Here is a 50,717-nt window from a genome sequence, read left to right as displayed (position 1 = left end):
ATCTAATGGGTGCGCGGCCCTCATGCCATGAATGCGAGTGTTTCCGCGGCGAGCTATTTACTCAGCAGCCTCGGTGGTCTCGGCCTCGGCAGCGGCCTCCTCGACGGGAGCCTCTGCGGGAGCCTCGGCGGCCTGCTTGGCAGCCTCCTCGGCGAACTTAGCGGCACGCTTAGCCTTCTCGGCAGCCTTAGCCTCAGCGGCGGCCTTGCGAGCGGCCTCGGCCTCAGCAGCCTTGGCGGCCTTGGCAGCCTTGGCCTCCTCGGCCTTCTTGAGCTGGGCGGCAGCGGCGCCACCGAACTTGTCGGCGAAGCGCTGGACGCGTCCACCGGTGTCGACGAACTTCTGCTGGCCGGTGTAGAACGGGTGGCACTCGTTGCAAAGCTCGACCTTCATCTCGGACACGGTAGCGTGCGTCTTGAAGGTGTTGCCGCAGGAGCACGTCACCGTGCACTCGACATACTGGGGATGGATACCCTGCTTCATGGTAGGACTCCTTATTAGTCAGGCGCTGGTTACCGATCAGCGCATAAGGCGTCTTGGTTTCCGACCAAGACAACAAACTTGGCTATGGTACCACGGCGCCGCGTGTCCCACAAAAGGTTCACGGTCTTTGTGCAACGCGGCGTGGCCAACCGCAGCGGACACGCACCCTGTCGCCCCTTCGCCCATGTTGCAGACGTGTAACGCCGCAGTAAGCACACCCCTTTTGGCGCCAGACGGGTACAATGATGAACACTGTACCGTAGCGGAGCGCCCCGCGCGCGCCGCAACCACGCGAAAGGGTTTCCCATGGCCGAGATCTCGTCCTCCCGCATCGTCATCACCGTCCTTGGCAAGAACCGCCCCGGCATCGTCGCCGGCGTCACCCGCGTTCTGGGCGAGGCCAACGTCGACATCCGCGACATCACGCAGTCCATTATCGAGGACATCTTCACCATGACCATGCTGGCCGATACCGCCGAGTCCAAGCTCGACTTCGCCGAGCTGCAGAAGGCGCTGGCCGAGGCCGGCGAGCTTTCGGGCGTCAACGTGTCCATCCAGCGCGAGGACGTCTTTAACTTTATGTACCGCCTGTAGCGAACAAGCCGCTCGGGGCAGCTTGACGTCATATCGTCCAAGCGCGCGGCCCCAAAGCGGACCGGAGAGGAGCGCGCATGGCCTACGACGCCAAGAAAATCTACTACCGCTTCGACGATCACCTGAGCCGCCTGGTTCTGGATTACGAAGCAAGCCGCCAGATTTCGCCTGAGAGCGAAAACCTCTACCACGGCCTGCCGACCGACCCTTATGACGAGGGCCTGTTTGTCGAGCACAATGTCAAGCGCGGCCTGCGCAATGCCGACGGCTCGGGCGTGGTCGCGGGCCTTACCCGCATCTCGGACGTGCACGGCTACAACAAGGTCGACGGCAAAGTCGTGCCCGATCAGGGCAAGCTCACGCTTCGTGGCTACAGCATCGAGGATCTGGTCAACAACGCCCAGGCCGAGAACCGCTACGGCTACGAAGAGGTCGCCTATCTGCTCATCACGGGCTCGCTGCCCACCAAAGAGGAACTCGACGGTTTTTGCGGACGCCTGGGTGCTTTTAGGCACCTGAGCGACGAATACGTCCGTGAGTTCCCCATGACCACGGTGTCATCGAGCATCATGAATGTGCTTCAGCGCGCCGTGCTGCTGCTCTACGCCTTCGACGCCGAGCCCGACGCCATTACACCCGAACACGAAATCGACGTCGCCATCTCCATGCTCGCCCGTCTCCCCCGCATCGCCGCCTTCGCGCATATGGCCTCGGTCGCCAAGCGCCGCGGCTCCGAGGTTCATGTGCCGCACCCCACACCCGGCCTCTCCACCGCTGAGACCATCCTACAGGTGTTGCGCGGCGGCATGGCATTCACCCGCGACGAGGCCATGCTGCTCGACGTGATGCTTATGCTGCATGCCGAGCACGGCGGCGGCAATAACTCCACGTTCGCCTGCCGCGTGCTGTCCTCCTCGGCCACCGACCCGTATTCCGCCTACGCCGCAGCTATCGGCTCGCTCAAGGGCCCGCGCCACGGCGGCGCCAACGCCAAGGTCGTGTCCATGCACGAGGACATCCGTGCGCATGTCTCCAATTGGGAGGACGAGGACGAGGTCGCAGCCTACCTGAGCAAGATCCTCGACAAGCAGGCCTTCGACGGCACGGGCCTCATCTACGGCATGGGCCACGCCGTCTACACGCTGAGCGACCCGCGTGCCGAGGTGTGCCGTCGTTACGCGCGCTCGCTGGCAGCCAAGAAGGACCTGGGCGAGGAGTTCGCGCTCATCGAGCGCATCGAGCGCCTGGCCCCGCAAGTGATGCGCGATCACGGCATGACCAAGCCCATCTGCGCCAACATCGACCTGTACACGGGCTTTATCTACAAGATGCTCGGCGTGCCCGAGACGCTCTTTACGCCGCTGTTCGCCGTCGCCCGCATGGCCGGCTGGTCGGCACACCGCATGGAAGAGCTCTTCTGCGCGCACCGCATCATCCGTCCCGCGTATCGCCCGGTTATCGAGCCGCTGGAGTACAAGCCGCTCGCCGATCGTTAGGACGCAGACCGTTATAGAACCCGAGCGTGGCCAGGGCATCACCGCCCTCGGCCACGCTTTTTATGCCAGTAGAAAGGATCGCAGCGAATGATTGTGTTTTCCGATATGGATGGAACGCTGCTGACGAGCGATAAGCAGATGAGCGACGCCACTTGGGCAATGCTCGACGAGCTTGCGCGCCGCGGTATTGAGTTTGTGCCCTGCACGGGGCGCCCGCTGTCGGGCATCTTTGAGCCTATCCTCGCCCATCCTGCCGTGCACTACGCGGTCTGCGCCAATGGTGCCAGCGTCTGGCAGCTCGACGAAGATGCGCCTACCGATGCCTCACGCGCCAAACGTATCTTGAGCCGACCGCTCGACCGTGGCATCGCCCATCGCATCCATCGCATCGCCGCCGGCCACGATGTGACCTTCGATATCTTCGCCGACGGCCAGTGCTTCCTCCCCCGCTCGCTCTATGAGCGCCTAGACGAGTTCTGCGGCGGCGACCCCCACATCGCGGCTTCGCTCAAGCGCACACGAACACCGATCGACATGGATATCGACAGTAAGATCGACGAGGTCGAGACACTCGAACGCATCGCCATGTACTGGCACGACCCGGCCGATCGCGACGCCATCGCGGCGGAGCTCGACACGCTCGGAGGCATTGAGGTCACGCGTTCGTACGCCATGAATATCGAGGTCATGGGCGAGGGCGCCACCAAGGGAACGGCCCTCACATGGCTATGCGAGCACCTGGGCGAGCGTCTCGCCGACGCCTGGGGCTTCGGCGACAACATCAACGACATTCCCATGCTGCAGGCAGCAGGCCACGGCATAGCCATGATCAACGGCGAGCCCGAAGACCGCGACGCCGCCGACGCCATCACCGAGTTCGACAACGACCACGACGGCGTCGCCCGCACCATCATGGCCGCCCTCGCCTAGTCATCGGCTAGTCATTGGGGACGTTCTTGAATGACTAGTCGTTGGGGACACTCTTCGTGAAAAGCTGCAAGGACTGTCCCCCACTGCCGGCAGAACGGGAACGTCCCCAGCTGCCGGATTAAGCGAGGCCCTCTAGCACGCGGCGGAGCTCCTGCTGAACGGCGTGGTCGCGGTTACGACCCACCACGCGATCGGCAACCGCCCTGAGCGCAGGGCGCGCGTTTTCCATCGCGCAGCCCGTGCCGACAAAGCGAATGATCTCGTAGTCGTTCATCGAGTCGCCAAACGCCATGACCTCGTCGCGCCCAATGCCGTAATGCTCCGCGAGCTGTGCAATACCCGAGGCCTTCGACACACCAGGCTGCATGGCATCGATCCACGCGTTGCCCGAAGGCGCAAAAGTAAAGAGCTGGCCAAGTTCGCGCTGCAGTACGTAAGCGCTGTCCATAACGGCACCGTCATCGCAAAAGATACTCGCCTTGATGATATTTACGCTGGGATCGGGCAGCTCCCAAATGCGCTCGGCATTGGGAAGGTCCTTATCGACCTCACGCACGAACTTGCACTCGTCATCGAGCAGGAAGGACTTGGTTCGGTCAAAGAGCGCAAGATGCAGATTGGGAAACGTCCTGACGGCTTGGGCGAGCCTTCGAATCGCCAGGTGGGAATACACCTCACGGTCTACCATCTTACCGTCGGCGTAGACTTGGGCGCCGTTAGCGGCGACAAAGTCCATCTTGTCGCGAACGGGCGCAAAGAACTCGCACAGGCGATCGTAGCGACGACCTGACGATGCGGCGAAATGCACGCCATGCTCGTGTAGCGCCAGAATCAGTTCATAGGTCTCGGGAGGCACCTGGCCGTTTTCGTCAAGCAGTGTGCCGTCCATATCGGATGCAATCAGTTTAAACATAGAAAAGCTCCCTTCGGGCTTGTTGGAATCAGACGCGTATCCGATTCCAACGTACCCAAAGGGAGCTCAAATAAGACTCCGCGGGCGTAAACGTTACAAGGACCTGGCAAATAGCTCACACATGCCAGAGGTCCTACGGTCGCGGCGTCAGGCAGCCCGCCAAAGAGTGTCCCCGATGACTAGTCGTTTAAGAACGTCCCCGATGACTAGTCGGCGTAGGTGAAGGTTGTGACGTCGAACATGCCCTCGGGGCGGATGCGGAGCGTCGGGATGACCGGCAGGGGCAGGAAGATGATGCCCATGATGGGGTCGAGCGGCGGCTCAATACCCATGGCGCGCGCCTTGACCATAAAGTCGTCGTGCTGCGCGGCAACATCCTCGGCCGTGCCCTCGCTCATAAGGCCACCGAGCGCCAGCGGAATGCGCGCCACGACCTCGCCGTTGCGCACCAGCACGTGGCCGCCCTGGCCCACGGCCTCAACGGCAGCCATCATATCCGCCGCATTGTCGCCCACCACGCACACGTTGTGCGAGTCGTGGCCGATCGTGGAGGCAATGGCACCGCCCGTGATGGTGAAGCCGCGCACCCAGCCGCGACCGATATGCTTGCCGACGAGCCCCATGCCGGCGGGACCGTCGCCGTCGACGCCCTCGGCCTGCAGCGACACGCCGCGGCCATGGCGCTCGATAAGCATAATGCGACGCAAGTCCTCGTCAGTCTCGGGACGAACCATGCCCGTGATAGCCATGCCAGGGATCACATCAATAACCGCCTCGCCCGGCTTAAAGGCATAATCGAACACGTCAAGCGAAAGCTTCGGCAGCTTAACGGAAGCACGCAGCTCATCGGCAAGCGCTGCGACCTCAGCGGTCTCGGGCGCAACCTCGCCCACAAAGGCGCCGTCCTGTGCCACGAGCGCACCGGCGGCATACACGCGATGCGGGGCCGTGGCAAAGGTCAGGTCATCGAGCACCAGCAGGTCGGCGCGCTTGCCCGGAGCGATCGCGCCGCGGAGCTCATGCGGGTCACGACAGCCGTGGTCCAGGCCAAAGGCCTCGGCCGTGGAAAGAGACGCCATGGAGATGGCGACCACCGGGTCGATGCCGGCCTCGATGGCCACGCGGCAGGCGTTGTCGATCATGCCGGTCGAAAGCGCGTCGGAGGGAGCGCGGTCGTCGGTCGCAAAGCAGCAACGGCGAGCACGGGCGGGGTTTTCCAGCAGCATAGGCGACAGGTTGGCAAGGTCATGGCTGCAGGTGCCCTCGCGCAGCATGACATACATGCCGCGGGATAGCTTGTCGAGCGCTTCCTCGGGAATCGTCGACTCGTGGTCGGCGATAATACCCGCTGCGGCATAGGCGTTGAGATCCTTGCCGGCAACAAGCGGAGCATGGCCGTCGACCTGTTTGGACGGCGTCTGATTGGCAGCGTCAATGCGAGCGCAGGTCTCGGGATCGGCCATAAAGACGCCCGGCAGGTTCATCATCTCGCCCAGACCAAAGACATCGCCCGGATGCTCGGCAAAAAACGCCTGCATATCGGCAGCCGAAATAACGGCACCGGCCTGCTCGTCGGGCAGCGCGGGCACGCACGAAGGCATCATGTACTTGATGGAGATGGGTGCGCGGCGGCCGTCCTCGATCATAAAGCGCAAGCCGTCGAGACCGGCAACGTTGGCGATCTCGTGGCTGTCGGCAATGGCGGTGGTAGTACCGCGCGTCGCGGCCATGCGAGCATACTCGGCGGGACGGATGTTCGAAGACTCGATATGCAGATGCCCGTCAATAAAACCGGGAGCGAGATAGCGACCCTGGCAGTCGATAACCTCGGCAGCCTCGTAGGTGCCAGCGACATCGTCGCGACCATCGTAGAGCACGCCGACGATCACACCGTCCTTGACGGCAACGCTGCCGGGCGCCACACGCTGGCCATACACGTCGACGATCTGCGCATTGGTAAACAGCGTGTCGACGGGCACGCGGCCCTCGGCGGCCTCGATCACAGACCTCATGACCTCAACGGACATACATACTCCTTTAACCGTAGAAAAAAGCTGCGGAGCGGACAGACCTTCACCGCAGCAAGCCAATAGCCATTGTATGCCCAAACGATGGGTCAACAATACGCCTCTCCGCTTAACGGCACACGCCGCTTGGCGCAATGGGGGCAGGTTACTTTGCACCAATGACAAGGAGTGTCCCAAAGTGCCGGCACAAAAGGAACGTCCCCAAGTGCCAACCACGGAAGCGCCGATGTTTTGGCATCGCCAGCGAGCGGGTCGCATTTGAGACAAGGTGACGTGAAACGAAAGGGCGCTGACCTTCTGGTCGCGCCCTTGAAGTTGAACGTCAGATTGTCCAAATGCGGCCCGCGCAGCGTCGGCCGGTCCGCCGTTCGGTAGAACGGCGGAACTAAATCAACTTGAAGCCCTTGCGCTTACCCACAGAAAGGGTGTCGCCCAGCTTGAGGGCGCTGGGATCGATGTTGTAGCTCTTGGGAGCCACGGCCTTGCCGTTGATCTTGACGCCACCGCCGTCGATATCGCGACGAGCCTGGCCGGCGCTCGCCGAAAGGCCCAAGTTCTTGAGCAGGCCGGCGAGGTAGATCTGGCCCTCGTCGTTGACGGTCAGCTCGACATGCTTCTCGGGGAAGTCGGCAAGCTGGCCCTCCTTGAACACGCGGTCGAACTCGGCCTGAGCCTCGTCTCCGGCGCCGGCGCCGTGGTAGGTGTCGCACAGGTCGCGGCCCAGAGCGCGCTTGAGCTCGTAGGGGTCGGCAGAACCATCGGCCAGGGCGGCGTCGATCTTGTCGACCTCGGCCGGGGTGAGCGAGCTGGCCAGACGATAGTACTTGCCGATCATCTCGTCGGGGATGGACATGGTCTTGCCGAACATATCCTTGGGAGCGTCGGTCAGGCCGATGTAGTTGCCATAGGACTTGGACATCTTGCGCACGCCATCGGTGCCCTCGAGCAGCGGCATGGTGAGCGCGATCTGCGGCTCCATGCCCATCTTCTCCATGAGCTCACGGCCAGCGAGCAGGTTGAAGAGCTGATCGGTGCCGCCCATCTCGACGTCGGCCTTGATCTGCACGGAGTCGAAAGCCTGCATCACGGGATACAGGAACTCATGCAGGGCGATCGGCGTCTGAGACTGGTAGCGCTTGGTAAAGTCGTCGCGCTCGAGGATGCGGGCGACGGTGAACTTGGAGCACACCTGCAGCAGACCGGCCAGATCCATCGAAAGGATCCAGTCACCGTTGTGCACGATGGTGGTCTTCTCGGGATCCAGAATCTTCATGGCCTGGCTCACGTAGGTCTCGGCATTGGCCTCGATCTGCTCCTGCGAAAGCTGCGGACGGGTGGAATTCTTGCCCGAAGGGTCGCCAATCAACGCGGTACCGTTGCCGATGATGAGGGTGACGTTGTGGCCCAGGTCCTGGAACTGACGCATCTTGCGCAGCGGCACGGCGTGGCCCAGGTGCAGGTCGGGGCTGGTGGGGTCGACGCCGAGCTTGATGTTGAGGGGCTCGCCCTTCTCAAGCTTCTTGCGAAGGTCGGCCTCGGGAACGATCTGCGCGGCGCCCGAGGTGATGATACGCATTTGCTCGTCAACAGACAGCATTGGGTATCCTCCTTTTGCTATAGCACCCTCGCCGAAAACGGCGGTGCTGGAAGTCCATAAACTCTCTTATGATAACAAACTGACGCGACGCAGCACCTACGACAGGAAAATCCTCGTCCTGCCGCATGCGTCAATGGCAACTGGCAGACGTGTACCGTCACGCTCGACCAGATAGCGTACCTGCCGACGACGCAAGCAGTCGCGGCAACGAACCTGTCCCGTCGCATCGGTGGCGCAGACGCCCTCGGCGGTCAGCAGGCAGTGCTCGCACACCATAAGCTCGGGACGGTCGGCGTCGACCGGACCCAAGACGCCGGGTTCAGCGGCCAGTTCGGCAATACGCTCCGCATCATTGCCGAGCAACTCCGCCGGCAAGCACACCCGCCCCGCACCGAGTCCGCGCAGCCAGGTAAGCGTGGCCCGATTCGCGCAGAACACCGGCGCCGCCACGTCAAACGTCACGCCCAGCTCGCGAGCGATCACCACCTGTCCCAGGTTGCGGCAGACGACGCGCCCGGCACGCTGTATCAGTGAGCGGGTCCAGTCAGCGTCACCCGTGCGGCACACCTCGTCAAGCACCACAACGGCGTCGGACAAATCAAGTTCTCCGCGCGGGTCGGCATCCATCAGCTGCCAAGCAAAAACCATGCGAGTGGGAACCGCGCACTCCACCAACTCCGTGGACGCACCGCCATCCACCGCAACGTCCTCAAAGGGCAGCACCTCAACGGCACGCGCAACGGGCGCAATCGCATCCGCCTCGGCCCGCATGCGCTCCAACACCGCCGCCGTCTGATCCAACACGCCGGCGCTGCGAATCAGGTACACCTCGCAGCCCGTGTCAACCTTACGCTTGCAATGCACGACGACGCGCTCCCCCGCTGCGGCATCCACCGGACAGGGCACCTGCGGCCAGCGCTTGGGCACATCGGGACGCGCGTCGGCACCCGGATAAAACCGGATCTCGAGCGTGTCACCCGCCGCCACGGCGGCGTCGAGCTCAACGGTCACCTCTTCGTGGCCCACAGCGACCAAGCGCCCCACGCGCACGCCCTGGTTAATCGCACGCTCAAAGCTCATCAGCTCGGCACCCGAACGCCCTCGCAGGTACGCATCGGTAAACCCACGGTTAAACGACCTTCCCAGCTCGCGCTCAAGCTCTTCCACGGCACCGGGGTCCCACGCGCCGTCGTACAGCATATCGAGTGCCCGGCGCCACACCCGCACCACGTTGAATACGTAATCGGGGTTCTTCATGCGCCCCTCGATCTTGAGCGACGCCACGCCGGCATCTACAAGCTCGGGCAGATGTGCAATACCCAGATAGTCGCGCGGGCACAGCAGGCGATCTCCCTCGACGGCGACAACGCTCTGCCCCGCCTCGTCCACCAGGTCGTACGCCAGACGGCACGGCTGCGTGCAGTCGCCGCGCATCGCCGAGCGCCCACGCCGCAGGGCCGAGAACTCGCACGCCCCCGAATAGCCGATGCAAATCGCACCGTGGCAGAATACCTCGATGGGCACGCCCGTGGCACATAGCGCCGCAATCTCGTCGACCGTCAGCTCGCGTGCCGTCGTCACGCGCTCGACCCCCAGCTCATCGGCGGCAAGTCGCACGGCGCCTTCGCTATGAACGCCCGCCTGCGTGGACAGGTGAATCTCGACCCCGGGAATCGCCGCGCGCAGCGCGCAGGCCAGCCCGGCATCGGCGACAATCAGAGCATCGGCGCCCAGCTCCAGTGCATGAGCTCCCAACGCCACCGCGTCGGACAACTCATCGTCAAACACGAACACGTTGAGCGTCACGTACACACGCACGCCATGGGCATGCGCCACGGCGCAGCCGCGCGCAAACTCGTTATCCGTAAAGCCATGGGCGCTCACACGGGCGTTAAAGCCGCCCAACCCCGCATAGATGGCATCGGCACCCGCGGCGATGGCCGCAAGCATCTGGTCGAGCCCGCCCGCCGGCGCCAGCAACTCGGGCAGCGCCGCACCAGCAGCATCCAATCCAGTCTCGTATTGTCCGCTCGGCCCCATCGTCCGAATCGCCATCGACAAACTCCTTACCAAGGTATGCATTCACTCTGAAAAATGCCGTCTTCCAGCATACACGAGGCATCGCGCGCCCCGTTTGGTTTATCGTGTAATAACTTATGTCCATCCTGCCCCGACGGCACATCCACCGTCCGGCACGACATACCTGGAGGTCAATATATGGGTCCTCGCCAACGACAGGGACGCAGCCGTTCAAAGACGCATGCCCTGCCCATAATCCTGCTCTCGTTTTTGGGCTTTCTGCTGATTGCGGGCGTGGCATTTGGCATCGGCATGGTCGGCAACGTCAACCGCTGGCTGTCCGATCTGCCCGACTACACCGACGCCAACGCGTATCTGGTGAGCGAGCCCACCGAGATCGTCGACTGCAACGGCAACAAGATCGCGAGCTTCTACACGCAAAACCGCAAGTCCATCACCAAGGACGAGGTCTCCCCCTACGTGCTGCAGGGCACCGTTGACGTCGAGGACGAGCGCTTCTACGAGCACGGCGGTATCGACCTGTGGGGTATCGCGCGTGCTGCGGTGGCAACCCTCGGCGGCGGACACGAAGGCGCCTCGACTATCACCCAGCAGCTGGTGCGCAACACCATCCTGCAGGAGGAGCAGTTCGACTCGACCATCGAGCGTAAAGTGCGCGAGGCCTACATCGCCGTCAAGATGGAGGATATGTACTCCAAAGACGAGATCCTCATGATGTACCTCAACACCATCTATTACGGTCACGGCGCCTACGGTATTGAGGCCGCCGCCGAGACCTACCTGTCCAAGAGCGCCGCAGACCTCACCCTGAGCGAGGCCGCGCTGTTGATCGGCCTTCCCAACTCGCCCTCGCAGTACGACCCCACGGTCAACCCCGACCTGGCGCTGTCCCGTCGCAACAAGGTCCTCGACAACATGCTGCGCCTGGGCCACATTACGCAGGAGGAGCACGATGCCGCACAGGCCGAGCCCATCACCCTCAACGTGACCGAAATCTCGGGCAGCGGCGTCGACGTATACTCGCAGCCCTACTTTGTCGCCTATGTTAAGCAGCTGCTGGAGCAGGAGTTCTCGACCGACGTGCTCTTTAAGGGCGGCTTGACCGTCAAGACCACCATCGACCCCACGATGCAGCAGGTGGCAGAGAATGCCGTCCGCGAGCAGCTCGACACGCTCTCGCTCGACGGCCTGGACATGGGCATGGTCGTCGTCGACCCCAAGACCGGCTACATCAAGTGCATGGTGGGCGGCTATGACTACAACGCCGACGAGAACCACGTAAACCATGCCACGGCCAAGCGTCCCGTCGGCTCCACCTTTAAGGCCTTTACGCTGGCAACTGCCATCCAAAACGGCATGAACCCCAACGTCACCCTCAACTGCAACTCGCCGCTCAAGGCCAAGGGCACCACGACCGAGGTCCAAAACTACGCCAACCATAGCTATGGCAACATCACGCTTAAGCAGGCGACGGCATACTCCTCCAACACCGGCTACATCCAGGTGGCGGAAGCCGTCGGCAACAGCAAGATCATCTCGCTCGTCAAAAAGCTCGGCATCGATCCCGCCAAGGACAACATCGAGGACGTTCCCGTCATGACGCTCGGCACCGGCTCGATCTCGCCGCTCGAGATGGCCGCCGCCTACGCGACGTTTGCCAACGGCGGCTACTATCGCCAGCCGATCGCCATCACCGAGATTGACTCTCGTACCGGTTCGGTGCTGTACCAGCACACGGACAATCCCTCACAGGTGCTTACCGAGGGCGAGGCCGCCGCGGTCACCGATGTTCTGTCCGGCGTCATGCAGGGCAGCGGTACGGGTGCTGCCGGCGCCTTGAGCGTCAACCAGCCCTATGCCGGCAAAACGGGCACCACCGACAACACCACCAACCTGTGGTTCTGCGGCTATACCCCGCAGCTGGCGTGCGCCCTGTGGACCGGCTATTCCGCAGGTGAGATCCCCATCCAAAAATACGGCACGGACCTGCTGGGCGACAGCACCAACCTGCCTGTCTTTAAGCGGTTTATGAACACCGTTCTGACCGGTACCGAGCGCGAGGAGTTTGCGACCGGAACGGCGCCCACCTACAAGAACAACAGCGTCTGGAAGTTCTACGGCACCAACAACGCCAAGAAGACGGAGAACGACGACAAGGACGAGAACGAGGACGAAGAGGAAACTACCACAACGACTACCACGACGACCACGACCACCGAGACCACGGGTGGCGACACCACCGGCGGCACCGGTACGACCGGTGGCTCGACGGGCGGCTCAACTGGTGGTTCGACCGGCGGCGATGGCGGCACGCCTACGCCTACGCCTACGCCTACGCCTACGCCCACTCCCGACCCCTCGCCCACGCCTGACGATACGGTCGGCTAGAAATCATCCGGCCATAAGCAACAAGGCCCCCGAGCAGCTTATTAAACTGCTCGGGGGCCTTTTAGTTTAAAGCGACCTGGTGGGCGGTCTTTATACCGGCAAACAAAAAAGGGGGTACCGACCAACGTCGATACCCCTTACAAGCCACTATGTCACGCACACAGTGCCGAGCGCACGACCCGCACGCCTACTTGCGAGAATTGCTCAGCTTATTGATCAGCGCCTCAAGACGCTCGCCGTCCTCGGCCGTCTGGGCAATAACCAAAATCGTATCGTTGCCGGCAAGCGAGCCAAGCACATCGGGCAGCTCTGCCGCATCAACGGCGGCGGCGATGCCGGAAGCCGTGCCAGGCTGAGCCTTGATCATAACCAGATTATCGGTGCGCAGAACGCCCGTTACGAGCTCGGAAACCATACGCTGCAGGTGCAGGTCCTCTGCCAGAACATAGATGCCCTCAGGGAGCTTACGCAGTCCCATATCGGCAATATCGCGAGAGACAGTCGCCTGCGTGCAATCAAAGCCCATAGCGCGGAGCTCATCGACCAGCACGCGCTGCGTGCGGACGTCCTTATTGCGCACAATATCTCTAATGGCATCCTGGCGCCCATTGCGTTTTTTAGCCATACAAACCCTCTCTCCAAAAGATGGCGGAGACAATCAATCAGTGATTGAATAGTTTAACGCTATTTGAAGGCTTTTGTGTATAAGAACGCATTTCGAAACAATTCTATGCAAATTTGTTTCGAGATGAGCCGTTTAGGCGGTTTTTGCGCCCGTCCGGTTAAGAAAAGCTGCCAGATGCGTACACATCACGCAGCGCGCGGGCTTGGCGCTGGCGATCGGCCCAAACAACAGACCGAGCCCCCGATGGTTATCCTTGAGCGCGGCGACCATCTGACGGGTTCGAGGCGCCTCGAGCATATCACGCATACGGGCGGAACGCTCGATTGACGACACCCCATGCGGGCTCAGACACAAATTCTCGATGCAGGCGACCAGTCCGGCAAAGTAGAACTTTTGGGTTGCCAGCTTGAGCCGACCACCGCTATCTGCTTCCGAGAGTGAGTCCGTAAGCTCGTCGAGCGCCCGGGTGTCATCGGATACCTTGGCATACATGGTGGGATCAAAGGCATCTGTAAGCTTAGGTGCCGCCGCGTGGAAACAAGCGTCGCCGCATCCGGAGACGCGCTGCGCCCGCGAGAGCGAGCACGCCATAAACCCAACTGTGCGAAACGCCTTGTCGTACAAAAGGCATGCCTCAAACAGCGGACGGCTATACATCACGCCAGAGGTCTGAACGACTAGGCCGCCTAAAATCAACTGGGACAGCCCGGTCACCATCGAAGATTTGCTATCAATGGAAATATGAGCAGCATCCAAGACGCGCGAATGGCGCTCTCGATGTGCATCATAGCGGTCGAGCGACACCGTGGGGAGCACTATGTCTGCCGCAGTATCGCACGCGATATCGACCATCTTGGAAAGAGACTGCGGAGCAAACCACTCATCGGCGTTCATGGCGATGATTTGAGAGCCGCGCGAGGCAGCAAAACCGGCACGAAGACAAGCGCCGCGCTTCGCGTCCTCGACGTCAATCAAATCAATATGGATGTCCCTGTCGGCGGCAACTTGAAGCGAATGGCGCACACCAGGCGCAGCATCGCGGCAGACAACGACAATCTGCAAATCGTAGAGGTCTTGGTTCTGGATACTCTCGAGCGCACGCATCGCATAGCTGGGCGAACCTTCTACCACAAGGATCACCGAAAGTCGCGGATGCGAGCCACGTCGAACCAAGTTATCCGTCCTCTCGACAGCAATAAATCAAACCGTGGTTCATGGTACACCCCGGCAATAAAAGCAATGAGACACCAGTTGTATTGCACGTCAAGAACAGATGTTGCACACGCGCAGCCCACAGATGACAGGTGTCGACGCACGACGCGTCGAGCCCTCCCCTAGTCGAGCACGACAAGCTCGGCGGGATCGTAATCCACGCCCATAAACGTAAGGCCGCAGGCAGGAACCGTGGGGCCCGCAGCGGTACGGTCGCAAGCATCGATGACCTCGCGCATCCACTCGGGTTCACGGCGATGCATGCCAATCTCGACAAGCGTGCCCACGATCGTGCGGACCATCGAATGCAGAAACGCATTGCCCTCGATGGTAAACGTCAGGATGTCCTCGCCAAACGCAACCTCATGGCTAAACTCGGCACGCATCACGCAGCGATGCGTGGGCTTGCCAACGGCCGAGGCAACCTTGCAAAAGCTCTTAAAGTCCTGCTCACCCAAAAGCGCGGGACAGGCCGCAGACATGGCCTCGACGTCCAAGGGATAGCGATGCCACCACACGGCACCCCGTGAGAGCACGGGACGCGCGTCGCGATCGGCAATACGGTACGTATATGTACGTGAACGCGCATCAAAGCGTGCAGAAAAGCCTTTACGGGCCTTGTAGACCTCGTTTATGGCGATATCTTTGGGTAGCAGGGCATCCATAGCCCGCAGCCACCTACGGCGCGTACAAGCGAGCTCAGCGTCCGTTACGGGCACGCTGATGTACTGAGCCACGGCATGTACGCCGGCATCGGTACGCCCCGCGCACGTCAGGACAATCGGACGGCGCAGGAGCGTCTCGATAGCGCGGCGCAGCTCGCCCGCAACCGTCGTCTGACCGGGCTGCTCGGCAAAGCCGCTGTAGGACGAGCCATCGTAGGCCACGCGGAAAACGAGCGTGGCATCGAGCTCGGGAATCGAATTGAAATCAGACGGCGCGGTCATGGACGCTCCCAACAAACAGGCAATGGCATTTCGACAAAAAAAGAGGGGTACGCGAACGTACCCCTCGAATATAGCCTATGCAGACGGATTGTCTACTCAGCGGTCTCCTCAGCAGGAGCCTCCTCGGCAGCCTCGACCTTCTTGGGAGCAGCGGCCTTCTTGGGGGCCGGAGCAGCCTTCTTGGCCTTAGGCGTGCAAGGCTCGGTGACGAGCTCCATGATAACGATGGGAGCGTTGTCGCCCTTGCGGTTACCGAGCTTCATGATGCGGGTGTAACCGCCGTTGCGGTCCTGCCACATGCCCTGAGCAGCCTTGTCGAAGATCTCGGCAACGAGCTGCTTATCGCCGAGCTTGGCGATAGCCAGACGACGAGAGTGCAGGTCGCCCTTCTTGGCCCAGGTGATGATCGGATCGACGACCGAACGCAGCGCCTTAGCGCGGGTCTCGGTGGTCTTGATGCGGTCGTTCTCGAAGAGGGCCTTAGCAAGGCTCTTCTTCATGGCCTTGGTGTGGCTCGCATCGGTGCCGAGCTTCAGGCCCTTCTTAACGTTATGACGCATGGTCTAGTTTCTCCTCAAATATGCGAAGCATTAAGCCTTCAGGCTCAGGCCCATGGACTCAAGCTTGTCCTTCACTTCCTCGATCGACTTAACACCGAAGTTACGGATGTTGAGCAGATCGTTCTCCGAGAACTCAACGAGCTGACGGACCGAGTGAATGCTGGCGCGCTTAAGGCAGTTGTAGGAACGGACGGAAAGGTCCAGATCCTCGATCTGCTTGTCCAGCTCGGCGTTGTCGTTGGTGACCTCGGGAGCGAAGATCGAAGCCTCCTCCTCGACCTCGGGGGTCTCGGCAAGGTTCATAAAGGCGGCCATATGCTGGTTGATGATATTGGCAGCCTGGACCACGGCGTCGCGCGGGGCGATGGAGCCGTTGGTCTCGATCTCGAGGACAAGGCGGTCGTAGTCTGTGTGCTGACCGACACGGCAAGCCTCAACGAGCTTGGCGCAACGGGAAACCGGCGAGTACAGCGAGTCGACGTGGATCACACCGATGGGATCGTTGTCGTGCTTGTTGGCCTCGCCAGAAACATAGCCGCGGCCATAGCCGATGCGCATGCTCATGGTGAGATGGCCACCCTCGGTGAGCGTAGCGATGTGCTGCTCGGGGTTGACCAGCTCAAACTCGGACGGAATAAAGAAGTCCGCACCGGTGACCTCGCAGGGGCCGTCAACCGAAATGGTGGCGGTCGCCTCGTCGGTCGTGCCGAGAGCCCTGAAGACAAGACCCTTGACATTCAGGACGATGTCGGTGACATCCTCGACCATGTTAGGGATGGTCATGAACTCGTGCTGCGCACCATCGATCTGAATAGCCTCGACGGCGGCACCCTCGAGCGAGGACAGAAGAACGCGACGAAGGGAGTTACCCAGAGTATCGCCGTAGCCACGCTCGAGCGGCTCGACGGAGACACGAGCAGACGTCTCGTTGATCTCTTCGACCTGAACCTGAGGCCTAATGAATTCTGACATGTATTACCTCCAGCCTCAGCAGCCCGGATGGACTACTTAGAGTAGAGCTCGACGATGAGCTGCTCGTTGATATCACCGCTGATCTGCTCACGCGTCGGCAGAGCGAGCACGTTACCAGACAGCTTCTCGATATCGACCTCGAGCCAGCCAGGGACCTCAAAGCGCTCGGAGGAAATCAGGGCCTCCTTGATGGGGAGGAGGTCACGGAACTTCTCGCCGACAGCGACGACGTCGCCGGCCTTGACGCGGTAGGACGGGATGTCCACGCGCTTGCCGTTCACGGTGAAGTGACCGTGACGGACGGACTGACGAGCCTCTTTGCGGGTGCGGGCGAAGCCAAGACGGAAGACGACGTTGTCGAGGCGAGACTCAAGGATGATCATGAGGTTCTCACCGGTGACGCCGTTCATCTTGCGGGCCTTGTTGAAGTAGCCGTGGAACTGCTTCTCCAGAACGCCATAGATGAACTTGACCTTCTGCTTCTCGCGCAGCTGCATGCCGTACTCAGATTCCTTGCGACGGCGCTTGGGCTGACGGATAGATTCCTTCTTGCTGCTGTAACCGAGCTCAGCGGGATCGATCCCGAGCTGACGGCAGCGCTTAAGAACAGGAGTCCTGTCGATTGCCATATTGATACGATCCTTTCAGTTACACGCGGCGACGCTTCTTGGGGCGGCAGCCGTTGTGCGGAATGGGGGTCTTGTCCTGGATGCTCGAGACCTCGAGGCCAGCAGCCTGGAGGGAGCGGATGGCGGTCTCACGACCGGAGCCGGGGCCCTTGACGAAGACGGAAACCTTCTTCATACCGTGCTCCATGGCCTGCTTGGCAGCAGCCTCGGCAGCCATCTGGGCAGCGAACGGCGTGGACTTACGGGAGCCCTTGAAGCCCACCTGGCCAGCCGACTTCCAGGAAATGACGTTGCCCTGGGGATCGGTGATCGAAACGATCGTGTTGTTGAACGTAGAACGAATGTGAGCCTGGCCCACGGAAATGTTCTTACGGTCCGCGCGCTTCAGACGGGCAGCGCGAACGTTCTTCTTAGCAGTAGCCATCTATCTAGCGCTCCTTATTTCTTCTTCTTAGCACCGATCTGACGCTTCGGGCCCTTGCGGGTACGAGCGTTAGTGTGGGTGCGCTGGCCGCGGACCGGGAGGCCCTTGCGGTGACGAAGGCCGCGGTTGCAGCCGATGTCCATAAGGCGCTTGACGTTCTGGTTGCGCTCACGGCGGAGGTCGCCCTCAACCATGATCTGGTTCTTATCGATATAATCGCGGATGGCGTTAACCTCATCCTCGGTGAGGTCCTTAACGCGCGTATCCACGTTAACGTTGCACTCGACGCAAATCTTCGTCGCAGTGGTGCGGCCGATGCCGTAAATGTAGGTCAGACCGATCTCAACGCGCTTCTCACGCGGGAGGTCGACACCATTAATACGGGCCAACGTAGTCTCCTCTCTTAACCCTGACGCTGCTTATGACGGGGATTCTCGCAAATGACGAGGACCTTGCCATGGCGCCTAATGATTTTGCACTTATCGCACATCTTCTTGACCGAAGGACGTACCTTCATCGTTCTTCCTTTCGGTAGCGCTCAAACTACTTCCCTACTATCTACTCGCCCAGCCGCAGGCGTTTAAAACTATGGCTGGTCTTCACACGCAAACCGACCGTAGGTTGAGCTAAGCCTGCAGTCGGAAAAGAGCGTGTATGCGTGCCGCTATTTGTAGCGATAGGTGATGCGGCCGCGGGTCAGGTCGTACGGGGAAAGCTCCACGACAACCCTGTCACCGGGGAGAATACGGATGTAATTCATTCGGATCTTGCCAGAAATGTTGCACAGAACCGAATGACCGTTCTCGAGCTCGACCTTAAACATGGCATTGGGCAGCGGTTCCTTTACCGTACCCTCGAGCTCAATTGCGTCTTCCTTCTTCACAAGCAATCATCTTTCTCTAGAAAACGACAGCGATTGAGTATTCTACAACACGTATGCACGCATCGTAATAACTTCGTAATGGCTCCACAACTAAGTGGAACTTGTTACATTTCTCCGCCTTGGAGCGAACACCAAGCACCTTGCGCATCCGTGGTGAGAATCACCGGGCCGTCATTGGTAATGGCGACGGTGTTCTCGTAGTGCGCGGCGGGCAGGTGGTCGTTGGTCGTGACGATCCAACCGTCGGAGCCCGTGCTCACATGGTTGGAACCCATCGTAACCATCGGCTCGATGGCAATGACCATGCCGGCCTGGAGGCGAACGCCCCTCCCCTTCTTTCCATAGTTAGGAACGTTGGGGTCCTCGTGCATCACGCGGCCAATGCCATGGCCCACATAATCGCGAAGCACGCCGTAACCGTGAGACTCGGCGAGGGACTGAACGGCATAACCGACGTCCCCGATATGGTTACCGGGAACAGCCTGCTCGATGGCAGCCTTAAGGCAATCGCGCGTGATCTCGCACAAAGCCTTGGCTTCGGGCGTGGGGGTGCCGACGAAAAACGTCCAAGCGTTATCGCCGACCCAACCGTCGACAACGGCTCCCGTATCGATGGAGATGATATCGCCATCGCGCAGGATCATGTCGGGGTTGGGAATACCGTGTACCACGGCATCGTTAATCGATGCGCAAATGGTTCCGGGAAACCCGCCGTAACCCTTAAAGGCTGGGATGCCACCATGCATGCGGATAATCTGCTCCGCGAGCTGATCGAGCTCAAAAGTCGAAACGCCGGGGCGCACCATGGCTCCAACGTGGCGGAGCGCCATCTTAGATAGCGCTCCTGCCTTCTTCATCTGCTCGATTTGCGTTGCAGACTTAATCTTGATCATAGACCGAGAGCCTCTTTGACATCCCCGTACACGGTCTCGCGAGCCTGGTCACCGTTGACCGACTTGAGCAGACCCTGGCCACGATAGTAGTCGACGAGCGGGCTCGTGGACTTCTCGTAGACGTCGAGACGGTTCTTGATGGTCTCGGGCTTGTCGTCGTCGCGCTGATACATCTCGCCGGCGCACTTGGGGCAGGTGGCATCGGCAGCAGTGCCGGTGTAACCGCAGGCGCGGCAGGTGCGACGCGAAGACAGACGATCGATGATGACCTCGGGGGCCACATCAACCAGAAGGGCGCAGTCGATCTCGCGACCCATGGCGGAGAGCTCGGAATCGAGCGTCACGGCCTGGGCGGTGTTGCGCGGGAAGCCGTCGAGGATGAAGCCCTGCTGGGCGTCATCGGCGGCAAGGCGCTCCTTGACAAGGTCGATCACGAGCTGGTCGGGAACGAGCTCGCCAGCGTCCATGTACTTCTTAGCCTGAATACCAAGCTCGGTGCCACCCTTGACGGCAGCACGCAGCAGGTCGCCCGTGGAAATATGGGCGACGCCAAACTCGGCGACGAGCTCCTGTGCGACGGTGCCCTTACCGGCACCCGGAGCTCCGAGCAATACGAGGTTCATGAGCAATCCTCCTCTAGCCTATTTAAAGAATCCATCGTAATCATACATCTTGATCTGGCCTTCGAGCTTATCGACTGTGTCGAGCACGACGCCGACCATGATGAGGATGGACGTGCCGCCAAATGCCTGGATCAGCTGGTTACCCGTGAAGGAGAAGATGATCGAAGGCACGATGGCGATGAGCGCCAAAAAGACAGCGCTGGGAAGCGTGATCTTGTTGAGCGCGTTCTTGATGTAGGCCGCGGTAGCCCTACCCGGACGCACGCCCGGAATAAAGCCGCCCTGCTTCTTAAGGTTGTCGGCCGTGTCATCGGGGTTGAACACCATTGAGGTGTAGAAGTACGCGAAGAACACGATGAGGACAACGTTAAGCACCCAGTTGAGCCAACCGGTCGAAAGCGCGGAGGCAACTGCCTGGATCCAGCCGATGCCGGGGAAGAACACGGCAATCTGAGCCGGGAAGTACAGCAGCGCCGAAGCGAAGATGATCGGCACGACACCCGCGGTGTTGACCTTGATGGGCAGGTAGGTGGTCTGACCACCCATCATGCGACGGCCCACGACGCGCTTAGCGTAGGAGACCGGGATGCGGCGCTGGCCGCGCTCAAGGAAAACAATCAGAGGGATAACCAGCAGGATGATGGCGCAGATGATCACCATGGTGATGATGCCACCGGCATTGCCCTCGGTGCTGGAGAAGATAGCCTGCGGCAGACCGGCCATGATGTTCGCAAAGATGATCAGCGACATGCCATTGCCGATACCGCGCTGGGTGATGAGCTCACCAATCCACATGATCAGCATGGCGCCCGCAGTGAGCGTGCCGACGATCATGAGGTCGAAGATGATCTCGGGAGCGCCGGCGCCATTGAAGCTGATGCCGAAGCTCTTAAAGAGGAAGAGGTAACCCACGGAGTTGAGGATTGCCAGAGCAAGGGTGAGGTAACGCGAATACTGCGTAATCTTGGTCTGACCGACCTCGCCCTCGCGGGCAAGCTCATGCAGGGAAGGCACAACGGCCTGGAGCATCTGGAGGATGATCGAGCTGGTGATGTAAGGCATGATGCCCAGCGAAAACACCGACACATAGCTCAACGCGCCGCCAGAGAAAAGATTCAGGAGGGCCATAGCACCTGCGGCGACCGAATTGTTATCGGTCGAGAAAAGGCCCAGCATCCCCTGGAAGGGAATGCCGGGCACAGGAACGTGCGCACCAATGCGGTACACGACGAGCATAGCTATGGTAAAAAGAATCTTTTCGCGCAATTCTTTGATGCGGAAAGCATTCTTAAGACCATTTAGCACGGCAGCTCGACCTTTCCGCCGGCGGCCTCGATCTTGGCCTGCGCAGAAGCGCTGACCTTGTCGACCTTGACCGTGAACTTCTTGGTGAGCTCACCATTGCCGAGCACCTTGACGGGCTCGAACTCGCTCTTGGTGATGCGAGCGGCCTTAAGAGCGGCACCGTCGATCACAGCGCCGTCCTCGAACTTACGCTCGAGACGCTCAACGTTAACAGCGGTGTACTCGATACGACGGGGGTTACGGAAGCCCGGAAGCTTGGGCAGGCGCATAGCCAGCGGAGTCTGGCCACCCTCGAAGCCGGCACCCTTGGTGCCGCCAGAGCGGGAACCCTGGCCCTTCTGACCGCGGCCAGAAGTGGTGCCGTGACCCGAAGAATTGCCACGGCCGACGCGCTTGCGGTTCTTGGTGGAACCGGGCGCGGGAGTAAGATCGTGAAGCTGCATTTGCTACTCCTCTACAATCTCGACAAGGTGCTTGACCTTGAAGATCATGCCGCGGACGGACTCGTTGTCAGCAATCTCGCGAACCTCGCGGATCCTGTGGAGACCGAGGGCACGGACAGTACGGACCTGGTCCTGCTTGCAACCGTTGGTGCTGCGGACCTGCTTGATCTTGATGGTGTCAGCCATGCTTAGTTCTCCTTACCGACGAACATCTCGGAGACCGTCAGGCCACGGCGAGCCGCGACGTCCTCAGGGCTGGAGAGCTCCTTGAGGCCCTCGACGGCAGCCTTGATGATGTTGAGGCCGTTGTCGGTACCGAGGGACTTGGACAGGACGTTCTTGATGCCAGCAAGCTCAAAGAGGGGACGCACAGCGCCGCCGGCGATAACGCCGGTACCCTCGACAGCGGGCTTGATGATGATGCGGCCGGCACCAAAGTGGCCGAGAACCTCGTGCGGGATGGTGCCCTGCTCGGTCACCGGCACGTGGAACATGTTCTTCTTGGCATCGAGAGATGCCTTGGAGATGGCCATGGGCACCTCAGCGGACTTGCCCATGCCAACGCCGACGTTGCCCTTGCCGTCGCCAACGACGACGAGAGCGACGAGGCTCATGCGACGACCACCCTTGACGGTCTTCGACACGCGGTTGATGTAAACGACGCGCTCCTCGAACTCGGAGGCCTCGCGCTGCTGCTTCTGATTACGAGCCATGTGCTACATACCTCCTAGAACTCGAGACCGGCGGCACGAGCACCGTCGGCGAGGGCCTTGACGCGGCCATGGTAGATACGGCCACCGCGATCGAAGGCGACCTTGGTGATGCCGGCCTCGATGGCGCGCTTGCCAACGAGCTGACCGACCTTCTCCGCAGCCTCCTTGTTCGAGGTGTGGGTGCCCTTGAACTCGGCCTCGAGGGTCGAGGCAGAGACGAGCGTCAGGCTGGAGCCCTTGCTGTCGTCGATGATCTGGGCATAGATGTTGGCGTTAGTACGGGTCACGCGAAGACGCGGACGCTCGGAGGTACCCGAGACCTTGCCGCGAACACGACGCTGACGACGCTTGAGGCCTTCCAGCTTCGCCTTATGCTTGTTCATACGTAAACTCCTAAAAAGGTTGATCTTGCCAGCACCTGACGGGGTGCTGGTCTTATGCGAGTGAGTCGGTTACGACTACTTGGCGGCCTTACCCAGCTTGCGGCGGATGTGCTCGCCAACGTAGTGGATACCCTTGCCCTTGTAAGGCTCGGGAGGACGATGGCCGCGGATCTCAGCGGCGATCTGACCGACCTGCTGCTTGTTGATACCCTTGACGTTCACGTGGGTGTTGTCGGGAACCTCGAAGGTGATGCCCTCGGGAGCCTCGACGATCACGGGGTGCGAGAAGCCCAGGGAGAACTCGAGGTTCTTGCCCTTCTGCTGCACGCGGTAACCGACGCCGGCGAGCTCGAGCTTCTTCTCGAAGCCCTCGGAAACGCCAACAACCATGTTGTGGATGAGGGCGCGGGTGAGGCCGTGGCGGGCACGGGTCTCACGCTCGTCGTCGGGACGGGAAACGGTGAGAACATTGTCCTCGACGTTGATAGCGAGCTTCTCAAAGACATCGAGCTCGAGCTGGCCCTTGGGGCCCTTGACGACAACGTTGTTGCCGTTGACTGCCACTTCGACTCCGGCGGGAATCTGGACAGGCTTATTACCGATACGAGACACGGTGATCTCCTTTCCTTCTACCTACCGAGCGAATTACCAGACGTAAGCGATGATCTCGCCGCCGACGTTGTGCTTGCGAGCATCGCGGTCGGTCATGACGCCATGGCTGGTGGAAATAATGGCGGTACCAAGGCCACCGCGGACGCGGGGCATGTCGGCAACGCCGGTGTACTTACGCAGGCCCGGCTTGGAAATGCGGCGGATGCCGTTGATGACCTTAGCCTTCTTGGGACCATACTTAAGCGTGATGTGCAGAGTCTTCTGGGGAACGGTGTCCTCGACATCGTAGCCCTCGATGTAGCCCTCCTCGTGCAGAACACGAGCGATCTCGACGAGCTTCTTGCTGCTCGGCATGGAGACCGTGGCCTTGTTCACAGAGTTAGCGTTACGGATGCGCGTAAGCATATCTGCGATCGGGTCTGTAAGGTTCATACAGATTCTCCTTCGTTCTTGATGAACACGTGCTCTTGGTTCTTCACCGCCCTTAACGGCAAAGCCTTTTTAGCGCGTTTTCCCTGTTCCAAACGGATGCTTGAAACGCTGGTAGTGACTTACCAGCTGGCCTTCTTAACGCCGGGAAGCTCGCCCTTGAGTGCAAGCTCACGGAAGCAGACACGGCACAGGCCGAACTTGCGGTACACAGAGTGCGGACGGCCGCAGCGCTGGCAGCGCGTGTACTCACGAGTAGAGAACTTCTGCTTGCGATTGCACTTGACGATCATCGATGTCTTAGCCACTTATATCCTCCTCACATAGAGTATTGTTCGCCCCAAGCGCCGCCCCCTTGTGGGAACGGCGCTTATAGGGCAGGTGAACCTATTTCTTGAACGGGAAACCGAAGGCGTCCAGAAGGGCCTTGGCCTCCTCATCGGTGTTGGCGGTGGTCACGAAAGTGATGTCCATACCACGCTGGTGATCGACGGAGTCGAAGTCGATCTCGGGGAAGATGAGCTGCTCGGTGACGCCCATGGAGAAGTTACCACGGCCGTCGAAGCTCTTGGCGGAGATGCCGCGGAAGTCGCGGATACGGGGGATCGCGACGGAGGTCAGACGATCGAAGAACTCCCACATACGGTCGCCACGCAGGGTAACCTTGCAGCCGATCGGCATACCAGCGCGCAGGCGGAAGGTAGCGATGGACTTGCGGGCACGGGTGATCATCGGCTGCTGGCCGGTGATGGCGCGCAGGTCGCGCACGGCACCGTCGATGGCCTTGGAATCGGTAGCGGCCTCGCCGACACCCATGTTCACGACGATCTTCTCAAACTTGGGGATCATCATGACGTTCTCGTACTGGAACTTGTCCTGAAGCTGCTGCTTGACCTCGTTGTTGTACTTGGTCTTCAGACGCGGCACATACTTCTCTTCTGCCATTGTTCACTCCTTCTTGGGGTTTTAAGCACGGGGCGTGGCCACGATGGGTTGTCCTCGTGCCTCCTGGCTGCATCCGCGCCGCTCATGGCATTTCGCGGTTTGGACTCGACGCAGCAGGAGCCGACAAAACAATCGGTACTATACGCGCATTGGGTGCGTATTTCCAGAAAAACCTCGTCTGCCTGCACAACTCCACAACTCCCCCGCACATAGTGATCCCCAAAAAGCAGTTGCGGTGAAATAGGGACTGTTGGGCGGCCTAACAGGCTTAAACAATCCGTATTTCACCGCAACTTATTGGTGGGGATGCGATTAGCGCTTGCGGGGGACGAGCTTGGTGCGGCGCAGGTGGATCATCTCGGCGGCTATGGAGATGGCGATCTCCTCGGGGTCCTCGGCCTGAATGGCAACGCCGATCGGCAGGTGCAGCTCGTCGATCCGCTCCTGCGTAAAGCCCTCCTGCTCCAGGCGGGCGCGCACAAAGGCCGTCTTGCGGCGCGAGCCTAAGCAGCCCAGATAGGCGGGCTTGGCGCGCATGGCCTGAATCACCACGTCGATATCGGACTTGTGACCCGCCGTGGCGGCGACCACCAGGTCGCGCGGGCCGATGGGACACAGCTCGCTCAGGTTCTTGTAGTCGACCAGACGACGGTCGTAGACGCCGGGCACCCAATCGGGGGTCAGCGTGCCGGGGCGGTCATCGCACGCCACGACGGCAAAGCCCGCCGCCGTGAGCACGCGCGCCGTCGCAGCGCCCACGTGGCCGCAGCCAAAGATATAAGTCAGGCCCTCGGGGCAGAGCGTCTCGATGTGCGCCGGGGGAATCTCGGAGGCCGCGTTGGTGTAGGTGACCTTACTCCCCTCCTCCACCAGCGAAAGCCCGGGACAGCCCGCAATGGTGCGGCGCGATTCCTCGCCATGGTACTCGGCCACATCGCCCTCGAGCGCGCTTACGACAAACGGCTCAAAGTCGATGACGAAGTCGCCGATGCGCCGAAAGGCCAAGACGTCGGCAATTTCCTGGAACAACGGTGCCTGGGTCGCATCCAGATGCAGGTAGCACAGGCAGATGGCTCCGCCGCAGATCATGCCGGTATCGGAGTTCTCGCCGCCCATGGTGTAGCGGACCAGACGCGACTGACCCGCGCTCAGGAGCTCGCGCGCCTCGTCCAGCGCAAAGAGCTCAATCTTGCCGCCGCCGATGGTGCCCGCCTGGCTGCCATCGGCAAAGACGGCCATCCATGCGCCCACACCGCGCGGTGACGACCCTGCCGTGCCGGCAACTACCACCAACTCGCACGTCTTACCGGCCTTCAGAGCGCCAAGCGCAGCATTCACCACATCGAGCTTTTCCATTGCAATTTCCTATCCCTGGAATACACCGGTGAGCATAGCGAGTGCCTCGAGCACGCCGCCGCCGACCGACGTCGCCTTGTCCGAAATGTAGTTGATATAGCTGGCATCGCCGCGCGGATCGACATCGGCGCATTTAAAGCCCTCAGTCACCTGCACGCCGTTCGCCAAAAGCCCGCGCAGACAGCCATCGATCTGCGTGCACATGGGCGTATCGCCCGCATAGCCAATCACGTCTCCGGCGCTCACGATGTCGCCGATTGCGCGGTCGGACCGAAACACGCCGGCGGCGGGGCTGTGGATAACGCGCTCTTTACCATAGCCGGCGATAATGCCTGGCACGCCCGTGTTGGGCTGGGGCGAACCTTGGGTAATGACACGGCCGAGAAAATGCCCGCGCATGGTCTCGACCACGGCATCGCAGTCAACCGGCGCGGTAAAGCCCGGCCCCACGGCGATGACGGCAGGCGCCATGTCGCGCGTGGTGCCCAAGTTGCGCTTAGCCAGAATCGCGTCGACCACGGCAGCGGGTTTCAGCTCGCCGAGCATCTTGGCCTGGGGGTCCACCACAACGGCGACGTCTCCGACCTCGGTAATCGCAAGTGCCTCTGCCGGCGTCTGTGCCAAGCGAGCGCGAATACCCTCGACCTCGACCTCGCCCAGACGAATGGCCTCGCAAAAACTGATCGTGCGGCGGATGCACGTGGGAACCGCGATATCGGCCATAACGACCGACACGCCGGCGCGCACCAAGCGAGCGGCGACGCCCGTGGCGATATCGCCGGCGCCGCGAACATAAACGAGCATTCCCGGGGCACCTCCCTGTGCTACGGTTTGAGCAGAGCAAAAGCGGTTCGACCGCTACTCTGATGATTATTTATTATCACAGTATTATACGGCGGTGAACAGATGGAAACGACGAGCGGAAACCTTGCCTCCGCGCTCAAGATCGAGCCGGGCATTACCGCAATTATCGGCAGTGGCGGCAAGTCGACATTGCTGCGTGCGTTGGGTCTCGAGCTCATGCGCGCCGGCGGCAGGGTGCTTCTCTGTACCACCACGCACATGTTTCCCGTCGCCGGCGTACCATGGGACGGGTCGAATCGTCGCCTGGACGCCGCGCCTTGGAAGCCGGGGGCCCTGCATGTTCCCGGCTGCACCTGCGAGGCATGCGCGGGCATGAACCGCGGAAGTATCTGCCAGGCGGGTGTTTTGGGCCCGGAGACAGGCAAGCTCTCCGCCCCCGTTGAGCCGCTCAACGAGCTGGCGCAGCGCTTTGACTATGTATTGGCCGAGGCAGATGGCAGCAAGCGACTCCCGCTCAAGGCGCATGCCGCCTGGGAGCCGGTAATTCCCTCCGGCACGGCCAACGTCATCTGGCTCGTCGGCGCCTCGGGACTCAGCAAGCCCATCAACGAAGCCGTCCACCGCCCCGAGCTCTTTTGCGAGCGTTGCGGCTGCGAGCTCACCGACATCGCCACGCCCGAGCGCGTCGCCCAGGTGCTCAATGCCGAGATGCGGATGCTGAACCTCAACAATGCCCGCATCTTGCTCAACCAAGTCGACACGCTCAGCGACCCCACGATGGCAGATCGCTTCGAGGCAGCCCTCAACCGCCCCCTCATCGCCACCAGCCTCAAGTAGCCGGCCCCATCTCGTCAGTTGCGGTGAAATACGGACTGTTTGGCCGCCTGACGGCCGCAAACAGTCCGTATTTCACCGCAACTGCGGAGGGGACACGGCATCTTTGCTGCTAGCGGGGCACGTAGCGACCGGGCTGGGCTCCGGTAGGCTCGCCGTCGCGTGCCGCCAGCACGCCGTTCACAAACACGGCCTTGGCGCGGCCATGTGCCTCAAAGCCTTCGAGCGGCGTGTAGTCCACAGCCTGATGCTGTGTCGCGGCGCGAATGGTCCAGCGCGCCTGGGGATCCCACACGCACACGTCGGCATCGGCACCCTCGGCAAGACAGCCCTTGCGTGGATACATGCCAAAAACGCGCGCCGGGTTCTCGCTCATCAAGCGGCACAGATCCTCGGGACCCAGCTGTCCCTCAAAGCTCGTGGCAATCGCGACGGGACGATGCTCCACGCCGGGCCCGCCGTTGGGAATCGCGCGGAAATCGTCGCGCCCGCGGTCCTTTTGCCCGTGCAGGTTAAAGCTGCAGTGGTCGGTCGCAATCGTATCGATCTCGCCGGCCACAAGCGCCTCGCGCAGCGCGGCACGGTCACCGGCATGGCGCAGCGGCGGGCTCATCACATACTTGGCGCCCGCAAAGCCGTCCTCGCCCTGCTCCAGATAACAGGTGTCGTCGAGCATCAGATACTGGGGGCAGGTCTCGACATAGATATCCTTCTGCCCGCGCGCTTTGGCAGCGCGAATGGCCTCGAGCCCCAGCTTGGTCGAAAGGTGCACCACGTTGACCGGAGCGTCCCCGGCCAGGTGCGCCAGATACAGCAGGCGGCTCACGGCTTCGGCCTCACACACGTCCGGGCGGCTGAGCGCATGCCCCTCGGGCCCATGAATCCCCTGCTCGTACACGCGCTTCTGCAGCTCATTCACCAGCGTACCGTTCTCGCAATGCACGCACAGTATGCCGCCAATACGCTTGAGCTCCTCGAGCACCTCGAGCGTCTCGGCATCGTCCAGGCGCAAATGATCGTAGGCAAAGTAGGTCTTAAACGACGATACGCCCGCCTCGCGCATGGCCGAAAGATCGGCGCGGTTGCGCTCATTCCACTCGGCGAGTGCCATATGAAAAGCGTAGTTGGCCGTGCAGGTTCCGTCGGCGCGGCGATGCCACTCGGCCAAGGCATCGGGCATGGTCACGCCGCGATCGGCCGTCGCGTAGTCCACAATGGTCGTCGTGCCGCCGCAGGCAGCCGCGCGCGTGCCGGTCTCAAAGCTATCGGCTGTCCAATCCATGCCAGTCCAGCACTGCATGTGCGTGTGGCCGTCGATAAAGCCGGGAAACACCCAGCAGCCCGCGGCGTCCTCGACGGTATCGTCGGCGCCCGGCTCAATCGCTGCGGCGATCCGCACAATCTTGTCGCCCTCCATGGCAAGATCGGCGCGGCGAAGCCCCTGGGGCGTCACGAGCGCGCCGTTTTTGATGATGATCATAATTGCTCCTTATTGATTGATGCAGTTGGCCACGCGATCAAAATACGAGCAGGCGGCAATATGCTCCGTTATGCGTCGCTGTCCCTTGACGGTATCGACGTCCCACAGCTCGTAGGCACGCGCCTCGACCAACACCACATCGGTACGGCCCTTGAGGATCGAACCGCCGCCGTCCTTGCCCTCAAGACACATAAGCGCATCGAATAGTTCCGCCGGAAAGAGCACCGGGCTCGAAGGCTCACCGTTGCACGCAAGACGCACCGGATGCTTGCGGCCACGCTCGTCAAATGCACGAACCATAGCCTCAAAAGAATCCGAACTCACGAGCGGCTGGTCGCCCGGCAAAAAGAGGCAACCTTTCCAGTTGCGTTCGACTCCCCACGAAAGGCCCGCACGGACGCTTTCGCTGCGCAGCTCGCCATCGTGCAGCACGCACGGGCAATGCTTGTCCTCGCAAATCTGAGCGACCTCGGGCCAACGCGTCGAAACCACGACGTCAAAGCCCCGGGGAACCGAATCGATGGTCCGGGCAATCAGCGGCTCGCCATAGATATCGGCAAGCATCTTGTTAGAGCCAAACCGCTTGCCCTCGCCCGAAGCCATAATGACGCATCCAAGTTTCATGGTGATACCTCCCCTGAAACCATCGTACCCATAACTCGCGCCGCGGGCATCCACATCGAAAGCGCTTATCCCGCACGCCCGCGATGCAAAATAGGGGCACCCCGCCAGTTGGCAGAGCGCCCCCTTTACATGGCTTACCTCAGCCCGGCTTTAGGCCTGGAGCCAACGGGCGGTGTTGCGCTCGTCGAGGGCCTTGAGGGTAGCGGCGGGATCGGCAACCTTCTGCAGGAACATCATGGCAGCGATGGCATACGGCTTGTAGCTGGCCTCCTTGTACATGCCCACGCGGTGCATGTCGAAGACGTCGGCGTTAACCTCGCCGTGCTCGCAGGAGACACCGGAGATGTCGGCGGGCAGCGGGTGCATAAAGATGGTGTCCTGGCCGTTGGCAGTCTTCTCCATGAGCTCGGTCGTGGAGCACCAGTCCTGATGGGTGGCGTTCTGGGCGAGCAGCTCCTTCTCGAGCGCTGCGATGCCGGCGTCGTCGCCCTCGGCGTACAGGTTGGTGCGCTTCTCCATGGCGGCAAACGGAGCCCAACTCTTGGGGATCACGATGTCGGCGCCCTCGAAGGCCTCGGCCATGGTGTTGACCTGCTTAAAGGTGGTGCCGGACTCGGCGGCATAGCCCTTGGCGCGCTCGACGACCTCGGGCATGAGGTCGTAGCCCTCGGGGTGAGCCAGGGTGACGTCCATGCCAAAGCGGGGCAGCAGGCTGATCAGCGACTGCGGGCAGGACAGCGGCTTGCCGTAAGAGGGCGAATAGGCCCAGGTGACGGCAACCTTCTTGCCCTTGAGGTTCTCAAGGCCGCCAAACTCGTTGATGAGGTAGAGCATGTCGGCAGAGGACTGCGTGGGGTGATCGGAGTCGGACTGCAGGGAGATGAGCGTGGGACGGTGATCCAGAACGCCGTCCTCGTAAGCCTGCTGGACAGACTCGGAGACCTCGGCCATGTAGGCGTCGCCCTTGCCGATGTACATGTCGTCGCGGATGCCGATGACGTCGGCCATGAAGGAGATCATGGTAGCGGTCTCGCGGACGGTCTCGCCGTGGGCGATCTGGGACTTCTTCTCGTCCAGGTCCTGCAGCTCAAGGCCGAGCAGGTTGGCGGCCTTAGAGAAGGAGAAGCGCGTACGGGTGGAGTTGTCGCGGAACAGGGAGACGGCCAGGCCCGAGTCGAAGATCTTGGATGAAACGTTGTTCTCACGCAGCTCGCGCAGGGCGTCGGCGACGATGTAGAGCGCCTTGAGCTCGTCGGTGGTCTTATCCCAGGTGTGCAGGAAGTCGCTGCCGTACATGCCCTTAAAATCGAGGCCGTTCAGCTGCTCGACGAGCTCGGTAAACTTGGCGTCCATGTAAATATCCTTTCTAAAGATGAAACGATCGCAATGAGTAGATGTGCTCCGGCATGCGCGTGTGGCTAGAACATGCAGAGCACCATGACGAGGACCCGCTACCGTTGAGGAAGCATGGGAGATAACGACCGCGGGCCCCAAGTCAACAGGGGGTGCCGGGGGCATAAACTGTCCCCGGCTCAACAAGATCGAGGAATGGGACTAATCGATCTTGTTGTTGGTCAGACCGGCGCGGAACACGGTGGCATCGCCATCGGCCTTGCTCGGATCGTAGAGGTTCAGGGCAGCCACGTACATGGCGGCAGCGGTGACCAGGTCGTCCTTGTAGGTGACCTCGTTGGGAGCGTGAGCCTGAGACTCGGCACCCGGGCCAAAGCCCACGCAGGGGATGCCGTAGCGACCCTGGATGGAAACGCAGTTCGTGGAGAAGGTCCACTTGTCGCACAGCGGACGACCGGTGCGCTTGTCCATGCTGGGCTCGCAGCCGATGCGCTCGTCACCGAACATGGCCTTGTGGGCGTCGACGAGGGCCTTGACGTGCGGAGCGGTCTCCTTGTTGATCCACGTGGGGAAGTAAGCCTCGGTCTCGTAGACCTCGCCGGTCCAGGACGGACGGTCGTACATGTACATGGAGACCTTCACATCGTCGCCGTACTTCTTGGCGGCCGGCAGGTTGCGGATCTCGTCCAGGCAGGACTCCCAGGTCTCACCGGCGGTCATGCGACGGTCGATGGAGATGGCGCAGGAATCGGCCACGGCGCAGCGGCTGGGGCTGGTGTAGAAGATCTGGCTGACGGTGCAGGTGCCGCGGCCCAGGAAGCGGGCATCCTCGTAGTGCTCGGGGTTGTACTTGGGGTCGAGCATCTTGACGAGGCCCTTGATGTCGGTCGACTCGTCGCAGCCGTTGTTGTTGAGGGCGCGGACGTCGGCGATGATGTCGGCCATCTTGTAAATGGCGTTATCGCCGCGGTCGGGAGCGGAGCCGTGGCAGGAGGTGCCGTGAACGTCGACGCGGATCTCCATGCGGCCGCGGTGACCGCGATAGATGCCGCCGTCGGTAGGCTCGGTGGAAATGACGAACTCGGGCTTAATGCCGTCCTTGTTGTAGATGTACTGCCAGCACATGCCGTCGCAGTCCTCTTCCTGGACGGTGCCGACGACCATAATCTTGTAGCCCTCGGGGATGAGGCCCATGTCCTTCATCATCTTGGCAGCATAGGTAGCAGAAGCCATGCCACCCTCCTGGTCGGAGCCACCGCGGCCGTAGATGATCTCGTCGGTCTCGTAGCCCTCATAGGGATCGGCATCCCAGTTCTCGATGTTGCCGATGCCGACGGTGTCGATGTGAGAGTCGATGGCGATGATCTTGTCGCCCTCGCCCATAAAGCCCATAACATTGCCCAGGCCGTCGACCTTGACCTCGTCATAGCCAAGGCTCTCCATCTCGGCCTTGATGCAGGCGACAACCTCACCCTCCTCGCAAGACTCAGAGGGATGGGAGATCATAGCGCGCAGGAAGCGAGTCATATCAGCACGATGGGACTCAGCAGCAGCCTTGATAGCGTCGAAATCGAGTTCTTTAGCCATTGTTCATAACCTTTCAAACGAAGGAATCTACCTGTGAGGTGGCGGAGCGATACCTATTTACTCCGCCCCAACGATTAGCAAGTGGGATATTCGCCTTCCCAAACAATGCGGCGATACTGGTCGGGATCGGTGTCACCTTCCGTGGAGAAGCAGAGCACGGAGCTCGTCTTGTCCAGGCCGATGAGTTCCTTGAGCTCGGCGTACTCGGGATCGAGCATGAGAGTCTCGACCAGGCCGGTGGTCACAGCGCCGGACTCGCCGGAGATGACGCGCGGGTCGCCCTTCTCGGGGGCGCCCAGGGTACGCATGCCGCGAGCGGTGACCCAGTCGGGGCAAGACACGAAGGCGGTGGTGTGGTTGCGCAGGATATCCCAGCCCAGGATGTTGGGCTCGCCGCAGCACAGGCCGGCCATGATGGAGGGCATGTCGCCGTCCACGATGCGCGGGTCGCCGTCGCCGGCGGCAGCGCCCTTGTACAGGCAGGCGGCAGGTGCGCACTCGACCACGACGAAGGTGGGCGGGTTATCGGGATACAGGTTGGTGAAGTAGCCCACCACGGCGCCGGCCAGCGAGCCCACGCCAGCCTGGACAAAGACGTGCGTCGGACGGTTGATGGCCATCTCGCGCAGCTGCTCGGCTGCCTCGGAAGCCATGGTGCCGTAGCCCTCCATGATCCAAGACGGGATCTTCTCGTAGCCCTCCCAGGCGGTGTCTTGAACGATAACGCCGCGCTCGCAGGCGTCGGCCTCGGCGGCGGCCATACGCACGCACTCGTCGTAGTTGACCTCTTCGATGGTCACCGTGGCGCCCTCGGCGGCGATGTTATCAAAGCGGGGCTTGGTGGAACCCTTGGGCATGTGCACGACGGCCTTCTGGCCAAGCTTGTTGGCAGCCCATGCCACGCCGCGGCCATGGTTGCCGTCGGTGGCGGTAAAGAAGGTGGCCTGGCCAAAGTCCTTGGCAAGCTGATCGGAGGTCAGGTAATCGAAGGTGCACTCGGCGACGTCCTTGCCGGTCTCGTCGGCAATGTAGTTGGCCATGGCAAACGAACCGCCCAGGACCTTGAAGGCGTTGAGGCCAAAGCGATAGCTCTCGTCCTTAACGCACAGGTTGGACAGGCCCAGGCGCGCGGCCTGACCGTCCAGGCGGGCAAGCGGAGTGACGGTATATTGAGGGAACGACTGGTGGAAGGCGCGGGCCTTCTTCACGTGGTCGAGGCTCATGATTCCCAAGTGCTTGTCATCGCTCTTGGGCATCGTGTTGCCCGCCCACTGGATCTTATCGGCCATACGGTGAACTCCTTAAGTCCTCTCTTGCCGGCCCCCGCATACGCGTTTCAGCCCATTCCCATTCATGCGACTGAACTTTTATGTGGATGCCAAACAAAAAGTTTGTTAGCACTGTTCTATCACACTTTTTGCTTGGCAAACCTAACAAATTGTTTGTTGCCGTAATCGGTACCTTTTCGCCGACGAACGGTCACATAACGCAGTGACACTTTCGCTATTTGCGAACAGGTGTGGTTTATGGCAAAGTGTGCCCAAACTAATTTTTAGGAAGGTACCTATGACCCCCGCACAGATTGAGTTCTGCAAGCGCCTTGCACACGGCCTGGCACTCCAATTTGGCCCCAACTGTGAAGTCGTCGTCCACGACCTGGAGACCGAGGACGTGGACCACTCCATCGTAGTGATCGAAAACGGCCACGTCAGCGGGCGCAAACTGGGTGACGGCCCCAGCCATATTGTGTTTGAGTCCATGCACGATGGCACCACCGACGTGCACGACCGCGAGCCATACCTCACCAAAACCACCGATGGCAAGCTGCTCAAGTCCTCGACCATCTTTATCCGCAACGACGAGGGCAAGCCCGTCGGCATTTTGGGCATTAACTTTGACATTACGCTCATGAAGGCTTTTGAGCGCTCGCTCGATGCCTTTACCGGCACCGGCGCCACGGGCTACACCGAGCCCGAGCCCATTACCAAAAACATCGGCGACCTGCTCGAAGATCTGCTGCGCGAGTGCGAGCAATACGTGGGCAAACCCGCGGCGCTCATGACCAAAGATGAGCGCATTCGCGCCATTGGCTACCTCGACCGTCGCGGCGCCTTCCTCATTTCCAAGTCGAGCGAGCGCGCCTGCGAGTTCTTTGGCATCTCAAAGTACAGCTTCTATAGCTACCTCAATGAGGCCAAGGCGGCGGCCGGCGACAAGTAGGCACTCGCCTGGATTGCCCCTCCCCTTTTGGGCGCGAGTTCTGGAAAGCACGAATCCAAGAGTCGGCCGCTAGGCAAGTTCCATATAATCGATGAATGTGAGCATTTCGAAAGGATGGAACAAGATGGGGTCGAGCAACGCATCACGCAACTGCCGCGGAGGCACCGTTTCTGGCGCCAGGCATGCGAAACGCGCGTTTGACGAGGGCGAAGACGATCTGTTTGCGTTGAGCCTCGACGACGTGATGAGCGACCGCCCCTGGACTGCCGAGGAACTCATGGGCGGCGGAGCTCGCCCGACAAGTGCAAAGCCCGCACCTTCCGCCACGCCCGCGCCGGCATCCGTGCCCGCAGACGACTTTGGCACCCGTCCCATCGTGCAGACGACGCGTAAAGCCGCCCCTGCGCCCCGTCCTGCTAGCGATCCATCCGAGACGGCGGCGTTTCTCGCTGCAGCGGCACAGCGTCCCACGGCAGACAGCACGATTCGCTACGCTGCCCCGCAGCAGCCGGCATACACGGCTCCCGAGCCCGAGCTCGAGCCGCCTGTCATGGATCTGGATGATCTTTCCAACCGCCAGTTTGCCTTTGATTCCTGGGCGGCGGCAGATCTGGACGAGACCTCGAGCGGCATGCCGGCGCTCGACATTCCGGTAAACCCTTTGTTTGCGGCTGCCGAGAAACGCGAGTCCGCATACGACAACACCGCAGCATACGCCAACCGCCCGAACGAACAACCTCGCGCCGGCCGCATCGAAACCGAGGATTACGGCCAAACATCGAGCGGCTATTCTCGCGACCCGTTTGCCGCCACGCCCGCTCCCGATTACAACCAAGCGAGCGTAAAGGCAGCCTCGGCATCGTCGTATACCCACGGCACCGACGATGAGCGTGCTGCCGATTACCACACCGAAGAAGAACCGCCGCGCTTTTCGGAGTTTTCGCATGCGGCAAAGGTTGTCTTTATCGCCATCATCATCGCTCTGCTCGGCGTGATTGCGTTTGAGGGATTCCAGCTGTTCCGCGGCCCCACCGCGTCCGAATCGGCAACGCAGCAAAAAGAGGACGACAACCAGTACCTGGACATCAATACCCTCAAGGGCGACCCCAACAGCTAGGTTGGAACATAAGCTATGCCGTACCCCTGTTCACGTGCAGTTTTACACTTTTCCGTGATTTCCACGCACCCATTTCGACACTTTTCCGTAATTTGAGCGGCTCGAATTTGACACTTTTCCGTACTTTCATACGGCTGATTTCGACACTTTTCCGGATGTTGGCCGAATAATCGCCGCGCAATCAAGCGTCGCTTGCACATCATTTCGCAGGCGGCGCTTGATTTCTGTCCGCGTGCGCTGATAGACTCCATCGTGTCCGCAAGGAGCGGGCACGTTTTATCCAGAGTCGGGGTAGAGAGTTGGCTCCACGATCCCGACGCCAACCGGCCAAGAGGCACGGTGGCCCTGCCAACATCGATGAAAGGAGTCCGTATGGACAATTTCTCCGTGCGCAGCGAGCGCAGTTTCCACAACCTGGTCGTCAAGCCAAAACGAATGCATCTTTTGGACGGGCCGAGCGGCTATGCCTCGGCCATGGTCAAGAGCAGCCTCTCCCACCAGATGCGCTTTACGGTACAGAAGCTCGAGGAAGAGCTCTGTGCTGCCGGCAACCCGCACGTACTGCAGATCAAGCTGCTCGGAGACGACTCGCGCGAGCCGTCCAGCTGGAAGCTCTTCGCTGACGGCGCGTGCGTTGCGGACGGATCCGGCGCCTTTGCCCGCGAGTGCTTCTGCGAGGGAGCCGAGGCATTCCTGGACCTGTGCCGCGGCGCCGTGCGCGCGGCCGAGCTGCGCCAATGGAGCCAGAGGGAGCACGAGCTGCTGAGTGCCGTGCGCGGGATTGCGATGGTGTAGGCAGACAGACCAGGCAGCTCGTCATACTGGTTGACGCTTTGATTCAAACAGCATGGTGGAGCCGCGCTTACAGCTCCGCCATGCCAAACCGAATGGCGTTCTCAAAAGGCCTACCTCCCCTCCGCCTTCAGCTTCAGCAGCAAGTCACCCAGCTCGGGGCACTTGCTAGAAAGGTGCGTCTGAGCTCGCTCGCCCATCCCCCACCGCTGGCGGATCTCCTGGGCGTGCGGACTCACATGATAGTCCCCGTCCATCATCTGCTTGAGCAGCTTGGCGGTCACGCGCGCATCGGCTAGGGCGCTGTGGGCATGGCCCGTCGACTCGTCAAACTCGATACCAAACCACGTCGCCGCGTCGCCCAACGAGACGTGCCCATGGCTGCCAACGTCCATGATCGAGGTGTAAAACGCCTGCAAGTCGGCCCAGTCCGTAGGAAATGAGGAAAGGTCGATGCGCTTTGCCTGGCACTCGGTCAAAAGCTGTCGGCGGTCCGCCCCGCTCCAGCAAACCACCTGAGCGGAGTAGCGACCGATCCAATCGCCGAGCCTTTTAATCACCACGTAGAGCGGATCGGCCATCGCAGTGTCCACGGCCGATATCCCCGTGAGCTCGCGGACGGGATACGCAACACCTTCGGCATATTCCGTCTGCACAAACTGCGAGAACTCGCCCATCACGTTGCCGCGGTAATCGAGCTTGACGGCGCCGATCTCGATAATCTCGTTGCGCAGCCCGCGGCGCTGGCGCTGTCTTGGCACCGGAGCGAACTCAAAGTCGAGCACGATCTGGCGCGCAAAGTTCGTCGTATCGATAGCCGAGATACACGGCGTCTTTTCAGCTGACACGGTTAGGGCCTTTCTCCGTCAACTGCCGCTTGCTACATAGGCGGCTACATTGCCGTAAGGATAGGCGCCCGTGCGGACATGAAAGCGGGGCGCAATACCATGCGCTGGTCGCACGCCATGCAGACGGCCCCAAGAGAATCGCCCGCTCTATTCAAATGCATGAAAAAGATTTAGGCCCGGTGACTTGAATCAGCGGTCATCCCGGGCCCATCAGAGCTCGTAGAGCTCTTGGTTGCTTTGGTCTCGCTCTTCACGGCGCTTATCGAACTTTCCGAGGCACTCAAGCAGCATTCGAAGCATAACAAGTCGCTGCCATTAAGGCGCTGACCTCTTGACCAAGCAACGGCGCTGCCCAGCTATCACCCTTGGGCCGCCGTCAACTTTATTCTATCCGCGAGCATCTGGTTTACCAAATGGATTTTCGGTAAAGGAAGCACGGCACGCCCGCAAAACCACTACGCCCCAAGTGCCGCCATGGGAATCACCGCCACGCCGTCGTCGCGTGTGTAGGCAATGCTCCCCTTTCCAACCACGACCGCCAAAAACGCCGGCGCGGCATTCTGGGCGGCAGGATTGGAGAGCACTTTCCTCTCCAGCGCCTTGAGATTTCTCGCTCCATCGTCTGCTTTCGCATCACTCAGCTTGACCTCGATGGCTCCCCAGCGCCCGTCGTGCTCAACGATCAGATCGACCTCAAGGCCCTTCTCATCTCGGAAATAATGGACACTGTTGTCGACACCGCCGTAGGTGGAAAGGAACACGCGCATGTCGCGCAGGACGAGATTCTCAAAGAGCATCCCCAGCGTTTGCATATCGCCAAGCAGCCGCTCAGGGGTAGCCCCCAGCAACGCCGCCGCAAGTGACGGGTCACAGAAGTAGCGCTTGGGGCGCACGCGAACGCGGGCCTTCGAGCGCATGGGCGGCTCCCATCCGCACAGGTCCTCGGTCAGCTTGAGCCTGTTGAAGAGGTCCAAGTACGCAGCGATGGTCCTCTCGTCGGGGCCCGCCTCACCGTACGAGGCGTCCTTTACGAGCGTCTTGTACGTGACAGCCTGGCTCTCGTTCATGGCAAGAGCTCGCAAAAGGCCGTGTGCAAGCTCGGGCGACATGCCCTCGTCCAGCACGTTGACGTCGAGCACCGAGTGCACGTACTGGCTTGCCGTCTCTCGCGCAAGATCTTCCGAAAGCCCAAGATTTGCAGGCCAACCGCCCCTGCAGCACCAGCGGGCGACGTCATCCACCGTGCTCTCGCGACGCTGAGGGGCAAAATCCTCGCCCTTAAAGAGGCTTGCCAGTGACACGAGCGGCTCGCCGTCGCCCGACTCACACAGGGCCATGGGGCGCATTGACAGACGGGCGATCCTACCCGTGCCGGAATGACGAACATGGCTGCGCTCCTCGCTTTTGAGCGCGGTCGAGCCCGTGAGCAAAAGTGTCCCCCGTTCGTTGCCGCTCGCGTCCACGAAACGCCGGGCGGCATCCCAAACCTCGGGCACCTCCTGCCATTCATCGACCAGGTGTGGCGCATCGCCGATGAGCGCCAGGCTTGGGTCGACCTCTGCCGCCGCACGCTGCGCAGGCTCATCGAGCCTGGAGACGCTCGCCGAGCGAGAGAGCGCCGTCCAGGTCTTGCCGCACCATTTGGGGCCGTTGATCTCCACACAGCCAAACGCCCGCATAAGGGTGTCGAGGCGCTCCTCTATGAGCCGGGGCCTATATCCCTTTTGGGTCAATCTCTTTGGTGCATCCACAGACGGCCGTCCCTCTCTATCACGCGATATGCGAAATTACGCCATTCTCAATGCTGATTTTACGCTACTTTCAATGTAGTTTTTACGCCATGACAGATGTAGTTTTTACGCCATTTTCATTGAAGGTTTTACGCTTGGCATCCTTAGCGCGACGCTCGCTCAACCCCTGACCACCGGATTGCCCGAATTCCGGGATGCTGTCTCCGCTCCAAACAAAAGGCCCCAGCTCGCGATGGAGCCGGGGCCAAAGGCGCAGCGTATGTAGTTGATGCTGAGCGCGAACGGCCCGTCAGCAATGGTCGTCCGCGCCCTACCCTACCCGCGGTGACGGGCGCGGCTGTAGGGCGTATCCACTATGGGCAGATCCGGACGCAGCTTGCCGTCGAATGCGCGATAGGCGTTCTGCACGGCGGGCGCCGTGGGGATCGTTGCGATCTCGCCGATGCCCTTGCCGCCGTATGCCACGGGCAACAGCTCGTCCTTCTCCACGTAGATGGCGTGGATATCCGGAATCTCGGGCGCACGGAACAGCCCGAGCGTGCCGTACCTGGCCTGGGGTACGCAGTCCTTGAGCGGCCAGTCCTCGGTAAGCGCATAGCCCATACCCATGAGCACGCCGCCTTCAATCTGGCCCTGGATGGAGATGGGGTTGACCACCTTGCCGGAATCGTGCGCAGCATAGACCTCGCTCACGCGGCCGTCATCGTCCAGAATGACCACATGCGTGGCAAAACCGTAGCAGATGTGGCTCTTGGGGTTGGGAACGTCGGCGCCCAGCTTGTCGGTCGGCTCCAGATACACGTAGCCAAACTCGCACCCCTCGAGCGCCTTGATGGCGGCCGCAGGATCCTGAGGATGCATGCCCTGGCCGGCGACGAGTTCCTGCGTGTGCAGCTGATAGGCGCGACCGTCGTCGTACTCGATCTTGACGCCGTCGCCATGCGCGCTCACGGGAGTATCGGGTGCAGGCTTGCCGGCCTCGATGTCAAGCATGGCATCGCGCAGCAGGAAGGCGGCACCGCGCACGGCCTCGCCGGTCACGACCGTCTGACGCGAGCCAGACGTGGTGCCGGAGTCGGGAGCGTTCTCGGTGGAGCACTCGCCATTGGCGATGCAGCGAAGCGGCAGACCGCAGGCCTCGGCAACGTCTTGCAAAAAGACGGTGTTACAGCCCTGGCCGATGTCGGACGTGGCGGCGTAGACCACGGCGCGGCCATCCTCGATGCGGATCTTGCAGCGGCCGGCATCGGGCAGGCCCACGCCCACGCCGGCGTTCTTCATGGCGCAGGCGATACCGGCGTGTCCGGGATGCGCGTAGTAGGCATCCTTGACCTCGAGCAGCGTCTCCTTCAGCGCCGTGGAACAGTCGGCAATCTGGCCGTTGGGCAAAACTTCGCCCGGCTCGATGGCGTTACGGTAGCGGATCTCCCACGGATCCAGGCCGACCTTCTCGGCCAGCAGGTCGATCAGGCTCTCGAGCGCAAACTCGGACTGGCAAACGCCAAAGCCTCGGTACGCACCGGCGGGCGGGTTGTTGGTGTAGTAGCCAAAGCCGCGAATGTCGGTATTCTGGTACTTGTAGGGGCCGACGGCATGCGTACAGGCGCGCTCGAGCACCGGGCCGCACAGCGACGCGTAGGCGCCGGTATCAAAGTTGATCTCGCAATCCAGGCCGGTAAAGTTGCCCTCGGCGTCGCAGCCCAGCGTAAAGGTGCCGTCCATGGCGTGGCGCTTGGGATGGAACGCGAGCGACTCGGCACGCGTGAGCTTGCACTTCACGGGACGCTGGAACTTATATGCGGCGAGCGCGGCCAGATGCTGGATGGACACGTCCTCCTTGCCGCCAAAGCCGCCGCCCACGAGCATGGTCTCGACGACCACGCGCTCGGGCTCGCTATCCCAGCCAAACATGTGGGCGCACTCTTTACGCGTGTCGTAGGCGCCCTGGTCGGTCGACTGCACCTTGACGCCGTTCTTGTACGGGAAGGCGACGGCGCACTCGGGCTCCAAGAAAGCATGCTCGGTAAAGGGCGTAGTAAAGCGCTGCGTCACGGTAAACGCGCTCTCCGCCAGCGCCTTGGCGGCGTCGCCACGCGTCACATGGCGGCTCTGGCACACGTTGTCCTTGAGCTCCACCGTGTTGCCAAAGGCAAAGAAACTGTCATGCAGGCGCGGGGCGTCGGCAGACCTGGCCTCGGCGATGTTGCGCACGGGCTCCAGCGGCTCGTAATCGATCTTTACGAGCTTCTTGGCCTTCTCGAGCGTCGCCTCGTCCTCGGCAACCACCAGCGCGATGGCGTCGCCCACGCAGCGGGTGATATCGCCCTGGGCGATCATGACGTCCCAGTCCTGGATAAGGTGGCCGACCTGGTTGACCGGCACGTCCTCGGCTCGCAGGATGCCCACCACACCGGGCAGGGCCTCGGCCTTGGAGGTGTCGATGGAGAGCACGCGGGCGCGCGGATACTTGGAGCGAACGGCGCTGGCATAGGTCAGGCCCGGCTGATCGAGCTCGTCGATGTCGTCGGGATACTTGCCCTCGCCGAGCACCTTCTTGCGCACGTCGATACGGAAGGCGCGCTTGCCCACGCCGTAGTCATCGCCGCGCTCCAGATCCTCGTCGATCTGCTTTTCGCCACGGAGCACCGCAGCTGCCAGCGAGATGCCCTCGATAATCTTCTTGTAGCCGGTGCAACGGCAGACATTGCCGCGGATGGCGTACTTGATCTGCTCCTCGGTGGGCTCGGGGTCCTCGGCGATGAGCGCTGCACCCGCCATGACCATGCCGGGGATGCAAAAGCCGCACTGCACGGCGCCCACGGCGCCAAAGGCGTACACGAAGGCCTCGCGCACGTCCTCGGGCAGGCCCTCGACGGTCACGATGTTGCGACCGGCGGCAAGAGCAGTGGTCAGTACGCACGCCTTGACGGCCGCACCGTCCACGTGGATGGTGCAGGTACCGCACGCGCCCTCGGAGCAGCCGTCCTTGGCGGAGTGAATGTGCAGGTCGTCGCGCAGGTAGCGCAGCAGCGGTTTGTTTTGGGTCGTCGTGCGCTCGACGCCGTTAACGGTAAAAGTGAATTCCTGTGCCATGGTGATTCCCTTCTACACGCCGGCGGCGATGCCGGTGCGGTCGTGGATAGCGCCATGCGGGCAGACGACGGCGCACATGCCACACGACAGGCAGTCCGCGCCGTCGATATGGGCGCAGTTGTCCTCGATGCGGATAGCGCCGGCGGGGCACTTTTTGGCGCACATGCCGCAACCGATGCAGCTCGTGTCGCAGATCTTGCGGGCAATGGCGCCCTTATCGGTGTTGTTGCAGCGCACCAGGATGTTCTGGTAGCCGGGAACGAAGGCAATCACGCGCTGCGGGCACGCCATGCCGCACAGGCCACAGCCCGTGCACTTGGAGCGGTCCACACGGGCGACGCCGTCGACCAGCGCGATGGCACCGTGGGGGCAGGCCGTAACGCAAGCGCCACAGCCAATGCAGCCTTCGCTGCAGCGGGCGTCGCCGCCTGCGGAAGCACAGCCGCTTCCGCAGGCAACGTAGGCCACGTGATGTTGAATGGATTTGGCCATAAGAGACTCGCCTATTTCTTAAGAAGGTACGAATAGTTGTCGCGCACGGCCCTGATGGTCAGGCGGACGGCCTCGGGCAGACCGGTGTTGACGGCATCGACCGAGACGGTGCGGACCGTGCCGGCGACGCGGACCTTAAAGTGGTCCTCGTCCACGGCCAGGAAGCCCTCGTTCTCGGAGTTCTCCATGTCCTGATCGCTCCAGAACAGGGTGAGCTTGTCCTTGTAGGGACGGCCCTCCTGGTAGGGGCAGAACACGGCGCAGTTGCCGCACTCGTTGCACATACCGTCGACGTGGACGACCTGATGCTTGGCCAGGCCCGGCACCTTAACGGCCACGTTGGCGCGGTTGGGGCACACGTCGCAGCAGACCTCGCACACCGAGCCGCAGCCCAGGCAGCGGGTCTTGGTGCAGTTGCGCTTGTCGCGGCACAGCGACCCCTTGCGCTCGTAGCAGGTGCCCTCGCGGCCAGCCTGCTCGTTGCAATCGGCGTACTTGTTAAAGTCCACGCCGGCGATGGCACGGGCGACCTCGGCGGCGTCGGCAATAGCCTCAACCACGGTGGCAGGACCGCGACGGCAGTCGCCCGCAGCCCAGACGCCCTCGACACCGGTGGAAGTGGCGGCAAGGCGACCGCGACGGTCGTGCTCGACGCCCGCGGCATCGTACAGGCTGGCGTCGATGCCCTCGCCCACGGCGCAGATCACCGTGGTGGCGGGAAGTTCCACGGTCTCGCCCGTGGCGACGGGGCTGCGACGGCCGCTTGCATCCGGCTCGCCGAGCTCCATAACATCGCAGGTCAGCACGGCGCCGTTGAGTGCCTTGGGCGCCAGCAGCTCGCAGAACTCAACGCCGTCGGCAAGAGCAAGATCGAGCTCTTCCTCGTCGGCGGGCATCTGCTTCTTGGTGCGGCGATACACCAGGCGCACGTTCTTCACACCAGCCAGGCGCTTAGCCACGCGGGCCGCGTCCATGGCGGTGTTGCCGGCGCCAATGACTACGACGTCCTCGCCCAGCTCGAGCTTCTCGCCCCTCTTGGCGGCCTCGAGGAACTCCAGCACGTCGAGCTCGGCGCCCTCGCCCAGGCCGGCGGAACCGGGCATCCAGGCACCAGTGGCCACGACCACGTCGGTGAAGCCCTGGGCCTTGAGCTCGTCGATGGACTCCACGCGGGCGTTGAGCTGCACCTTGGCGCCAAAGGCCAGGCAGAGCTCTGCGTCGTGGGAGATATCGTCGCTCGCAATGCGGAACTCAGGAATCACGTGACGGACCACGCCGCCGAGCGAATCGCGAGCCTCAAAGATGGTGACGGGCACGCCGGCGCGCGTCAGGAAGAACGCCGTCGCCAGGCCGGCCGGGCCGCCGCCGATAACGGCAACGTTGCGCTCGCCGTCGTTTGCGATGGCCTGGGCGCGTAGCTTGGGCAGCACGGCGGTCATGGCCTCGCGGGCGGCCTTGAGCTTGCTGGCGCGGATCTGGGCGCCCTCGGGCTCGTAGAACGCACGCTCGCAGGCACGGCCGCAGGGATGCGGGCAGATGGTGCCGGTAATGAACGGCAGGGCGTTGCGCTCGATGATGATGTTGAGCGCGTCCTCGTAGCGGCCCTCGTCAACAGCCGCCAGATAGGCGGGAATATCCTGCTGGATGGGGCAGCTCGTGCGGCACGGCGTGGTAAAGCAGTCGGAAAGCGGGCTCTTGCCGGCGACCTTGCGGTCGGGCAGCGGGCGCAGCGGCTTCTTGTAGAGCGGGTTGGTGAGCGAGTCGGTCTGGATTGCGGTCACGGCCTCGAGCGAGACGCCCGCGAACGGCTTGCCATCCAGGTCGGTAAACTCGCCGGCCATCTGGCTAAAGCGCTCGTAGCCACCGGGCTTGAGCACGTCGGTCGCCAGGGTAACGGGCCAAATGCCGGCATCGTACAGGGCGCGGATGTTGTAGACCGTGGCACCGCCGGAGTAGCTGATGCGCAGTTTGCCATCGAACTGCTCGGTAATGCGGCGGGCGGCCTCGATGGTCAGCGAGAACAGCGAACGGCCGGACATGTACATCTCGGTGGAGGGCAGCTCGTTTCTCGTCACGTCGACGGGGAACGTGTTGGTCAGCTTGACGCCGAACTCCAGGCCGCGCTCGGCGCACAGGGCAATCAGGCGCTCGAACATGGGCACGGCATCGGCCCACTGCAGGTCCTCGCGGAAGTGCGTGTCATCGAAGACGATGTAGTCAAAGCCCAGCTCGTTGAGGCGCTGACGTGCAAACTCATAGCCCAGCAGCGTGGGGTTGCACTTGATGTAGGTGTTGAGGCCCTTCTCGGTGATGAGATAGGTCGCGATGCGCTCGATCTCGGCCGGCGGGCAGCCGTGCAGGGTAGACTCGGTGATGGAGTTGGAGACGCGCGCCGGGATGGACTCGACAAACGCGGCGTCAACATGCTCAAACTTGTCCAGGTTAGCGAGCGCCCACGTGCGGCACTCATTCCAAACCTCGGAGCCGCTGGCGTCCTTCATGCCCTCGATGTAGGCGTCGACCTTGGGGCTCTTGATGCCCTCGAGGTCATAGCCCACGGACATGTTGAAGACAAAGCCGTCCGGGCTGCCCAGGCCGTACTCGCGAGCGATGAGGTGGCAGGCAAACCATGCCTTCACGTACTCGGCAAAGGCCTGCGGAACCTCGAGCTCGGTCGACCACTCGCAGTTGTAGCACTCGTCCTGCGCCACGATGCAGGGCTTGTTCACACACTTGGAGAGCTCCTCGCCGTCCATAACCTGAACGGTCTTGAGCTCAAAGAAGCGGGAACCGGCCACGTAGGATGCCACGATGTTCTGGGCAAGCTGCGTGTTGGGGCCGGCGGCCGGGCCAAACGGAGTCTCGATGCGCTCGTCAAAAATGGGAAGCGCGCCCTCCTGGTTGGTCGTGACCATCTTGCGCACGCCAAAGACGGCGCCCTGAGTCTTGTGCTCCTCGATGATCCAGTTCATCAGCTGCGAAAACGGGATCGGCCTCATGATGTCGCTCATAGTGAGCTCCTCTCTGTAACGCCCGGCGAGACCGCGCGGCGGGCGCAAATACGGTGTAGCGCTAGCACAGCGCCGGCGACCCCGCGGAGGTCGCCTATACGCGCGTCGGATGCGGCGAAACATCCGACGCGCGCGAATCTACTTGTAATTAGTAGGCGCGATCGTTGAGCGTGCTCCAGAGCTTCTTGGACTCGGCCATGGTCCACGCGTTGATCTTGTCCTCATCAATGCCAACGAACTCGCGATCCTTGTACAGGACGCGGCCGTTGATGATGGTGGTGCGGCAGTTTTTGCCCATCATGCCAAAGAGCATGTGGCCGTCGATGTTCTCCTCGCTCAACGGCGTAAAAGGCTTGTAGTCCATAACGATGACGTCGGCGGCAGCGCCGGCCTCGAGCACACCAAGCTTGCGATCGAAGTACTTGCTCGCCATCTTGGCATTGTTCTCGAACAGCATGGTCATGGCCTCGCACCAGCCCACGTTGGGCATAGCGGCGTTGTGACGCTGAATGATCAGGAAGACCTTGAGGCTCTCGAGCATATCGTGAGTGTAGGCGTCGGTGCCCATGCACACGGGAATGCCGCGGCGGAAGAACTCGAGCACGGGGGCACAGCCCACGGCGTTGCCCATATTGGATTCGGGGTTGTTGACGAGCCAGGTGCCGGACTCCTTGACGATGTCCATCTCGGCAGGTGTCACGTGGATGCAGTGGCCGAGCATGGTGTCGGGACCGAGCAGGTTGTGCTGCAGCAGGCGCTCGACGGGGCTGATGCCGCCGCGGTTGAGGCGGGAGTCCCACACGTCATTCATGCCCTCGCACACATGGATGTGGAAACCGGTCAGGCCGTTGTTGGCCTCGGCCATCTTGTCCATGGTCTCGTCCGAAAGCGTAAAGGTGGCGTGACCGCCAAACATGGCGGCGATCATGTGGTTGTCGTTATCGCGACGCTCCTTGGCGGCCCACTGGGCAAACTCGGCGTTCTCGGCAATGGCCTGGTCGCATTTTTCCTGACCGCGGCGGTCGGAGACCTCGTAGCACAGGCACGAACGCATGCCCAGCTCCTGAGCGGCGTCCTTAATGGTAAAGAGGCTGCCCGGAATCTCGCAAAAGCTCGCATGGTGATCGAAGATCGTGGTGACGCCGTCGCGGATGGAATCCAGAATCGTGGCATAGGCGCTGGCCTTGGTGCCGTCGAGCGTCAGGTTGTCGTCGATCTTCCACCACTGCTGCTCAAGATTCTCCAGGAAGTTGGTGGGGTTGCAGCCCTTAATGGCAAGGCCGCGGGCCAGACCCGAGTAGATGTGGGTGTGGCAGTTGATAAGTCCGGGCATGATGAGGTTGCCCTGGGCGTCGACGTACTCGGCATCCGGGTACTTGGCCTTGAGCTCGCGCTCGGGGCCCACTTCGACGATCGTATCTCCGTCAATGGCGACCGCACCGTTGGGAATGAACGGAGTCTGAGCGTTGCGGGTAAAGACGGAACCGTTAGCGACCAGAAGCATAAATGCTCCCTTCAACATCAGGGGCGGGGTTTGACACCTCTGACATGGCGGAAGTGCGAAGCGCCGGCCTACACCGGAAACGGGCCCTCTCCCGTCAACGCTTCACCAAAGGGACGAGCCCTTTGAAGTGCGGCTTGGCGCCGCATGGCGCCGGCGGACGAGGCGATGCGTCCGCCGGCGAATAGCACCGAATTGGTTACTTCTTGCTCTCGGGCAGGACCAGATTCACAGCGGCATCCTTGGCGGCATCGATGTGCTGAGCCACGACCGGCGTCTGCGGAAGGATCAGGTTGAGCACGATGGCCATGATGGCGGTGGGGGTTACGGCGTTGGAGCCGATGACGGTGGACACCCAGGTGGGCATGCCCTCGCCGGCAAGGCAACCGCTGGCCATCCAGATACCCAAGCCAAAGACAACGGAGGTGCCGACGATGGTGGTGGTGCGCTGCGTGAGGCCCTCGCGGGTGAACATGCGCACACCGTTCATGGTGATGGTGCCAAAGACGCCGACGGTCGCGCCGCCGATAACAGGCTGCGGGATGGCGGAGAGCACGGCAGAGAGCTGCGGGAACAGACCGGCGATGGCAAAGACGGCCGCGATGATCACAAAGACCCACTTGTTGACGACCTTGTTGGAGCAGATGATGCCCACGTTCTGGCCAAGGGCGCTGGTGGGAAGACCGCCCAGCAGGCCGCCGACCATAGAAGTGAGGCCCTGGGACACGATAGCGCCAGAGAGCTCGCGCTCGGTGGGCATACGGTCGATGGAGCCCAGGCAGGCGGCGGAGACGTCACCGATAACCTGGATGGCAACCATGGGGAACACGACGGCGAGGGTAATGCAGACCTCGGGATCAAACTCGAGCGCGTAGGGCATGAGCTTGGGAAGGGCGAAGATCTGAGCGGTGGCGACGCTGGAGAAGTCGATCATGCCAAAGGGGATGGAGACGATCATGCCAACGATCATGCCAAAGAACACGGATCCCAGCTTGAGCGTGCCCTTGCCAAAGTTGGCGAGCGCAAAGACCACGGCGAAGGTGATAAGAGCGACGCACCAGGCCTGCGGGGTGCCCCACAGCGGCGTACCCATACCGCCGGCCATATACTTGACGGCCGTGGGATAGAGAGAGACGCCAATGGAGAAGATGACCGTACCGGTCACGACGGGCGGGAACAGCCACTTGATCTTGCTGTAGGCCAGACCAAAGAGGACCGCAACGGCGCCGCCGACGATCTCGCCGCCCAGCAGTGCGCCAAAGCTAAAGCCCGAGGCGCCCATGGCCTGAAGGGCCGGCAGGAACGCGAACGAAACGCCCATGACGATGGGCAGGCCGCCGCCGATGCGACGGAAGGGAGCGAAGGCCTGAAGGGCCGTGTCGATTGCCGAAAGAATGAGCGCAACCTGAATGATGTCGGTGCTCTGCTGGCTATTAAAGCCGTAGACGCCGGCCATGATGACCGCCGGGGTAATGATGCCGGCAAACGATGCCAGTACATGCTGAAGGGCACACGGGATCATTTCCTTAACGGGCGGCATGCCTTCGCGAGTGAACAGGGCTTCAGTGCCGTTCGTAACCGTCTCCTGGGTCATTTGACCACCAATCCTCGAAGTAGTTGTTTTCGCATCTAACGCTCTATTGTGACGCAGTGCGGGGTTGAGGTTGTGCCTTCGTTGCATATCGTATTAAAGATGATTCTCATTCTCAATAATAATTTTTTGTTATCAGACTATTCTTCAGCTGAGACAATGCATTTCCGCAGGTCAGGAATGTGTCTGTTCAAAATAACATCTAACTTTTCTTTTGGTCGACCGTTTACCGCCAAATTCCTACCGTTCGTCTCTATTACGTCATGTACCTGCGGATATACGAGATGGTGGGCAGCGTGTTACCATGATAAAAAATTGTTATGAACATTTCCGATTTCACCCAAAGGAGTTGCCCGTGAACGAGACCGTACGTCGCTTTTTGCCGATGGTCGATTTTCTGGAGCAGATACTCGGCAAAAACAGCGAAATCGTGCTGCACGATTTCTCGGATCCCGACCACGCCATCGTCGATATTCGCAACGGCATCGTGAGCGGCCGCAAGGTCGGCGGTCCCGCCACCGATCTGGCACTCAAGATCATGCACGACGCCAAGTATCGCGACCTGCCGTTTATTACGGGCTACGAGGGGCGCGGTGCCGGCGGCAAGACGTTGGAGTCAGCGACGTACTTTATCCGCGAGAATGATGAGATCGTCGGTATGCTCTGCGTCAACACCGACCTCTCGACCGTGCGCTCCATCAACGCCATGGCGCAGCAGCTCATGGCGTGCTTCGACGCGGCGCCGACGCGCACGGAGCCCGCCCCTATCGAGGTCGAAAGCCTTTCGGAGTCTACACAGGAGCTCATCGACCGCAGCATTGCCGAGTTGCTGAGCGCGCGCGGGCTGGATGTAGCGTCGCTTGGTCAGAGCGACCGCGTGGACGTCATTCGCCACCTCAACGGCAACGGGGTGTTCATGCTCAAGGGCGCCGTGGCCTGCGCCGCCACCGCGCTGGGCATCTCGGAGCCCAGCGTCTACCGCTACCTGCAAAAAGTTCGCAAGGAGGGCTAACGAGCAAAATGGAGCGCGGCTCCACAAGCGATCCGTCACTTAACAAAAGATCCTGCAGCTCGCACTGAACTGCGCCCCAAATCTTGGACGCCCTAAATAGCGACTAGTTGGAGTGGGTATGATGAATTGGACACCTAGTTAAGAGCGAAAGGTGTTCAAGATGACCCAAAGAAGAAAGCGATACG

At 61.4% G+C, this 50,717-nt stretch carries 49 protein-coding genes and 1 riboswitch; of the genes, 9 read left to right on the top strand and 40 right to left on the bottom strand.

The window, feature by feature from the left end:
- Positions 1-57: 57 nt before the first annotated feature.
- Complete coding sequence (gene rpmE, locus I2F59_RS06575; protein WP_006235303.1) at positions 58-483, bottom strand: 50S ribosomal protein L31; 426 nt, start codon at positions 481-483, stop codon at positions 58-60.
- A gap of 306 nt (positions 484-789) precedes the next feature.
- Here rpmE and I2F59_RS06570 point away from each other — a divergent pair, with 306 nt between their 5' ends.
- The 3 genes from I2F59_RS06570 to I2F59_RS06560 all read left to right on the top strand — a co-directional run bounded on the left by I2F59_RS06570 (position 790) and on the right by I2F59_RS06560 (position 3,503).
- Positions 790-1,077 carry an ACT domain-containing protein gene (locus I2F59_RS06570; RefSeq protein ID WP_006235289.1) on the top strand — a complete coding sequence of 96 codons (288 nt, stop codon included), beginning with the start codon at positions 790-792 and terminating at the stop codon, positions 1,075-1,077.
- 77 nt (positions 1,078-1,154) lie between these two features.
- Positions 1,155-2,573, top strand: a complete 1,419-nt coding sequence (locus I2F59_RS06565) for a citrate synthase (RefSeq protein ID WP_195503623.1) — start codon at positions 1,155-1,157, stop codon at positions 2,571-2,573.
- Between the two features lie 87 nt (positions 2,574-2,660).
- A complete protein-coding gene (locus I2F59_RS06560) occupies positions 2,661-3,503 on the top strand; it encodes a Cof-type HAD-IIB family hydrolase (RefSeq protein WP_055287478.1) in 843 nt (280 codons plus the stop codon).
- A 118-nt stretch (positions 3,504-3,621) separates the two neighbouring features.
- On the opposite strand, the gene I2F59_RS06555 is transcribed toward I2F59_RS06560, so the two are convergent.
- From I2F59_RS06555 to I2F59_RS06540, 4 genes are all read right to left on the bottom strand, one after another.
- Positions 3,622-4,416, bottom strand: a complete 795-nt coding sequence (locus tag I2F59_RS06555) for a Cof-type HAD-IIB family hydrolase (RefSeq protein ID WP_195503622.1) — start codon at positions 4,414-4,416, stop codon at positions 3,622-3,624.
- Positions 4,417-4,622: 206 nt separating this feature from the next.
- On the bottom strand, positions 4,623-6,443 hold the full coding sequence (locus tag I2F59_RS06550; RefSeq protein WP_055287474.1) for an adenine deaminase: 1,821 nt from the start codon (positions 6,441-6,443) through the stop codon (positions 4,623-4,625).
- A 385-nt stretch (positions 6,444-6,828) separates the two neighbouring features.
- Entirely contained in the window at positions 6,829-8,040 is a 1,212-nt protein-coding gene (gene tyrS, locus I2F59_RS06545) for a tyrosine--tRNA ligase (RefSeq protein WP_195503621.1), read from the bottom strand.
- 96 nt (positions 8,041-8,136) lie between these two features.
- Complete coding sequence (locus I2F59_RS06540; protein WP_195503620.1) at positions 8,137-10,095, bottom strand: U32 family peptidase; 1,959 nt, start codon at positions 10,093-10,095, stop codon at positions 8,137-8,139.
- Between the two features lie 162 nt (positions 10,096-10,257).
- Here I2F59_RS06540 and I2F59_RS06535 point away from each other — a divergent pair, with 162 nt between their 5' ends.
- Positions 10,258-12,468 (top strand): transglycosylase domain-containing protein, encoded by a 2,211-nt coding sequence (locus tag I2F59_RS06535; protein ID WP_195503619.1) that lies wholly within the window; start codon positions 10,258-10,260, stop codon positions 12,466-12,468.
- Positions 12,469-12,655: 187 nt separating this feature from the next.
- On the opposite strand, the gene I2F59_RS06530 is transcribed toward I2F59_RS06535, so the two are convergent.
- The 23 genes from I2F59_RS06530 to yqeB all read right to left on the bottom strand — a co-directional run bounded on the left by I2F59_RS06530 (position 12,656) and on the right by yqeB (position 27,226).
- Positions 12,656-13,093: an arginine repressor gene (locus I2F59_RS06530; protein WP_006235280.1), complete on the bottom strand. Its 438-nt coding sequence runs from the start codon at positions 13,091-13,093 to the stop codon at positions 12,656-12,658.
- Positions 13,094-13,225: 132 nt separating this feature from the next.
- A complete protein-coding gene (locus I2F59_RS06525) occupies positions 13,226-14,224 on the bottom strand; it encodes a glycosyltransferase family 2 protein (protein WP_195503618.1) in 999 nt (332 codons plus the stop codon).
- 203 nt (positions 14,225-14,427) lie between these two features.
- Entirely contained in the window at positions 14,428-15,252 is an 825-nt protein-coding gene (truA, locus tag I2F59_RS06520) for a tRNA pseudouridine(38-40) synthase TruA (RefSeq protein WP_195503617.1), read from the bottom strand.
- A 92-nt stretch (positions 15,253-15,344) separates the two neighbouring features.
- Positions 15,345-15,812, bottom strand: coding sequence for a 50S ribosomal protein L17 (rplQ, locus tag I2F59_RS06515; RefSeq protein WP_055287451.1), 468 nt, complete (start codon positions 15,810-15,812; stop codon positions 15,345-15,347).
- 30 nt (positions 15,813-15,842) lie between these two features.
- Complete coding sequence (locus I2F59_RS06510) at positions 15,843-16,784, bottom strand: DNA-directed RNA polymerase subunit alpha (RefSeq protein WP_195503616.1); 942 nt, start codon at positions 16,782-16,784, stop codon at positions 15,843-15,845.
- A gap of 32 nt (positions 16,785-16,816) precedes the next feature.
- Positions 16,817-17,413, bottom strand: coding sequence for a 30S ribosomal protein S4 (gene rpsD, locus I2F59_RS06505; RefSeq protein WP_006235275.1), 597 nt, complete (start codon positions 17,411-17,413; stop codon positions 16,817-16,819).
- A gap of 19 nt (positions 17,414-17,432) precedes the next feature.
- Entirely contained in the window at positions 17,433-17,837 is a 405-nt protein-coding gene (gene rpsK, locus I2F59_RS06500) for a 30S ribosomal protein S11 (protein WP_006235274.1), read from the bottom strand.
- Positions 17,838-17,851: 14 nt separating this feature from the next.
- Positions 17,852-18,226 (bottom strand): 30S ribosomal protein S13, encoded by a 375-nt coding sequence (gene rpsM, locus I2F59_RS06495; protein ID WP_022094275.1) that lies wholly within the window; start codon positions 18,224-18,226, stop codon positions 17,852-17,854.
- Positions 18,227-18,240: 14 nt separating this feature from the next.
- Positions 18,241-18,354 carry a 50S ribosomal protein L36 gene (gene rpmJ, locus I2F59_RS06490; protein WP_006363204.1) on the bottom strand — a complete coding sequence of 38 codons (114 nt, stop codon included), beginning with the start codon at positions 18,352-18,354 and terminating at the stop codon, positions 18,241-18,243.
- A gap of 147 nt (positions 18,355-18,501) precedes the next feature.
- Positions 18,502-18,720 (bottom strand): translation initiation factor IF-1, encoded by a 219-nt coding sequence (gene infA, locus I2F59_RS06485; RefSeq protein ID WP_035137443.1) that lies wholly within the window; start codon positions 18,718-18,720, stop codon positions 18,502-18,504.
- 104 nt (positions 18,721-18,824) lie between these two features.
- Complete coding sequence (map, locus tag I2F59_RS06480) at positions 18,825-19,613, bottom strand: type I methionyl aminopeptidase (protein WP_195503615.1); 789 nt, start codon at positions 19,611-19,613, stop codon at positions 18,825-18,827.
- Positions 19,610-20,236, bottom strand: coding sequence for an adenylate kinase (locus I2F59_RS06475; protein WP_055252238.1), 627 nt, complete (start codon positions 20,234-20,236; stop codon positions 19,610-19,612). Before I2F59_RS06475 ends, map begins: the two co-directional genes overlap by 4 nt.
- A gap of 18 nt (positions 20,237-20,254) precedes the next feature.
- Complete coding sequence (secY, locus tag I2F59_RS06470; RefSeq protein ID WP_055252237.1) at positions 20,255-21,541, bottom strand: preprotein translocase subunit SecY; 1,287 nt, start codon at positions 21,539-21,541, stop codon at positions 20,255-20,257.
- Entirely contained in the window at positions 21,535-21,984 is a 450-nt protein-coding gene (gene rplO, locus I2F59_RS06465) for a 50S ribosomal protein L15 (RefSeq protein WP_006235267.1), read from the bottom strand. Before rplO ends, secY begins: the two co-directional genes overlap by 7 nt.
- 3 nt (positions 21,985-21,987) lie before the next feature.
- A complete protein-coding gene (gene rpmD / locus I2F59_RS06460; protein WP_006235266.1) occupies positions 21,988-22,170 on the bottom strand; it encodes a 50S ribosomal protein L30 in 183 nt (60 codons plus the stop codon).
- Positions 22,171-22,172: 2 nt separating this feature from the next.
- A complete protein-coding gene (rpsE, locus tag I2F59_RS06455) occupies positions 22,173-22,697 on the bottom strand; it encodes a 30S ribosomal protein S5 (protein ID WP_006235265.1) in 525 nt (174 codons plus the stop codon).
- 14 nt (positions 22,698-22,711) lie between these two features.
- Positions 22,712-23,080 (bottom strand): 50S ribosomal protein L18, encoded by a 369-nt coding sequence (rplR, locus tag I2F59_RS06450; RefSeq protein ID WP_006235264.1) that lies wholly within the window; start codon positions 23,078-23,080, stop codon positions 22,712-22,714.
- 75 nt (positions 23,081-23,155) lie between these two features.
- Positions 23,156-23,692: a 50S ribosomal protein L6 gene (rplF, locus tag I2F59_RS06445; RefSeq protein ID WP_006235263.1), complete on the bottom strand. Its 537-nt coding sequence runs from the start codon at positions 23,690-23,692 to the stop codon at positions 23,156-23,158.
- A 33-nt stretch (positions 23,693-23,725) separates the two neighbouring features.
- Positions 23,726-24,124 carry a 30S ribosomal protein S8 gene (gene rpsH / locus I2F59_RS06440; protein ID WP_006235262.1) on the bottom strand — a complete coding sequence of 133 codons (399 nt, stop codon included), beginning with the start codon at positions 24,122-24,124 and terminating at the stop codon, positions 23,726-23,728.
- Positions 24,125-24,243: 119 nt separating this feature from the next.
- Positions 24,244-24,429 (bottom strand): type Z 30S ribosomal protein S14, encoded by a 186-nt coding sequence (locus tag I2F59_RS06435; RefSeq protein WP_022094280.1) that lies wholly within the window; start codon positions 24,427-24,429, stop codon positions 24,244-24,246.
- A gap of 79 nt (positions 24,430-24,508) precedes the next feature.
- Positions 24,509-25,066 (bottom strand): 50S ribosomal protein L5, encoded by a 558-nt coding sequence (rplE, locus tag I2F59_RS06430; RefSeq protein WP_006235260.1) that lies wholly within the window; start codon positions 25,064-25,066, stop codon positions 24,509-24,511.
- Positions 25,067-25,378: 312 nt separating this feature from the next.
- Complete coding sequence (locus I2F59_RS06425; protein WP_195503614.1) at positions 25,379-26,422, bottom strand: XdhC family protein; 1,044 nt, start codon at positions 26,420-26,422, stop codon at positions 25,379-25,381.
- 9 nt (positions 26,423-26,431) lie between these two features.
- Positions 26,432-27,226, bottom strand: a complete 795-nt coding sequence (gene yqeB, locus I2F59_RS06420) for a selenium-dependent molybdenum cofactor biosynthesis protein YqeB (protein WP_195503613.1) — start codon at positions 27,224-27,226, stop codon at positions 26,432-26,434.
- 102 nt (positions 27,227-27,328) lie between these two features.
- Here yqeB and yqeC point away from each other — a divergent pair, with 102 nt between their 5' ends.
- Positions 27,329-28,063, top strand: a complete 735-nt coding sequence (gene yqeC / locus I2F59_RS06415) for a selenium cofactor biosynthesis protein YqeC (RefSeq protein WP_195503612.1) — start codon at positions 27,329-27,331, stop codon at positions 28,061-28,063.
- A gap of 109 nt (positions 28,064-28,172) precedes the next feature.
- On the opposite strand, the gene hydA is transcribed toward yqeC, so the two are convergent.
- The 5 genes from hydA to dpaL all read right to left on the bottom strand — a co-directional run bounded on the left by hydA (position 28,173) and on the right by dpaL (position 34,393).
- Positions 28,173-29,540, bottom strand: a complete 1,368-nt coding sequence (hydA, locus tag I2F59_RS06410) for a dihydropyrimidinase (RefSeq protein ID WP_195503611.1) — start codon at positions 29,538-29,540, stop codon at positions 28,173-28,175.
- A gap of 9 nt (positions 29,541-29,549) precedes the next feature.
- A complete protein-coding gene (locus I2F59_RS06405) occupies positions 29,550-30,164 on the bottom strand; it encodes a nucleotidyltransferase family protein (protein WP_195503610.1) in 615 nt (204 codons plus the stop codon).
- A gap of 150 nt (positions 30,165-30,314) precedes the next feature.
- Complete coding sequence (ygeW, locus tag I2F59_RS06400) at positions 30,315-31,517, bottom strand: knotted carbamoyltransferase YgeW (protein ID WP_055287465.1); 1,203 nt, start codon at positions 31,515-31,517, stop codon at positions 30,315-30,317.
- 201 nt (positions 31,518-31,718) lie between these two features.
- Complete coding sequence (locus tag I2F59_RS06395; protein ID WP_118450491.1) at positions 31,719-33,104, bottom strand: YgeY family selenium metabolism-linked hydrolase; 1,386 nt, start codon at positions 33,102-33,104, stop codon at positions 31,719-31,721.
- A 74-nt stretch (positions 33,105-33,178) separates the two neighbouring features.
- Positions 33,179-34,393, bottom strand: coding sequence for a diaminopropionate ammonia-lyase (gene dpaL / locus I2F59_RS06390; protein WP_055252227.1), 1,215 nt, complete (start codon positions 34,391-34,393; stop codon positions 33,179-33,181).
- A 277-nt stretch (positions 34,394-34,670) separates the two neighbouring features.
- Between dpaL and I2F59_RS06385 the strand changes: the two genes are divergently transcribed.
- The 3 genes from I2F59_RS06385 (at position 34,671) to I2F59_RS06375 (ending at position 37,236) form a co-directional block, all read left to right on the top strand.
- Complete coding sequence (locus I2F59_RS06385; RefSeq protein ID WP_195503609.1) at positions 34,671-35,324, top strand: helix-turn-helix transcriptional regulator; 654 nt, start codon at positions 34,671-34,673, stop codon at positions 35,322-35,324.
- A gap of 124 nt (positions 35,325-35,448) precedes the next feature.
- Complete coding sequence (locus I2F59_RS06380; protein WP_195503608.1) at positions 35,449-36,441, top strand: hypothetical protein; 993 nt, start codon at positions 35,449-35,451, stop codon at positions 36,439-36,441.
- Between the two features lie 273 nt (positions 36,442-36,714).
- A riboswitch (SAM riboswitch) is annotated at positions 36,715-36,805 on the top strand.
- 8 nt (positions 36,806-36,813) lie between these two features.
- The gene (locus tag I2F59_RS06375) at positions 36,814-37,236 is read left to right on the top strand and encodes a hypothetical protein (protein ID WP_195503607.1); all 423 of its coding nucleotides are present in this window, start codon (positions 36,814-36,816) and stop codon (positions 37,234-37,236) included.
- A 110-nt stretch (positions 37,237-37,346) separates the two neighbouring features.
- On the opposite strand, the gene I2F59_RS06370 is transcribed toward I2F59_RS06375, so the two are convergent.
- The 7 genes from I2F59_RS06370 to I2F59_RS06340 form a co-directional block, all read right to left on the bottom strand.
- A complete protein-coding gene (locus I2F59_RS06370) occupies positions 37,347-38,081 on the bottom strand; it encodes a 3'-5' exonuclease (RefSeq protein WP_195503606.1) in 735 nt (244 codons plus the stop codon).
- Positions 38,082-38,536: 455 nt separating this feature from the next.
- Complete coding sequence (locus I2F59_RS06365) at positions 38,537-39,742, bottom strand: ATP-binding protein (RefSeq protein ID WP_271755780.1); 1,206 nt, start codon at positions 39,740-39,742, stop codon at positions 38,537-38,539.
- A gap of 405 nt (positions 39,743-40,147) precedes the next feature.
- A complete protein-coding gene (gene xdh, locus I2F59_RS06360) occupies positions 40,148-42,925 on the bottom strand; it encodes a selenium-dependent xanthine dehydrogenase (RefSeq protein ID WP_195503604.1) in 2,778 nt (925 codons plus the stop codon).
- A gap of 12 nt (positions 42,926-42,937) precedes the next feature.
- On the bottom strand, positions 42,938-43,417 hold the full coding sequence (locus I2F59_RS06355) for a 4Fe-4S binding protein (RefSeq protein WP_195503603.1): 480 nt from the start codon (positions 43,415-43,417) through the stop codon (positions 42,938-42,940).
- Positions 43,418-43,428: 11 nt separating this feature from the next.
- The gene (gene ygfK / locus I2F59_RS06350; RefSeq protein WP_195503602.1) at positions 43,429-46,428 is read right to left on the bottom strand and encodes a putative selenate reductase subunit YgfK; all 3,000 of its coding nucleotides are present in this window, start codon (positions 46,426-46,428) and stop codon (positions 43,429-43,431) included.
- Positions 46,429-46,576: 148 nt separating this feature from the next.
- Complete coding sequence (gene ssnA, locus I2F59_RS06345) at positions 46,577-47,932, bottom strand: putative aminohydrolase SsnA (RefSeq protein ID WP_195503601.1); 1,356 nt, start codon at positions 47,930-47,932, stop codon at positions 46,577-46,579.
- Positions 47,933-48,128: 196 nt separating this feature from the next.
- Complete coding sequence (locus I2F59_RS06340) at positions 48,129-49,523, bottom strand: uracil-xanthine permease family protein (RefSeq protein ID WP_195503600.1); 1,395 nt, start codon at positions 49,521-49,523, stop codon at positions 48,129-48,131.
- 352 nt (positions 49,524-49,875) lie between these two features.
- On the opposite strand from I2F59_RS06340, the gene I2F59_RS06335 reads away from it, so the two are divergent.
- A complete protein-coding gene (locus I2F59_RS06335) occupies positions 49,876-50,532 on the top strand; it encodes a helix-turn-helix transcriptional regulator (RefSeq protein ID WP_233509000.1) in 657 nt (218 codons plus the stop codon).
- The last annotated feature ends 185 nt before the right edge of the window (positions 50,533-50,717 follow it).

Source organism: Collinsella aerofaciens (assembly GCF_015556945.1).
Classification (GTDB): domain Bacteria; phylum Actinomycetota; class Coriobacteriia; order Coriobacteriales; family Coriobacteriaceae; genus Collinsella; species Collinsella aerofaciens_AO.
The sequence above is the reverse complement of the archived record's forward strand: the minus strand, read 5'-3'. Positions and strand labels throughout refer to the sequence as shown.

Coding starts and splice junctions, on each gene's coding strand:
- rpmE (WP_006235303.1), bottom strand. CDS start 483: ATGAAGCAGGGTATCCATCCCCAGTATGTCGAGTGCACGGTGACGTGC.
- I2F59_RS06570 (WP_006235289.1), top strand. CDS start 790: ATGGCCGAGATCTCGTCCTCCCGCATCGTCATCACCGTCCTTGGCAAG.
- I2F59_RS06565 (WP_195503623.1), top strand. CDS start 1,155: ATGGCCTACGACGCCAAGAAAATCTACTACCGCTTCGACGATCACCTG.
- I2F59_RS06560 (WP_055287478.1), top strand. CDS start 2,661: ATGATTGTGTTTTCCGATATGGATGGAACGCTGCTGACGAGCGATAAG.
- I2F59_RS06555 (WP_195503622.1), bottom strand. CDS start 4,416: ATGTTTAAACTGATTGCATCCGATATGGACGGCACACTGCTTGACGAA.
- I2F59_RS06550 (WP_055287474.1), bottom strand. CDS start 6,443: ATGTCCGTTGAGGTCATGAGGTCTGTGATCGAGGCCGCCGAGGGCCGC.
- tyrS (WP_195503621.1), bottom strand. CDS start 8,040: ATGCTGTCTGTTGACGAGCAAATGCGTATCATCACCTCGGGCGCCGCG.
- I2F59_RS06540 (WP_195503620.1), bottom strand. CDS start 10,095: ATGGCGATTCGGACGATGGGGCCGAGCGGACAATACGAGACTGGATTG.
- I2F59_RS06535 (WP_195503619.1), top strand. CDS start 10,258: ATGGGTCCTCGCCAACGACAGGGACGCAGCCGTTCAAAGACGCATGCC.
- I2F59_RS06530 (WP_006235280.1), bottom strand. CDS start 13,093: ATGGCTAAAAAACGCAATGGGCGCCAGGATGCCATTAGAGATATTGTG.
- truA (WP_195503617.1), bottom strand. CDS start 15,252: ATGACCGCGCCGTCTGATTTCAATTCGATTCCCGAGCTCGATGCCACG.
- rplQ (WP_055287451.1), bottom strand. CDS start 15,812: ATGCGTCATAACGTTAAGAAGGGCCTGAAGCTCGGCACCGATGCGAGC.
- I2F59_RS06510 (WP_195503616.1), bottom strand. CDS start 16,784: ATGTCAGAATTCATTAGGCCTCAGGTTCAGGTCGAAGAGATCAACGAG.
- rpsD (WP_006235275.1), bottom strand. CDS start 17,413: ATGGCAATCGACAGGACTCCTGTTCTTAAGCGCTGCCGTCAGCTCGGG.
- rpsK (WP_006235274.1), bottom strand. CDS start 17,837: ATGGCTACTGCTAAGAAGAACGTTCGCGCTGCCCGTCTGAAGCGCGCG.
- rpmJ (WP_006363204.1), bottom strand. CDS start 18,354: ATGAAGGTACGTCCTTCGGTCAAGAAGATGTGCGATAAGTGCAAAATC.
- map (WP_195503615.1), bottom strand. CDS start 19,613: ATGATCAAGATTAAGTCTGCAACGCAAATCGAGCAGATGAAGAAGGCA.
- I2F59_RS06475 (WP_055252238.1), bottom strand. CDS start 20,236: ATGAACCTCGTATTGCTCGGAGCTCCGGGTGCCGGTAAGGGCACCGTC.
- rplO (WP_006235267.1), bottom strand. CDS start 21,984: ATGCAGCTTCACGATCTTACTCCCGCGCCCGGTTCCACCAAGAACCGC.
- rpmD (WP_006235266.1), bottom strand. CDS start 22,170: ATGGCTGACACCATCAAGATCAAGCAGGTCCGCAGCACCAACGGTTGC.
- rpsE (WP_006235265.1), bottom strand. CDS start 22,697: ATGGCTCGTAATCAGAAGCAGCAGCGCGAGGCCTCCGAGTTCGAGGAG.
- rplR (WP_006235264.1), bottom strand. CDS start 23,080: ATGAACAAGCATAAGGCGAAGCTGGAAGGCCTCAAGCGTCGTCAGCGT.
- rpsH (WP_006235262.1), bottom strand. CDS start 24,124: ATGAACCTTACAGACCCGATCGCAGATATGCTTACGCGCATCCGTAAC.
- rplE (WP_006235260.1), bottom strand. CDS start 25,066: ATGGCAGAAGAGAAGTATGTGCCGCGTCTGAAGACCAAGTACAACAAC.
- I2F59_RS06425 (WP_195503614.1), bottom strand. CDS start 26,422: ATGGAAAAGCTCGATGTGGTGAATGCTGCGCTTGGCGCTCTGAAGGCC.
- yqeB (WP_195503613.1), bottom strand. CDS start 27,226: ATGCTCGTTTATGTTCGCGGCGCCGGCGATATCGCCACGGGCGTCGCC.
- yqeC (WP_195503612.1), top strand. CDS start 27,329: ATGGAAACGACGAGCGGAAACCTTGCCTCCGCGCTCAAGATCGAGCCG.
- hydA (WP_195503611.1), bottom strand. CDS start 29,540: ATGATCATCATCAAAAACGGCGCGCTCGTGACGCCCCAGGGGCTTCGC.
- I2F59_RS06405 (WP_195503610.1), bottom strand. CDS start 30,164: ATGAAACTTGGATGCGTCATTATGGCTTCGGGCGAGGGCAAGCGGTTT.
- ygeW (WP_055287465.1), bottom strand. CDS start 31,517: ATGGACGCCAAGTTTACCGAGCTCGTCGAGCAGCTGAACGGCCTCGAT.
- I2F59_RS06395 (WP_118450491.1), bottom strand. CDS start 33,104: ATGGCTAAAGAACTCGATTTCGACGCTATCAAGGCTGCTGCTGAGTCC.
- dpaL (WP_055252227.1), bottom strand. CDS start 34,393: ATGGCCGATAAGATCCAGTGGGCGGGCAACACGATGCCCAAGAGCGAT.
- I2F59_RS06385 (WP_195503609.1), top strand. CDS start 34,671: ATGACCCCCGCACAGATTGAGTTCTGCAAGCGCCTTGCACACGGCCTG.
- I2F59_RS06380 (WP_195503608.1), top strand. CDS start 35,449: ATGGGGTCGAGCAACGCATCACGCAACTGCCGCGGAGGCACCGTTTCT.
- I2F59_RS06375 (WP_195503607.1), top strand. CDS start 36,814: ATGGACAATTTCTCCGTGCGCAGCGAGCGCAGTTTCCACAACCTGGTC.
- xdh (WP_195503604.1), bottom strand. CDS start 42,925: ATGGCACAGGAATTCACTTTTACCGTTAACGGCGTCGAGCGCACGACG.
- I2F59_RS06355 (WP_195503603.1), bottom strand. CDS start 43,417: ATGGCCAAATCCATTCAACATCACGTGGCCTACGTTGCCTGCGGAAGC.
- ygfK (WP_195503602.1), bottom strand. CDS start 46,428: ATGAGCGACATCATGAGGCCGATCCCGTTTTCGCAGCTGATGAACTGG.
- ssnA (WP_195503601.1), bottom strand. CDS start 47,932: ATGCTTCTGGTCGCTAACGGTTCCGTCTTTACCCGCAACGCTCAGACT.
- I2F59_RS06340 (WP_195503600.1), bottom strand. CDS start 49,523: ATGACCCAGGAGACGGTTACGAACGGCACTGAAGCCCTGTTCACTCGC.